The following is a 51,382-nucleotide window of genomic DNA, read 5'->3' as shown; positions in this document are numbered from 1 at the left end:
TCGCCCAGATCCGCCAGCAGACAGCCGCCGTAGCACAGAAGGATCGGCTCGTCGGGATGTGCGGCGATCTCTCCTTCCATCAGCCGGAGGCATTCCTGCGCGGACTGTATCGCCTCCTGATGGTGTCCAAGGGAGACATGGACCGCTCGCAACTGGTCCCAGGCGCGGTAGTCATCCGGCTTCAGGGCGATGGTGCGCTCGTACAGGCCGCGCGCCCTTTCGAACTGGCCCTGCGCGTGGCAATTGCGCGCATAGAAGAAGTTTGCCTCGTAGGAGGTCGGGTCTCGTTCCAGAGCGCGCTCGAATTCGGTTTCCGCCTCGGCGCGCAGGCCCTTGGTAAACATTGCGATGCCCCGCGATGCATGGGCGTCGGCGAGATCGGGATCGAGCCGCAGGGCCCGGTCGGCATTGTCTATGACGTTGTCGTATGTCGCAGTCGGATCGTTGGCGAGCAGGAGATAGGAATCGCAGTCGGCCAATCCGGCATAGGCCCGCGCATAGAGCGGATCGATGTCGATGGCCTTCGCGAACAGAGACCGGGCTGCCTGTATGTTCTTCGATTCGTGTCCGCGGTTGAAGAATGATCGTCCCATCAGATAAATTTGATAGGCCTGCGGATCGTCGGTTCCCCGCCTGGTGATGATCTCGAGCTCCCTTGCGAGAATCCGCACCTTGAGCGCGTCAACAATGTGTTTGGAGATCTCGTCCTGCAGCGCGAAGATATCCTCAAGGTCGCGGTCGTACCGCTCCGCCCATACGTGCCGACCATCCGTTCCATTGATGAGCTGGGCGGCAATGCGCACTCTGGTTTCGGCCTTGCGCACGCTGCCTTCCAGCACGTAGCGCACGCCGAGTTCGCGGCCCACCTGCTTCACGTCCACGGAGCGGCCTTTGTAGATGAAGCTCGAATTGCGGGCGACGACGCTGAGCGCGGACACTTTGGCAAGATCGGTGATGATGTCTTCGGTGATGCCGTCACTGAAATATTCCTGCTCCGGATCCCCGCTCATATTGGTGAACGGCAGCACCGCGATCGACGCCACTTCGCGCTCAGTGGCGGTCGCCGCTGCTTCGGGCTGCGTCGGCGATGAATCCTGCCGGTGCCTGAAGCGCGCCATATGGACTTGCACCGGCCGCTCGAGGTTCTTCACGGAATGCTGGCCGAAATCCTCGAAGTCGATCCCCAAAGCGCTGTCGATGTGCTCGCGCACGATGCCGGCGATCGCGACTGCGCCGGGATCGGCAAGAGATTGCAGGCGCGTCGCGACATTGACCCCATCACCATGGATGTCCTCGCCATCGACGATGATGTAGCCGAGATTGATCCCGATGCGATAGACGAGACGGCGGTCCTGGGCCTCCCGGGGTTCGGCCCCGGCCATCCTGCGCTGAACCTCGGTTGCGCATCTTACGGCATCGACGGCGCTGGTGAACTCCACCAGCATCCCATCGCCCATCAGCTTGACGATCCGGCCTTTGTGCGTGGCAATACAGGGGTCGACCAGATCACGCTGCAGCACCTTGAGGCGGCTTAGCGTGCTGATATCATCGATCTCCATCAAACGTGAGTAGCCGACGATGTCAGCCGAGAGGATAGCCGACAACCTGCGTTGCATTGGAAGCCCCCAAATCCTGTTGACCGCTCGCTGTGACCGCAATGCTTGATCGTAGCGCTTAGAATCCGGCGCAATCATGTCGGGAAAACAGACGCGGCAGGTGAGCCGTCGGGCGCCCGCTTTGGGCGTAATCGGGGCTTCCTGTCGGGCGAGCCCGCCCGCGAAGTTGCCAGCCCTGATCGGTCTGCTGCCGTGGCTGAGGACAGGGAGATGACAGGCAGGGCAGAGGGGGGTGCCACACGGCGCATGCTTCATCACCTTCACCCAATGAGTATCCCTCGAGCTGCCGCAAGGACAAGGAAATGACGGTTGCGGCGGAACTGCGCCACCCGCCGAGGCTCACGTCACGGAAGCCCCCTTGAATCCCCTGACTTTTCCCGAAAATCTTCTCAATCCCGTCAAATATCACCCGATTGGGGGTGGCGGTTATCAGGCTAACGGCTAGGGTGAGGTCGGCCCTGTGGAGCTGGGCCAAATTGACGCAACTTCGAGGCCGTCTCTCCCGACGAGCCTCTTTTTTTGCGCGCCACCCCGGCCGCCGTCTGAATGCCGATGCCGGCGGCGCACCTGTCATGGGCGGCCGAGACCGGCTGGACGCCGCCGCAGCCGGATGCATAGCGAAGCGCAGGAGGTTACCGGGCGTGAACCCCCAGCAGTTCGAACTCGTCGAGCAGCCCGACAACCTTCTCGCCATCGAATGTCTCAGCGCCGATGATGCTTTTCCCGTCATATTTCTCGGCCTGCAGGATGATGACGTATTTATCGTCCTGCCGGAAATAGCCGTATTGCGGGATTTCGATATTGATCGGCTTTCCATAGCTGAGGTCATCCTGCCCGGCAGCAAAGATCGCGGTTCCGTTGTCGACATCTTCGGGTGCTGCGCCCCGGCCGGTCAGAAAGCCCGAGCTCGGCAAGGTCGGCCACTTGGCGGCGCCGCTGAAAAGCAGGGCGGCGCAGAGCGCGATGGCGAGCGCCCTGATGGTCTTGAACTCAGTTGCCTTTGCCATGGTCCACTCCTGCCATGCGGGGAAGGGGCGAGGGGTGCTTCATCCTATGAATCCTCCCTGCAGCCGGAAGTTCCCAAAAACCGTCAACCGAAGGCAAGGGCAAGCCGGGAGAGCCGCACTGCACAATTTTATTCGCGATGGCGCATATAGGGCACAGGGGGTCCGGTAGCCGGATACCGGCGAGAGCCGAGGGCTCACTCTTCCTTCTGGTTTGGGGCCTTGATGTACTCGCAGATCGAAGTGAAATAGACGGTCTGCCCGCCATGTTCGATCTTCGACAGGCCAAATTCCCAGACGGCGAATTTATCGGATTCGTAATAGACGGCGGCGCCCAGGAAAGCGTCGAGCCGGCCGCAATCGCCCATGCCGGTGCCGGTATAGATAGGCAGGGTCTTGTCCTTGAGCTTGCCCTTCAGGACCTTGTCGACCTCGAAATCGCCGCGCGTCATCCGGGGCGGCGGCTCATCGCCCTGCGAAACCGGCAGCGGGACACCGTAGGTCACGAGCTTCATGCGGCCTTTCACAACGAGGTCGGCGCTGGAGAATTTCTCCTTTTCGGACATTTCCTTGCAGCTGCAGGCGGCGGCCTGCGAGGCTGTGAGCCCCAGGAAAAGCGATGCAAGAATTGCGGCTGCGACATGACATGACTTCATCGAAATCCCCATTTGAAAGACAGCACCATCCACCCCGGCCGCTTCTAGGCATGATTGCAGAAAGTGGCGGGTCGATGGCAGAACAAGCCGTCGCCTGATCCTTCTGAAGACGTTGTGGGGCAGGGCTATCCCTAGCGGCAACAGCCGCTTGTCCTGCTTCGCTGCGGCGAATTTCCGGGTGTTCGGGCGGACACTATTCTTCAATTCAGAATTGACTCTATGCCAGAGTCGGATAACCAATAGCGACACGCAAGAGGGATGTCGCGAATGGATTTGTTGCCACTCCGGACCTCTGCTGAAGCGGGCTTTTAAGGAAGCGCGAAATTGAAGCTCTCGGCCGCTAGGAGCAGGGCACAGGCAATGGCTTCCAGATTTTGGGATGCAGATGGCGCGCTCAGGAAAGAGCTTCGCCCAGGGGAGATCATCCTCTGGAAAGGGCGGCCCAATATGCGGGCAACTGCAGCCATCGAGCAGGGGCAATTCTGGGTGGGACTATTGACTGCCGGCGTCGGCACGGGATTTTTATTCCCCTCTCTCAACGATTACATGCTGTCGGATGCACCCAAGGGTCCTGTGGGTGTGTTTTTCGGCCTCTTGTTCTTCGGATTTGGTCTTCTGAGCGTTCTACATGGAATTCGGGCGGTACTGGTGACGCGTCGCACGGTTTATGCGGTCACTGACCACAGGCTGTTGATCGTCAAAGACCTCAGGCGCAAACAGGTGACGACGATCGCTCCCTCGGCCATCAATGCCGTGGAGCTCACGCAGGGACGTGATGGTGCCGGATCGATCACGTTCCGCCGGGAAACTGTCGATGACGACAAGGTTGTAAAGCTGGCATTTCTGGGTGTGCACAACGTCGGCGAGGCCGCTGCGGAGATCGAGAAGCTGCGGCTTGGGGCGGCTGCGGCGAGGCGAACCTCCGCATCATAGCGGTAAACCAGTGAAACTGCCTGTCTGCGGCCCCTTTAGCCGGCCTCATCCGCTTCGCGCGTCATCTCGACCATCGTCGGGCGGAATCCCATGGCGGCGAACAGGCTGCGGGCGATGTCGTTGCGGTAGGCGGTGGAGAGCACGAAGCGTTCGGCGCCGAGGGATTTCAAGCCGGCCATCGCCGCTTCCAGCAGCATTTTGCCGACGCCTTCGCGGCGGCGCGCCGGATCGACGAAGAGATCGTGGATGACGCCTGCCGGCCCGCGAAGGGACATATAGTCGAAGCCTTCCGAGACCGCATAGGCATAGCCGAGCAGCGCGCCGTCCTCTTCGGCGACGATCACGATCACCTCTGGTCGCGCGAGCTGGCTTTCGAGGAACTGCCCGTATCGCGCCGGCGTGCTTTTTGCCGCCTCGATGAAGCGCCTGGCGTCCAGTTCGTGATGCAGCGCGACGAGCAGGGCGCCGAAGCCGCCGAGAATTTCCATGTCGCCCGATGTGGCAGGGCGGATCTTTACTGCATGTTCAACCGGCTTCGTCGCCATATGTGGTTCCAGTGGGCTTTCGATTCGCCTCGATCGAAAGCGCCGTATCGATGCCGGCGCCTCGGGGGCTGAGATTCCTATTACATCCAGGCAGGCCCCAAGGCCATATCCTCAACGGGTGATGAAGTCTGCGGGCTGAGCACGCATTTTATCCGGATATGAGCGGCCGCTTTCCGCGACTTGCGAATCTGCCTCCCTTTGGAGGAGCTGTCGGGCAGGACAGGGGGGCGTGAGCCACCACACAACGGCGCGGCTTTCAGCCTTTCAGCGAGGCTACCGGCCGCCGGCCGCGCAAATGGTATTCTAACGCCAAATCAGCCGTTTACGGGCGGAACTTGTCGGCGATTTTAAGCCTTTCCGTTGATTTCTGTTGCCAAATTTAAAATTGACCGTATATTACGCAAATCGACCATTGCTTGTGACGTCGTTGAAGAGCCTTGCGCTCTCGTCAGATTTCCTTCCAAATAATCGACCCAATCCCGCAGGGTATCGCGGGGAACTTCAACGGTTGCTTTGAAAGGAGATCGTTATGAATACAGGTACAGTCAAGTGGTTCAACGCCACCAAGGGTTTCGGTTTTATCCAGCCGGATAACGGCGGCACCGACGTTTTCGTCCATATTTCTGCAGTTGAACGCGCAGGCTTGCGCTCGCTCGCAGACGGACAGAAGGTTACCTACGACATCGTGCAGGACCGTCGTTCGGGCAAGAGCTCTGCCGACAACCTCCGCGCTGCCTAAGAAATTGTCACGACTTTGCGCGACCACGGATGTACTGGCGCGCAAAGGCGATGACTGAGGCCAGGAACTGGCCGGGGAAGGTCGGGAGCAGTCCCGGCCTTTTATTTTGATTTCATGTGGAGAACGATATGGTAAACCGTCGTTATCGACCTGGTGATACCATCATGCTCAAGCATGGCGTTCTCGGCAGTGTCCAGCCTTCGGGCTCCGGCAACATTCTGTCCGTCATGCCGGCCGCGCAAGGCTTCGTCCATTATCGCGTCCGGTTCCAGAACGAGAATTTCGAGCGCAGCATCCGTCAGGATGATATAGACGTGCTCGCATCGCATTCACCGCCCTTGCCTTCCGAAGCGCGAGCGGCTACCGAGAGTTCGAAATCGAGCTGGATCAATTCGAATTCGATCCGCATCAGGAAATAACAGCAGCAACGCTGATTAAGGAGAAAACTTGCAGGTACTCGTCCGAGACAACAATGTCGATCAGGCACTGCGCGTTCTGAAGAAGAAGCTGCAGCGCGAAGGTGTGTTCCGCGAAATGAAGGAACGCAGCGCCTATGAAAAGCCGTCGGAAAAGCGCGCCCGCGAAAAGGGCGAAGCCATCCGCCGCGCCCGCAAGCTCGCCCGCAAGCAGGCGCAGCGCGAAGGCCTGCTCCCGGCACCGAAGAAGAAGGTGATGCCCGCCCGCGGCGGTCGCTGACGTTTTCCCGGTTTCCGAATCCATCGAGAAGGAGGAAACATGACCGAGACGAAAGACACGTTCTTCAAGCCCGAAAAGCTTTCGCCGCAGGCGAAGGCCGAGCAGACGACGTCTGTCGCCAGGGACATCCTCGAAAGCGAAGCTGTCGCCCGACAGAAGAAGACGGAAAAGCTGCGCGCGCTGAGGCTCGCCCAGCCCGCCCCCGAGGCGCCGGTAAAGAAGACCAGGGCGCCGAAAAAGGGATAGAGGCCTTTTGGCCTCGCCTTGCTGTGGCTTCGTGTGATTGATGATTTTGAAGCGGTGCTCTTTGGGCGCCGCTTTTTGTGTTTGGCCGTTGGCCTGTCGCGGTATAAGCCGCTCTGAGCTCCGCCACTTTTGCGTTGTGCCGTGTGGCCACCCCCTCTGTCCTGCCGGACATCTCCCCCACAAGGAGGGAGATTGGCTGGGCGTACCGACTTCCCCAAGCAATCAACGTTGCAACTTGGCGTGACGACAAAGTGACTTGAAGGTCACGCCACTTGTCGATCTCCCCCTTGTAGGGGAGATGTCCGGCAGGGCTTTCTCGGGACAAATTTGTCACACGAAGCCCATCCCGATTTGCCAAAACTGCAAATGACCGATCTGCCGAGGCCTCAACATACTCGCTGTCAGGGGCTGCAAAAAGACCCCGCCCCAAACCCCTCCCCACAAGGGGGAGGGGCTTAACGTGCCGCGCCCGCTTTCTAAATCTTCGACGTTTCGGGGAGGGCGAGGCAGTGCCTTAGGTTAGTCCCTCCCCCTTGTGGGGAGGGGTTGGGGAGGGGTTTTTCGCAGCAATCGGCTGCGTCTCCACACCTCACCCAAACCGACTCAGGCCCGCACCTCGAAGATCATGTTGAACGGCGTTTCACTCGAGCGGCGGAAGTGGTGATATCCCGCATCGAGCGCCACCTTGCGCAGTTTCATCTCGCCTGCCTGCGCGCCAAGCCCGAGGCCGACCTCCTGGGCCATGGAGGCGGGCGTGCAGATCATCGTCGAGGCGCCGTAATAGACGCGGCCGACGGGGTTGAGATTGTCCTTCAGCCCGTCATGGGCGAAGGGTTCGACGATCATCCAGGTGCCGTCCTTTTTCATCGTCTCGCGGATATGGCGGCCGGCCCCGACAGGGTCGCCCATGTCGTGCAGGCAGTCGAACATGGCGACCAGATCATAGTTGCCGGCCGGAAAATCCTTGGCCGATGCCTTGCTGAAGGTCACCCGGTCGGCGACACCCGCCTCCTTTGCGGCGCGCTTTGCCCGGTCGATCGACGGACCGTGATAGTCGAAGCCGTGGAAATGCGATTTCGGGAAGGCCTGGGCCATCAGGATCGTCGAGGCGCCGTGGCCGCAGCCGACATCGGCGACTTCCGCCCCGCGTTCCAGCTTTTCCTTCATGCCCTTCAGCGCGGGAATCCACTCTGTCACCAGATGGCTGTTATAGCCCGGCCGGAAGAAGCGCTCCGTGCCGCGGAAAAGGCAGGTGCTGTGTTCATGCCAGCCAAGACCGCGCCCCGTGCGGAAGGCTTCCTCCACCTTCGGCTCGTCCATCCACATGGACTGCACGATTTCGAAGGCGCCGCCGAAGAAGGCGGGGCTGTCCTCATTGGCGAAAACCAGCGCCTGCTCCGGCGTCATGGCGAATTTGTTCGAGGCTTCGTGATAGGTGATGTAATCGGCAGCTGCCATGGCGGCCAGCCATTCGCGCACATTGCGCTCGGTGAGGCTCGTCGTTTCCGCAAGCTCCATCGAGGATCGCGCCCGCCCGTCCATCATCGCCTTGAACAGGCCGAGATGATCGCCGAGCACGACGAGAACGCCTGATACGCCGGCCCCGAGATCGCCCACCAGGCGACCGACGAGTGCATCGACTTTCTGCATGTCAGGTTGCTGCATATCGGTTTTCTGCATGACACCCTCCTCAAGATGCGCCAGCCCCAGCCCGATAGATCGACCCGCCGATGAATCTATGCCGGAGCGGCAGACAGTCAATGCTGCATTCGGGTTAGGGGAGCGGGTGAGGGCAGACGGGTCAGGCCAGCGGTCGCAGGTGGAAGAGTTGCGGCAAGCCGCGCAGGGGCAGATCGACCGCGGCGGGAGAAATGGCGGCCAAGGTCGACCCCTCCGGGAACACCATCGCCGGCCGGGAAATAAAGTGCCACGCCGTCTTTTCCGCGCTATAATGATCGGCTGCCATTTAGACGGAAAGGTGAAGCCATGAAGAGGCTAGCAATCGTTGCCCTGTCGGTGGTCGCGGCGCTGACGAGCGCGCCGCCGGCCGTTGCATTTCCCACCATTGTCGCCCCCGAAGTCGAGGCGCTTCAGGCCCAGCCCGTGCGCTACCGTGGTTACGGCGGCTATTACGGCGGCTATCGCGGCGGATACTATCGCCACCATGGTGGTGACGGTTGGGGTTTGGCGCTCGGCGGCCTGGCCGCAGGCGCAATCATCGGCGGAATGCTGGCGCAGCCCAGATATTATGGTTCTGGTTATTACGATCAGGGCTACTACGACCGGGGCTACTACGGCTCGACCTATTACGCTCCGCGATATTATGCGCCACGCTATTATGCGCCACGCACTTACCGCCGGGCCTATTATGGCGGCAATGCACATACGCGCTGGTGCTTTGCGCGTTACCGGTCCTACAGGGCTTACGACGACACGTTCCAGCCCTATTACGGTCCGCGACAGGCTTGCGTCTCGCCCTATTATTGATGGCCCGCACGAGGGATCATTGCGCCAGGGGAAACGAGCCCGGTGTGCTGGCGACCCTGGTGCGTCCGCCAGGACAGGCGGCGCTGCAAAGCGGTTGACGCAGGCACCGCCGCGCTGCTTTGGTTGCGTCGGAAGCGCCGCCTGATCACTTAGCCTGCCTACGGAAGATCGATTTCGCCGTCCACCACGTGGTTGAGGCCGGTGCCTTCGGCCGTCAGCGTCATGCGGACCTTCAGTTTTTTGCCGCCGATCTGCCCGTCGCGCACCGTCTCCTCGATCTTGCGCTGCGAGGTCACGCCGACTTCCTTCAGGAACTTGCGGATCGACATGTTGAAAGCGTCTTCGCTCATGGTGAAATCCCCTGCATCCGGAAGGGGATTGTAAGGGAAGGCGAGCAGTCAGGAAAGCTGAATGGGGCGTACGGCGCCGATAATCAACCCGAGCCGGGAGATCGACCCGATACCCGTCACCGCAGGGGAAGCCCGCTGTCATAAAACTGATGCAGCATACTTGCTAGTGATTTGCAATTGCAAATCAGGAATAGATTCATGGACAGGCCCGGATCAGAGACGCGTCTATTGTTGCCCTTGGTCGTGCTCTCGGTCGCCCAGTTGATAGGGTGGGGCGCGGTCAGTTTCCCGGCGGTCGTCAGCCGGGACATGGCGGCGGATCTCAACATCGACATATCGACGGTGTTTGCGGGAACCACCGTTTTCTACGTGACGATGGGTGCCTGCGCGCCGTTCCTCTCGCGCCTTTTTACCAGCATCGGGGCGCGTCCGGTCATGATCGGCGGAACGATCATGTCGGCTTTCGGCCTGGCGCTCGTGTCATTGTCGCATTCGCCCGTCACTTATTTCCTTGGCTGGCTGGTACTCGGCGCGGCAGGAAGCGCCAGTCTCACCACGCCGGCACACATCCTTCTCAACGAGATCGCCGGCCGCAATGCGGCGCGGGCGATTGCGAGCCTGGCGCTGGTCTCCGGCCTGTTCGGCACGGTTTTCTGGCCTCTCACATCGTTCCTGTCGGGAGAAATCGGATGGCGCGGCGCGTGCGAAGTCTATGCCGTCGTCATGATCACGGTCTGCCTGCCGCTCTACATCTTCGGCCTGCCGGCAAGGAGCAAAGCCGCAGCCGTTACCAAGGCGACGACATCCAGGGGTTCGGGAAGATCCTATGACCGGACGTTCTATCTGATCGTCGCTGCCATCGCGCTCAATGCCTTCATCACCTTCGGTTTCAGCTCCATTCTGATCGAGCTCCTGAAGGCCGAGGGCCTGAGCCCGACGCAGGCACTTGGCTATGGCTCGGCGCTCGGCATCGTGCAGATCTGTGCCCGGGGGCTCAATATCGTCACGGAAAAACGGTGGGACGGCGTAACGATAGGGGTCGCCTCATCGGCAATCCTGTGCGGATCGCTGGTCATTCTCTTCGGCGCTCAGGGCTCGCCGGCGGCCATCGCCGTTTTCCTGCTCCTCTATGGCATCGGCAGCGGGGCGCTCGCCGTCGCAAGGTCGACCATTCCGCTTGTCTTCTATGACAAGGGCGAGTTTGCAAAGGCGCTTTCGCGGATCGCCCTGCCATTGAACTGGATCTCTGCAATCTCTCCTCCGGTGCTGATTTCCCTGATGACCAATCTCGGGAGCAGGGCGGTGCTGATCCTCTGCCTGCTTTGCTCCTGCACCGCCATCCTCGTCCTGCTTTTGCTCAGGGGCCGTCGTCCGGTCAGCGAAGCCGTCGTGAACCCATAAGGCCGGGTGGATGGCGGCCCGTCCCTTTCCCGGCGACGGTAGGGACAGGCCGCCGTCGCAGCGCTATTTCAGCGGCAGAAAAAGATCCACGACGACCTCATGGACCGGCACATCAGGGAGGAAGGAAAAATGCCGCTGGCAATAGATCGGGAAATCGCGCGCTTCCTCGCCGCTGGCCGGTAGCCAGTCGCGGTAGAGGTAGAGCGCTGCGGGTTCCAGATTGTGGGTATCGTTGACGACGCGGATGACCGCGCAGCGTCCGGCCGGGATCACGCCTGACTTCATCACCTCGTCATCGGCTTCGATCGGCCTGTCCGTCCCGACACACAGGTCCATGCTGTAATCGGCGGGGATCGCGGGTGTCCTCGGGGACCGGAAGATATTGAAGGTGGGGCTGGTCTCGGGTGACAGGCCGAAGGCCTTGCGCCAGGCGATGAAGCGCTCGATGGTGGCGCCAAGTGTTGCCCGGTCGCCCCGATGCTCCAGGATCGCCACCGGCGTGGCGGGCACATCGCGGATCGTCACGTCTTCTTCTTCATAGATTATCTGCATGAGCTTGCTCCTTGCGTTTTCGAGAGGCCTGAAGGCCGCAAGCCACGGAACCCAGTCGGGCGATTTCCGGAACGACGAAGGCGATTGCCCGAACCGTTGCCTGAAGGCGCGGGCGAAGGCATCCGGTGCACCGTAGCCGGCATCCATTGCTATGTCGGTGACGCTCTGGTCGCCCTTGGCGGCCAGCCGGTGTGAAGCGCGCTTCAACCGGGCAAGCTGGACATAGCGATGCACCGACAAGCCGAAGGTCGCCGAGAACTGCCGGTGAAAGTGAAACTTCGAGAAGGCCGCGATGCTGCTCAGCGCGTCGAGGTCCAGATCGTCGTCCAGATGCCGGTCTATGTGATCCAGCACCCGCTGCATCCGGGCATGGTAGTTTCGAAGCGCTGCCTTCATCGTTCCGTATTCTCCGTGGCAGCACCAACTAAAGGCAGGCAGACATGACGCGCTCGACCGATCTTGCGGTTTTAGCGTCCGGACGACGCGGATCGTCTTATGCGTGATCCGTGTCGTAGCGCAGGCGGTTGTCCTCGATATTTCCCCTGTTTTCAGCCGCCCAGTCGGCGAGGTGGCGCACCGTTTCCGAGAGCGAATGCCCGAGCGGCGTCAGCGTATATTCGACCTGCGGCGGCGTGCTGGGGTGAACGGTTCTTGCAATCATGCCGTCGCGTTCCAGCGTCTTGAGCGTCCGCGTCAGCATCTGCTGCGAAATCCCGCTCACCTGCCGTTTGAGCCCGTTGAACCGCAGCGCTCCCCGCCGGAGTACGACGACCACCTGGATGGTCCATTTGTCGCCGACCCGGTTCAGGATTTCGCTGACACCCTTGCAGTCGGCCGCTGTCGGCCTGGCAGTCACATCCATCTGACCTGCTCCCAAAGATATGCTTTTGACGGACGATTTTAGGTCCCATAAGTGGCTGTGGTCAACAATAGAGACCTTGTCTCCCCGGAGATGGGTCACCACCAGGAGACCACCATGAACCTCATCTATTATCCGGGCGCCTGCAGCCTTGCCGATCACATCGCGCTCATCGAAACCGGGCTTTCCTACCGGTTGATCAGCATCGATCATGGCAAGAGGACCGGGGATGGCCGCGATTTCCTGTCGATCAATCCGAAGGGTTATATTCCGACGCTCGAACTGGAAGACGGAACGGTCCTGACCGAGAACCAGGTCATCCTGAACTATATCGCCGAGAAGAGCGGCAAGCTTCTGCCTGGAGATGGCATTCTTCGATGGCGGGTGCTCGAGGCGCTTGCCTTCATGTCGTCGGAGATCCATTCGCGCTACCAGCCCTTCTTCAGGGATTTCCCGGAGCCAGAGAAGGAGCGCGCCCGCGGAAAGCTGGCGCAGGCCTTCGCCATCCTTGCCGACCAGATGGGCGATAAGACATTCCTTGTCAGCGACGAGATGACGATTGCCGACTGCTACCTGTTCTGGGTCCTGATGGTCGCACCCAGGAGCGGCGTCGAGCTGCCGGAGGCGCTCGCCAGATCTTTCGACCACATGCGGGCGCTGCCCTCCGTGATCAGGGCGCTTGCCGAAGAGGGACTCGGCTGATCGCGGAAATTACCGGGACCGGCGGGCGGGAGGAACTTTTGCCCGCCTGAATTGTTGGCCTGACGGCGCCCCCAAACCAGGAGAACAATCATGAAGCCTTTCCTCATCGCCGGCCTTGCCGTGCTGATCGCATCTCCCGTCCTCGCTCAGACGGCGGCGGAAAAAACCGGTGTCAATTCCGTGCTCGGCGTTGCGCCGAAAACGGAGGATTTCGTGGCGGAAGCGGCGACATCCGACATGTTCGAGATCGAATCCAGCAAGCTTGCGATCGCGCGCTCCGATGCATCGACCAAGGCCTTCGCAGAACAGATGGTCAAGGATCACCAGAAGACGACGCAGGAACTGAAGGCGCTGGTTTCCAGCGGCAAGGTCAGCGCGAAGATCCCGCAGGCGATGACATCGGGGCAGCAATCCATGCTCGACAAGCTCAAAGGCCTGCAGGGCGAGGATTTCACCAAGCAATATCATTCCGACCAGGAAGATGCCCATGAGGATGCGGTCGATCTCTTCAAGCGCTATGGCGACGAAGGCGACAATGCGGACCTGAAGGCCTGGGCCGCCAACACGCGCCCGGCGCTTGAGCATCACCTGCAGATGGCAAAGGATTTGGACAAGTAAAGAATGGCCGAGGAGGCGGGAATGGCAAGCCTGCATAAGCGGGCGGAAGTTCCCGCCTTGACGTTCTCCTGCAAGTCATTAGTCTTAACTAAAATAAATGACGGGAACATGCAGGCAATGACTGGGCAAAACGTTCACTCGTTCGATATGTTCGATGAAGTAGCCTGCGATGCGGGGATCTATACCTGGGATATCGTCAGGAACCTCGTCTTCGCAGACAGCGCGGTGGCCGTGCTTTTCGGCCTCGACCCCGACGCCACGGTGCATGGCCTGCCGCTGGAAGACTATCTGGCACGCGTGCATCCCGATGACCGTCCGGATCTGGCAAAGAAGATCTCTGATGTCATCGTTGCCGATATCGCGCAACAGAACACCTATCGCGTCCAGGGCAAGGACGGGCGGTACCGGATGGTTGCGGCATTCGGCCGGGCCTTTCGCGACCACAGCGGATCGCCCGTGCTCTATTCCGGCATCGTCGTGCCGATGGCCGAGCCGGAGGATGAGGGATTGCGGACGCATTAGAGGGCCGTGTGTCCATTCGGACGCACGAAGGACGCTCCAACTCTTCAAATCGACGTGCGGATGCTTCTCGCGATCATCATCTCAGCAAGAGTGATTTCTTCCGGGCTGCGGGCTTGCGCGGCGTCAGCGGCAGGCCGGCATCGCAATTGCGCATGACCAGGGTTTCAGTGACCGACTCGTCTTCATAGGTCTCCTGCATGCGGATATAGACCGCCGACAGGGTGGGATCGAGGGAAAGCGCCTGCCGGACCAGGAATTCAGCCCTTCCGGCGTCGCCGCAGGCCATGTTCGCAGCAATCTGGTAGAGCGACTTGCGCCTCGTCTGGAAGGGCAGTGTAAGGGCGACGCGTATCATGTCTTCGAAACGGCTCAACGCGTAGAGGGCCGCCACCCGCTCTTCGGTGATCCAGACCGGCAGGAAGGGATCGAGCGTCTCGGCGCGGTCAAGCATTTCCAGCGCGCGCTCAGGCTCTCCCGCATAGACATAGAACGCCGCGCTGCGGCCGAGAATATAGGCGTCGTTCGGCGCGAGTTCGTGGGCACGAATGTGATGGTAGCGCGCCGAAACGAAGTCGCCCGATTTCATCTTGATCGCGCCCATGATGCGATGGGCTTCCGGGTCGGACGGGTCGAGGGCGAGCGCATGTGCCACCTGCTGTTCGGCCTTGTGCATGTCAAAGCTTGGCAGGTTGCTCCATGAGCAGACATGCATTGCGAAAGGACGGCCGAAACCGGGGTCGGCGGCCATCGACCGCTCGAACCAGGCCATGGCTTCGTGCACGTGAATATCCGACACGCCAACCAGGCGGTGATGGTCCACACCGCGCAGGTAATACTCATAGGCCGTCATGTTCTCCGGGCGCTTCAGCCGCGCTGCTGCAAGTTCCGACTGCTCGATCCGTCCGGACACGGTTGCTGCAACGCGAGCGATGATCTCGTCCAGCACATCGAGCAATTCGCGAAACGGACGCTTGATACGATCCGACCAGATGACGAGACCCTCTCCGGTCTCGGTCAGCGCGATGTTGACCCTGAGGTCGTCGCCCGCCTGCCGGATCGAGCCGCTGATGACGTAGCCGACGCCGAGAAGGCGGCCGATCTCGACGGGATCTTTCGTCGTCAGCGCGGTTGCCGCCGAGCGCGAACTGACGAACAACCCCCTCAGGCGGCTGAGTTCGAGCGTCAGGTCGTCGGTAATGCCCTCCGCCAGGAAACATTGATCGGCAACAGCGCCAGGCGCCACGTCGAACCGCGCCACCGTGATCGAGTTGGTCCGGGGGGATTGGCTGGCATTGGGAGCGGATCGTGTCGGAGCGAACTGAAAGACGTGACGGTCCACCAGCTCGGTGACGCGGTAGATCCGGATCGGCTCCAGGATTCCCTTCAGCTGCCGTTCGCCGATATCTTCGAATCCGCAGGGCGAGATCCGCCGGACCTGGTCGTAAAGCAGCCCGGAAACCTCGATTGCGCCGGGGGGCGCAGACGCCTCGATGCGCGCGGCGATATTCACCCCGTCGCCGCGCAGGTCCGAGCCGACGACGACGACATCGGCGAGATGGAGGCCGAACCGCATGTCGCCGCCGCTCGCTCCAGGAAGGGCGGCAATCTCGGCGCGCGCCTCGATGGCGGACCTGAGCGCATTGACGGGACTGGCGAATTCGGCGAGCAGGGCATCACCCGCCGTGCCGAAGACCCGGCCGTCATGGCGCTGGACGACCATGCGAACGGTCTCGAGCACAGTGTCGATCCGGGCAATCGCGCCTTCCTCATCCGATTCCATCGCGGTGGTGGAGCCGACGAAATCCCCGACCATGATCGTGGCCAGCTTGCGTTGCATTCTCGATCCCTCCCGCAACAGAAGCACGCGACGATCCAATGTAGCACATTCACGGGCCCGGATGTCCGGGGATTGGCAACGCTGGCGATACGATGGCAAGCCCAGGGAGGCTTTCTACAGTAGGACTGGCCGACCCCGATTGATCCCGGTTTTCGGGTCGATGCTCTTGAGCGCCTTCGCGGTCAGTCCGCGCTCGATATTGACGGAGGGCGGATATCGGCTGCCGATCCGGGCTCGCCGCCGTCGCGGTTGAAATCGTCATTGGCCTTCTCGTTGGCCTCGGTCGTTTCCGCCGCCTCTTCCTCGCCGACATCGGTTTCTTCGCCGGCGCGCCGCCAATGATCGAGATGGCGGCCCTCCGGCCGGCCTTCTTCCACCCAGATCCGATAGGCGCGCTCACGTCTCTGCTGCAGGTCGTCCATGGCATTCCTCCGTGTTTACGAGGCAGCATAACGGCCGATCGTGACGGCAGTTCCGTCGTTGTCGATCTCGTGAACGATGACAGCAATCGGCGCTCCCTCGGTCATGACGGGTGTCGACCCTTTACCGTCATTCGCGAGGCTGGCCACGCGCGCCCGGTCCGTTGCAATTGGCGCCTATGCGACTAGCTTAACGCCTACGCCACGGCGCTGGCGCAGAGACGATAAAGGGAAGCAAGGCATGTGCCGGAATATCAAACCCCTGTTCAATTTCGATCCGCCAGCGACGGACGAAGAAATCCATGATGCGGCGCTTCAGTTCGTGCGCAAACTCAGCGGAACCAACAAACCATCGAAACGCAACGAGGCCGCGTTCGAGAGCGCCGTCATGTCGATTGCGCGATGCGCCCATGAATTGCTGGATTCGCTGGAGACTTCCCAACCGCCACGCGACCGCGAGGAAGTCGCCGCAAAGGCGCGGGCACGATCCGCGACCCGCTTCGCATAGGAGCGCCTTGTAACTCCTGAGGCATCCTTCCCTCGGAATGGGATTGCTGGCGCGAGTCGCCGCTGGCAGGCCGGCAGGTGTGGCTCGAGAAACCGGCTGCGCTGGATGGTCGAACGACGAAAACCTGGAAGAGATGAAGCCCACCCTGCCTCTTGAAGGAGAAAAGATGAAACGCATCGAGATGGAAGTGAGCGGCGGCTGCCAGTGCGGTGCCGTGCGCTACCACGCAAGCGCCATGCTCGACAATTCGCATCTCTGCCATTGCCGCATGTGCCAGAAAGCCTCGGGCAACATCTTTGCCGCGCTTGTCGCCGCGCCCGATGATGCACTCACCTGGACACGCGGCAAGCCTGATGTCTGGAAGAGCTCGGAGCTTGTCGAGCGCGGCTTCTGCGCCAATTGCGGCACGCCCTTGTTCTTCCACCACCTCGAAAACGGTCGCACCAACCTGATGATCGGTTCGCTTGACGATCCGAATGCCTTCTCGCCGCTTGCCAATACCTGCACCGAGAACATGGTGGCGTGGTTCGAAACGATCACGGACATGGAAAATACCGGAGCGACCGAAAGCAACGGCGCCGACTGGGCCGCGGCGATCAAGGAGAGCAGCAACCAGCACCCCGATCACGACACCGCCTCATGGCCGGTGAGGGCGCGCGATGGCTGAGTCCCATTCCGCCGGTCACGAGTGGATGGGCTACGGCTTGATGCCGATGTCGAGCAGATCAATGGAGACGGCGACCCGATCGAGGAGGGGTCGGTTGTCCGCATCGGTTGCGTAAACCCTGCGTTTCGTCGGGATCGTCAAACCAGCGAAATCCTGGTGGTCGCTTGCATAGTTGGCGCTCCTGGTGCCACCCATGATTTCGGCGCTATAGTCATGGCGTCGCAACAGACCGTCCGAATTGAAATAGAAGGTCTGCACGGTGGAATGGCTCGGGACGGTCGGCGGGAATGTTACCTTCAGCCGGCGCCAGATTTCATCCTCTTCCTGCCACGGCTCGACCTCTTCCGTCATGAAGCCGGGAAGCTTGAAGAGGAAGGGTGTGGTCAGATAGGTCCACATCGCATAGCCGGTGAAGTAGATCAGGTGCTGTCGGTCCCAGGGCGTGGGGATCGTGTGTCCTTCAAAAAACGAACGCGTTGCGACGCGCTGCTCAATGACTTCGCCGCTGTCGGCAACGATCGCCGTTCGTTCCGGCTCCCAAACGCAATGCTGTCCTTCCTCCAGGAAGGGAGTGAATTCGGTGTGCGGACGACGGGTGGAAACCGAGGTGTGGATATCGGCATAGACATCCGGCCAGCCCTTCACATGCCAGATCGCGCCGCCAACCTTGATGTGCGCATGCAGTTGCTCGATCTGCTGCCAGCGTTCCCAGCCTCCATGAGCTTCAATTGCGAGATCCAATAGGTCGGTCATTCCAAGGCCCTCCGGTTCGTGTGATCATGCAGGTTTAATTTTGAAACCTATCGACATCTTTCTCTATTCGGTTTAACTTTGCAACCGTAATTTGGATGGGAGCGGAAAAATGAAGGGCAAGCGAACTGACATGGGGGACGCCCAGTGCGGGATCGCGCGTTCTCTGCAAGCCGTCGGAGATTGGTGGTCGCTCCTCATCGTCCGGGAGGCTTTCAAGGGACGTCGACGATTTTCGGAGTTTCAGAAGAGCCTCGGGCTGGCAAAGAACATCTTGTCGGCTCGCCTGCGAAAGCTCGTGGAGGAGGGCATCTTCACGGTGGAGCCGGACCCTGACTCCGCACTGAGCCATCTCTACCTTCTGACGCCGAAAGGGCGCCAGCTGAGCGTGGTCCTTGTCGCGCTCTGGCAATGGGGGGAAGAGAACTGCTTTGCGGAGGGGGAGCTGAACTACGCGGTCGTGGACAGTTTGAACCGGCAGCCATTGCCGAAGCTCCAGCTTGCAGCCCGGGATGGTCGAATCCTGGACCCGGAAGAGTTTCGTATTGAAGCCAGGGGGTCGCTGATCCCCGGGATCGCTGATTGAACCTCGGTCTCCGGGGCTGATCGGATTGCGAGGCGCCCCGTCCAACTGAAGGGGATGACGAGTCGAGATTAGCGACGAACGTTTTCGTATCGCTTCATCCAACGTCCCGTCATCCCCGCTCACATCAGCCTGCGTTGGCCGGTACCGGCGTGTTGAGGAGCTGCTGTTCCCAGAGATATGCGATGCCGCTGCCGGCAGCGTGCTCCTTGATCACCTCGGTGATGGCGCCGGCCGTCTCCAGCCGGGCCCAGTCACGCTGCCATTCAGCTGCCAGCGCCAGCCACGTCATCATGTTCGCACCGGCTGCGATCATGCGCTGGATCGCGACCTCATGGGCCTCGACCGAAGTGCCGCCCGACGCATCGGTGATGACGGTCACGTCCCAGCCTTCGCCGAGAGCCTGGATCACCGGCATCGCGACGCAGATCTCGGTCCACAGGCCGGCAATGATCAGCTGCTTGCGGCCCGTTGCCTTGACCGCATCCACCACCTTCCTGTCCTCCCAGGTGTTGATGAACGTCCGGTCGATCACCTCCTGGCCGGGGAACACGTCAGTGATTTGCGGGAAGATGAGGCCGCCGCGCGCAGCCACCACGCTGGTCAGGATGGTCGGCACGCCGAAAGCCCTGGCGGCCTTTGCCAGTGCCGCAGAATTGTTGACCACCATGTGCGGATCGTGGCTGTTCAGGTTGGCGAGCTGGTAGGGCTGGTGGTCGATCAGAACGAGTACGGAATCATCAGGGCGAAGAAGCGAGGCAAGGCCATTACGAAAGGTCATGAATATATCCTCTGCTGCCGTTTTATGTGTGAGTTCGGTTTACCGGCAGACATACGCTGACAGCGGCGCCGCCTGCGAAGCGGACACTGTCATTCCTGTTTTTGTTACGGTAGCCTGCTTTGATGCCAAGCTGTGTCGCAAAACGGGGAACGCTGACGTGGAAATCGAAGATCTCAGGACATTCGTTGAAGTTGCCGGTGCCGGGGGAGTTTCGCCCGCCGCACGGCGGCTCGGCATTTCCAAATCGATGGTCAGCCGGCGGCTCATCCGGCTCGAAGCGGAACTCGGCGTCCAGCTTCTTGCACGGACGACCCGCGGCGCGGCTCTGACGGAAGCGGGGATCACCTTTCGGGACCATGCAGCCAGGGTCTGTGCCGAGATCGACGTGGCGAAAGAAACGATCCTGCCTTCCGGTGACCTGCGCGGCCGCCTGCGTGTTGCCGTGCCGCATGCTTTCGGCCCCAGCCACTTCGCGCATGTGCTTGCGCAGATGGCGCAACGCCATCCCGAACTGCACATCCATACGTCCTACAGCGATCGCTTCGTCGATCTCATCGCGGAGGGCTTCGATTGTGCAATCCGGGTCGGCTTCCTTCAGGATTCCAACATGGTCGCAAGACGCATCGGTCCCCTCTACGGGAAGCTGGTCGCCAGCCCTGATTATATCAGGAGGCATGGCGCCCCCGAGACGCCGGAGGAGCTCGCCGGCCATGAGGCCCTCATGCAGGGAACGGAGGCCTGGCAATTCCTCGACGGAGACGAGATCATCACGGTTCATCCGCGGGGACGCTTCAAGGCCGACAACGCGCTCGCCCTTGCCGCCGCCGCACTGGCGGGGGTCGGCATAGCCTGGATTCCCGATGGCGTAACCGATGAGTATATCGCTTCCGGCGCGCTGGTTCCGGTCATGACACGCTATCCGCCACCGCCGGCGGGCATCTACCTCATCCGCCCGGCGGGGCAGCATCCCGCAAGGAAGATACGCGTCCTTACGGACATGCTGATCGATTGTTTCGTGGAGGCTCCGCCACCCTTGGGCGTCGGCAGTGCGCAGAGGGGAGAGGATCTTTTTCATGCGGGATCTGTCAGAGATCGTAGTGGACGCCGGTAATACGTTCCAGGTCGTCAAACAGCGCGCGCTGCAGGCGGATCATCGGCATGAGGCGCGGTCGTTGTTTCCTTGGGATTGCCGTGCAGCTCGAATATCTTGCTCGGGGCGTAATAGCCGCCTGGGCGAGCATTCGGGAGCGTGGCTGCCATGAGGGTAGGCCAAGCGCCATGCTCTGCGTCTTGCAACAGGGATACCTGCAACCTTCGTGCTGAAGGTCGTCCGTCCCGGCGAGGTTTCGCAAAACTCTTGTTGATGCCCTGCGTTACTGTTGCAGACGTAGACCTCGAGGAACAGCCGCGCCGATCGCCGCCGCTGCCTTGACGCCGTCACTCTCGCGCGGGCCGCCGCGGATGGCGTCGATCACGGCGCGAAGCGGCGGCGCCATCTGCCGTTGCGCCGGATAGCAGAGGTGATAGCCGGGGAAGGGGGCGGACCAGGTCTCGAGCAGCGCGACAAGGCGGCCCTCCGCGATGTGGGGCGCGATCAGCTGCTGGCTGGCAAATGCAACACCGACTCCGTCGACGGCCGCCTGCACCCCGAAGTCCTTCATGTTGGAGATCAATGGGCCGTCGATTGCGACTTCGAACCACTTGCCGTTTTCCATGAACTCCCATTTGTATGGCGTCTTCTGCCCTGGCCATCGCCAGCCGATACAGCGATGGGCGAGAAGGTCGCGCGGATGAGCCGGCGTCCCGCACCGGGCGAGATAGTCGGGCGAGGCGACCACGGTCTGTCGTAGGTCCGGGCCGAGTTTCACCGCAATGAGGTCCTTGTCGATCACCTCCCCGAGGCGGATGGCAACGTCATAGCCTTCGGCCACGATGTTCACGACGGCGTCGTCGAGCGTGATGTCTAGCACGACCTGCGGATAGGCGTCGCTGAAGTCACGGAGGATCGGCGTCAGGTAGAGGTCCGCGGCCGCCCGGAAGCAGTGCAACCGCACGGTCCCGGCGGGACGGGCGCGGCGCTCGCGGGTCTCGCCCAGCGCCTCCGCCAGTTCTTCCACGGCGGGCTGTACCCGTTCGAACAGCTTGGCCCCCGCCTCGGTCAGGGAGACGCTGCGGGTGGTGCGGTTGAACAAGCTGACCCCGACCCGCTCCTCGAGCCCTCGGACCATCTGGCTGAGCGCAGAGGATGACACACCGAGGTTCTCGGCCGCCCGGCTGAAGTTCAGCGAACCGGCAACGGCCACGAAGGCGCGGAGCTGGTTGAAGTCTCCGGCAGACGGAAGGGAAGGTTTCATGATCGCCTCGATTGCTTAGCCCAGCTTATAAGCTGATTAGTGCGCGCGGACTAAACGTTGCCGCCCCCATCCTTATACTCAGCTGGACACTAGAGTTGAAGGGAACCACCATGACGTTGCAGAACACGCCCCCGACGGGAAACATAGATGAATTGGTCGCCTTAACGAAAACCTACTTCGATGCCGCCTACGCGATGGACGCCGACAAGTTCGCGACCATCTTCAACCCCGCGGCCTTGGTCACCAGGCGTGGCGATGGCAACAGCGTGGTGGTTACGCCTGTTGCCGCCTGGCTTGATGCGGTCCGGAGCCTGACCTCACCGCAGGATGCCGGCAGTGCGCGCGCCGACCAGATCCTCTCAATCGCCATTAACAGTGACATGGCGCTGCTCAAGCTCCGCCTGCGGATCCCGCCCCGCGAGGTGACCGACCTGCTGTCGTGCTTTTACCTCAACGGGCGCTGGCAGATCGTCCAGAAGGTGTTCGCAGCCGAGATCCTGGCCTGAAAGGGGCTGATCATTGCGATCTCCTCACATCACGGCAATCTCGGAGCCAGGAACGGAACGCTGTTCGTCATCACGATGGCGACCAGCAGGCAGACGACGAACAGCGGAAGATTGATCCCGGCTTCAAGGATGATCTCGTGCAGGGCGTAGCCGATGAGAATGGCAACATTTGTTACCAACAATGTGCGCAACAGGCTGATGTGCTACTGGTTTCGAAGCACACCGACGAGAGCCTTTCCGTCGGTGAAATAGGGATCGCCGCCTCCGTTGCGACCGTCTTTGGTCGCTCCGATGCCATCGATCTCATAGCTCGACAAAAGTTGTCCGGCCTTGAGAAGATCGCTGATGACAAGGTCTCGCTCTGCGTCGACATCAGGGCCGATATGATGCGTGATTTGACCGGTATCGTGGCTGAAGCCGACGCCCCGATCAAAACTTGCCGAGCCTAGCCAGTGCGGGCGGTCATTCGGGCCGGTTTGTTCGGTCAGCCAGAAACGAACATGGTTGCGTTCGTCGGCGCTTTTGCCCACGGGCTTTTCGAATGCCAGATCCTGTTTTCTGCCCTCAAAAAGCAGCGGGCTGACCGGCGCATCAAGATCAGGCCGATCAAGCACCACGCTCAGCCCGATATCGATCGACGTGCGCAAGGTAATCTTATCGGCGGGATCCCATCCGGCAGCCGCAAACGCCCGGATGACCTCTTCCTTCGAACCGACAAGACCGACATTGATCGGGTCGCCGGGAATACCCTGCTCGGTGGTCGTGACCATGTTGCCAACTTTGGCAACGCGGTCAGCATCGTGAAAAATCCAGATTTCGGGAATGACGAAATAGGCAAGCAGCAAATATGTGAACAGCAGCGCAGCCACAGCGTTCGTCGCCATGCGGATTTTCGTGCGATGACGCATTGGAAATCCCCCCAGATTGCCAGGGAGGATCATACGCCGAACATGCGGCGGCGACATTCATAATTTGCAGTTGGCTTCGGCAGCAATTGCCACCGACCGCTTCGCGCCGATATTGTTGAAAAACTACGCTCGGTGTTATCGTGGTTGCTCGCAAGGGGAGCGAGCGATGCTGATGCTTCGAATAATCTTTCTGATTGGTGTCATATCGTCGATCATCGTAATTGGAGGTGGATACCTCACTTTGTTCCCACCTCTTCCATTGCTGCCAGAGATCGCAAGGGGGCTACCCGACACATTTTCCGACGCTGAGAGGGAGTTTCAAAGAAGAGTTGCCGTCAAGTTTTCGGGGGCTTCCGCTCAAACAGAGCTTGTGGCGTCCCTGGAAAAGGAAGGCTTCACGGTCGATCCTGCAGGTCGACAAGCTGTGTTTGAAAAGGCGGGGTTTCCTTGCAATCAGAGTTGGCGGATTTTCTGGAAAGTTGACGGTGGGTCAGTGTCTGACCTGAAAGCCGACTATAGTGGAATTTGCCTTTAGACTAGTTCATGCCAGAACCCGGTTATGCGCCAACCATTGCCCATCAGGTGACCAACGTCCGCTGCGGGGCCTGTAACGGTCGTTGGTGAGAGATTCAAGTTTAGTCCCGTCCGGGTGCCGGGGTAGACGGTCAGCAGGGAGGGTTTACTTTGTTCGTCGCTCGCCAAGCCAAGGACTTTTCTACGCGAACGATATCAATCCTCGACGCTTTGCCTTTCTCAAGTATCAGCACGGCTGGTGTTTCACCCTCTGAACAAACTCTTCGAAGAGCCTTGAGAACGGGGCCATTTATTAGCAGATAATGACCTAGATCAACGCAGTTAGGTTTGCCTATGTCAATCAGATTGCCGTTGGAATCACACCTCTCTGTGTAGTGGAAATTTTGTGCTGCAACTGAAAGCCGATTAACGGCAGCGGTCGCGCTAAACATGTTCCAGAAGAAATATGTGATAAGAACGATACAACCGACGAGTACGCTGACTCTGTAAAGGCCAAGAGCAAGACTAGGGTTGTCTTCATCATCCTGCATTGTGTGCCCCTGTCAGAGCGGTATTATTCGAACGGCAATGCGCGCATGGTCAAGGTGCGAGGCAAACAACGCTAACTCCGTAACGGAGAGTTGGTAAGTTCTGCAATCAACCGCCATCGCGACTTCCGATGTAGCCGCCCCACTTGTCAAACGCGTGGTACGTTGGTTCCTCGGCTTTTGCTTGCCGAAAATACCTACAGCTAATCTCATACTCAGAAGAATACTCTGTCCAGGATTCGCACCGGATCACTCGGCCTTCGGTACTTTTATAGCCCTTATATTTCTGATTAAGGAATGCTTCGAAATACGGAATGCTCGGTTTGAAACTAATGCCAAGAACTATCCACACCACCGTCCAAAGTGCGAAAACGCCCCCAATGGCGCATACAACAAAGGACAGTCCTCGAAATAAGATTTTCAAGGCTAGCCCCGAATCCAGTTGGCGATGGCCAACTCGTAGCACGCCTGACGGCAGCTTTGTAGGTTTTGCATTCAGCTCAAACTTCCCGAATGAGGTCGATAGCTGACTTTCGTCAATCCCTAGAAAGATGACCGCTTCTGGCGGATACCGTTGAAAAACTCGGCATTGCGGGTGCTTGAGACGCGTGATGCTGCCACACCCCAATACGAGCAGTCTCGGCATCGTCGCAAGAAGGTCGAGATGCTCTTCGCTCACCTCAAACCCATTCTCCGCATGGCGCGTTTGAGGTTGCGAGGTCCATGTGGTGCGCGTGACGAATTCTTGCTTGCAGCAACCGCCCAGAACCTCAGAAGATTGGCGAAACTCAGGCCAGCAAGGCCGCCGTACAGCGTCATCGCCGCATAAAAAGGGACACCAACCATTGCCCGCGCACGAGCGCAGGGCAGCAACCGATGCCCCTTGCGCAAAAGGCCGGAAATCACCGGATAAGCGGCTACTCCATCGAGTTTTTCAACGATATCGGCCCAAAGCGGCCAAGGCTTTCGCCGGCTTTCGGCCCGAAGCGAACATAGAAGCCCGGATTTTTTAGGACGGCTTTGTGCTCCCAGGTCGGTCGTTTGTTTGCCACCACCTCAACCGAGCCTAGGAACAAGGTATTGCCAGATAATCAGGCGAGGGGCTCATGGAAAGCTACCGGAAATTGCTGGTCTTAGGGATGAACGAGGCAATTAAGCAGGGCAGGATATCCCTTGCTGCCCCGCCCGACGATGGTCCAAGCGACGAGGATGGTCACCTGTTTGCCGGTATTGCCGGACATCCGTCCGTAGTACTCTGGGAAAGCATCAGCTTCGGCGAGCTGCGTGTTTCGGTTTGGTGGAACTACGACCACTCGAAACACCCTCAAGCCGGATGCTCAGGAAACGCACGCGAGCGGTTCGGTCACAGCAGGCCGTTAGCGAACAAAGTCCATTACCCGAAATTTGTAGGCGCGACCGCGAGCGCCTGGCTTGAACGGAAAACCGGCAAGCATCTTCAGGGAAATGGCAAACACTATGTATTCGACACCTATCTTCGGGCTGACATGAAGGAAAAGCTTCATGCTGTTCCCGATCCAAAACCGGAAGGCTATGAAGCCGAGGGGCGATTTTTCTTGTAGATTTCGCCGCGCTCGGTCACGGATTTCGCCGCCCATCGACCCTGTCAGGACTATTGTCCGCCTCCCGATATGGCCAGGAACACCGCCTTCTGCGCCTCGAAAGCCCGCTTATATGCGGGGCGCGCTTGCCCGCGCGAGATGTAGGCGCAGAGATCGGGATATTCCTCCAGCAGGGCCGAGCTTTGCAATCTCAGCAGCACCGAGATCATCTGCAGGTCGCCGGCGCTGAATTTCCCGTCCAGCCAGTCGGCATCGCCAAGCCGGGCGGAAAGTTCGGCGAGCCGTTTGCGGATGCGTTTTTCGACATAGGCCAGGCGTTCGTTGTACCAGCTCTCCTTGCCCTCTTCATATCTGGCGGTCTCGCGGTCGACGATGACGGGCTCCATCGTGGAGAGCGCGGCAAAGATCCAGGCGATGGCGCGGGCGCGGGCATTGGCATCACCAGGCAGCAGGCCCGGATGGCGCTCGGCGATATGCAGGATGATCGCGCCGGATTCGAAGAGGGTGAGATCGCCGTCCTCATAGGTCGGAATCTGCCCGAAAGGCTGAAGCGCAAGATGGGCGGGCTCTTTCATCGCCTTGAACGAAAGGAAGCGGACGTCATAGGGCTGGCCGACTTCCTCGAGCGCCCAGCGAACGCGCATGTCACGCGCCAGACCCTTGCCGCGATCGGGCGAGCGTTCAAAGGCAGTAATCGTAATCGTCATGGTCGTTATCCTTGGTCTGTCCGTCTGGAAGACGGACGGGCAGGCGGGAAGCCGACAGATGATGCCCGAATTAATCCGCGCGGGCCAAGCGGAGCCGGGCTTGCGCCATCGGTCGCCCATAGAACGATTGTGTGCCGGAAAGGGCACTGCTGCAGCTCTCATGGAGAATGAAGTTCAGCAGGATGCGTCGGTCGGCCGCCCGGTGGATTCAATCTCGTCGGCTGCCCGCTTGATCTCTGTCAAGGACTGCCGGGCGAGCGTGCGATACACCTTCCCGCATAGCCGATTCTCCTGCTCGTGAAGCGCTTGCGAGAGTCGCGATAGCAGATGGAGATTGGCCGAACACGCTAAAAGGGTTATACCAGTTGCGTCGGCAACTCTGGGGAGGCGTTGTGGCTCAAATCACGGATTCTGTCGGAGAGTTCAGGAAGAAACGCAGGCGCGAGCTGTTGACGTTCGCCGTGCTCGCTTTCGGGATCTGGCCTGTGGTCGCTGTCGGGGTCGTCGGCGGTTATGGCTTCATGGTCTGGATGTACCAGATCGTTTACGGGCCGCCGGGACCGCATGACGTGAAGGCCGCGCCTCCGGGCTCGGCAGAGTGAGGATCTCCATGGTTCTCCCAGCTCGCACCCGACGTGGTTTTCTCACCGGAAGGTCATCTGAAGATCAAGGCAGGATCTTCCCTTCCGGGAGGATACTTCCTCCCGGAGCCACTGAGACATCCGTTCAAAACTGTTCGGGCTGCGGTGCCTGCGTCGATGCCTGTCCGACGAAGATCATTTCGATCCGTTCGGGCGTTCCGGTCGTGGACTTCAGGCACAGTGAATGCACCTTTTGCGGCAAGTGCGCGGAACGATGTCCTGAGAATGTCTTTCCGGCCGGTTCTGCAGGCGGCTTTGCCCATTATGCGGCAATTGGCGATGGGTGCCTGGCCAATAATTATGTCGACTGTCAGGCGTGCCGCGACAGCTGTCCGGCCGGTGCGATCCGGTTTCGGCCGCGGCTCGGCGGGCCGTTCGTTCCCGAACTCGATGCGGAGGCATGCACGGGATGCGGCGCCTGCATTGCGGTCTGTCCGGCCGATTCCATCACCATAAAGCCCCGCCGTCAGGAGGTCGCTCATGTCTGAGAGCCGTCATCACGTCTCCAGTGCCGTCGTCATCACCCGCCCGGAACTGACAGAAGATGTCGCAGAGCGTCTCGCGGTGATCGACGGGGTCGAGGTTCACGCTACGGGAGCGGGCAAGATCGTCGTGGTGATCGAGGGGCCGCATTCCGGCGTGCTCGGGGAAACGCTCATCGGCATCTCGGGGATGGACGGCGTGCTCGCCGCCCACATGGTTTTCGAACAGGCAATGGTTTTTGAACAGGCATTGGAAATGAAGGAGACAATCGATGACGACCGAACTCACGCGGCGTGATCTCCTTAAGGCGCAGGCTGCGGCGATCGCCGCTGCGACCGCAGGCCTTGCTGCACCCGCTGCGGCGCAGTCGGTGCCGGGCGGGGTGGAGGCGCTGGAGATAAAATGGTCCAAGGCTCCATGCCGCTTCTGTGGCACCGGCTGCGGCGTCATGGTCGGCGTGAAGGAGAACCAGGTCGTCGCGACCCATGGCGACATGGAGGCGGAGGTCAATCGCGGCCTCAACTGCGTCAAGGGCTACTTCCTCTCCAAGATCATGTACGGCAAGGACAGGCTGACGAGCCCGCTCCTGCGCAAGCGGGACGGTGTCTACGCCAAGGACGGCGAGTTCGAACCCGTCACCTGGGAAGAGGCCTTCGACGTGATGGCGGCGCAGGCCAAGCGCGTGCTCAAGGAAAAGGGGCCGACGGCGCTCGGCATGTTCGGCTCCGGCCAATGGACGATCTTCGAAGGATACGCCGCGACAAAGCTGATGCGGGCGGGCTTCGGCTCCAACAACCTCGATCCCAACGCGCGCCACTGCATGGCTTCGGCGGCGGTGGCCTTCATGCGCACCTTCGGCATGGACGAGCCGATGGGATGCTACGACGATTTCGAGAACGCCGACGCCTTCGTGCTCTGGGGTTCGAACATGGCCGAGATGCATCCGATCCTCTGGACGCGCGTCGCCGACAGGCGGCTCGGGCATGAGCATGTGAAGGTCGCGGTGCTCTCCACCTTCACGCATCGCAGCATGGACCTTGCCGACATACCGCTGATCTTCAAGCCGGGTTCGGACCTCGCGATCCTGAACTACATCGCCAACCACATCATCAAGACCGGCCGCGTCAACCAGGATTTCGTCGACAAGCATACGAAGTTCATGAAGGGGACGACCGACATCGGCTACGGCTTGCGTCCGGACAACCCGCTCGAATTGAAGGCCAAGGGTGTCGCCGACGCCGCCAAGATGGACCCGATCGACTTCGAGGCCTTCAAGGAGATGGTCTCCGAATATACGCTCGAAAAGGCGGTCGAGCTTTCGGGCGTCGACAGCGCCTTCCTGGAACAGCTCGCGGAACTCTATGCCGATCCCAAGACCAAGGTCATGTCGCTGTGGACCATGGGCTTCAACCAGCATGTGCGCGGCGTGTGGGCCAACCAGATGGTCTACAACCTGCATCTGCTGACGGGCAAGATTTCCGAGCCGGGAAACAGCCCGTTTTCGCTGACGGGACAGCCGTCCGCCTGCGGCACGGCCCGCGAGGTCGGCACTTTCGCCCACCGGCTGCCGGCCGACATGGTCGTGACCAATCCGGAGCATCGCAAGCACGCCGAGGAAATATGGAAGCTGCCGGACGGGCTGTTGCCGGGCAAGCCCGGTTATCACGCCGTCGAGCAGGACCGCATGCTGCATGACGGGAAGCTGAATTTCTACTGGGTGCAGGTCAACAACAACATCCAGGCCGCGCCGAACACCAGCAACGAGACCTATAAGGGATACCGCAATCCGGACAATTTCATCGTCGTCTCGGACGCCTATCCGACAGTGACCGCCATGAGCGCCGATCTGGTGCTGCCGGCGGCCATGTGGGTGGAGAAGGAGGGCGCCTACGGCAATGCCGAACGGCGCACGCATGTCTGGCACCAGCTGGTCAATGCGCCGGGCGAGGCCCGCTCGGACCTCTGGCAACTGGTGGAATTCTCCAAGCGCTTCACCACCGACGAGGTCTGGCCCGCCGAGATCCTCGACAAGAACCCGGAATACAAGGGGAAGACGCTCTACCAGGTGCTCTACCAGAACGGAAAGGTGGACGAATTTCCCCTGTCGGAGGTGTCGCCCGAATACGAGAACCGGGAGGCCAAGGCCTTTGGCTTTTACATTCAGAAGGGGCTGTTTGAGGAATATGCCGAGTTCGGCCGCGGGCATGGACACGATCTCGCGCCCTACGACATGTATCATCAGGTTCGCGGCATGCGCTGGCCCGTCGTCGACGGCAAGGAGACGCGGTGGCGCTACCGTGAAGGCTACGACCCCTACGTCAAGCCGGGCGAGGGGCTGAAGTTCTACGGGCAGAAGGACGGCCGCGCGGTCATCCTGGCGGTGCCCTACGAACCGCCGGCCGAGTCGCCCGATGAGGAGTTCAATTTCTGGCTCGTGACGGGCCGTGTTCTCGAACATTGGCATTCGGGCTCGATGACGATGCGTGTTCCCGAGCTCTACAGGGCGTTTCCCGGCGCGCGGTGTTTCATGAACGGAGACGACGCCAGGAAGCTGGGCTTCAATCAGGGGGCGGAGGTGCGCATCCAGTCGCGGCGCGGCGAGATCATCAGCCGCGTGGAAATTCGCGGGCGCAATCGAATGCCGCATGGCGTGATCTTCGTCCCGTGGTTCGACGCCAGCCAGCTGATCAACAAGGTCACGCTCGACGCCACCGACCCCATCTCCAAGCAAGCGGATTTCAAAAAATGCGCAGTCAAGCTTCTTCCCGTCGCCTGATCTCGAGGCGCGCCTGGGCGATCGCGGCCGTCGCCTTTCTCATGCTCACGGGCACCGTCACCCTGGCGCAGATGGTGCCCTCATTGTCGGGCAACGAGAACCCGATGGAGAGCAAGGAGGCGAAACCGGTTCCCAAATGGGTCGTCGATGACATCAGGAAGATGCGGAATTATCCGGACCAGCCTCCGATCATCCCGCATTCGATCGAGGGCTACCAGCTGACGGTGAACGCCAATCGCTGCCTTTCCTGCCATCGGCGCGAGCTGACGGAAGGCTCCGGCGCGCCGATGATCAGTGTTACGCACTTCATGACCCGCGAAGGGCAGATGCTGGCCGACGTTTCGCCCCGGCGATATTTCTGCACCGCCTGTCACGTGCCGCAGGCGGATGCGAAGCCCCTGGTGCCGAATACCTTCAAGGACATGAGCGAGCTGGGCTTCAAGCCTGCGGGAAGCGAGCAATGATCGGCTGGATAAAGGCGATAATCCTCTGGTGCTGGCGTTTGGTGAGCACGCCGGCCGTGACACTCAGCCTGGGTTTCCTGACGCTTGGCGGCTTCGTCGGCGGCGTCATGTTCTGGGGCGCGTTCAACACCGCGCTCGAGGTGACCAACACCGAGGCCTTCTGCACCGGCTGTCATGAAATGAAAACGAACGTCTACGAGGAACTGAGCCGCACGGTTCATTTCTCCAACCGCTCGGGCGTTCGCGCCACGTGCCCGGATTGCCATGTGCCGCACAAATGGACCGACAAGATCGCCCGCAAGATGCAGGCGTCGAAGGAAGTCTGGGGCAAGATATTCGGGACGATCAACACGCGCGAGAAGTTCCTCGACAAGCGGCTGGAGCTCGCCCAGCACGAATGGGCGCGGCTGAAGGCCAATGACAGCCTGGAATGCCGCAACTGTCACTCGATGGGCGCCATGGACCTGACGAAACAGACCGTGCGCGCCGCCGAGATCCACACGCGATACCTGCTGCCGGGCAAGGCGACCTGCATCGATTGCCACAAGGGCATCGCGCATGAACTTCCCGACATGAAAGGCGTCGATCCGGGCTGGAAGGTCCCGGCGGAGCTGATGGGCAGGAATTCCGATCCCGGTTGGCATGAGCGGGCCAAGCTCGCGGCCTATCTCGGTACGGCAGATGCGGTGACCGGCAACGATTGACGGCTGCTGCCGGTGCTCTAACCCCCTGAAAGCGGTCTGTTTTTCAGGGGGGGGGGAACGTTTTGCCGGCATTTGCGTTTCGCCGACATGATCCACGTGCAGCCTCTCCCTCCGCCGGCCGTCTTCCCGCAGCTTGGCAAAATCATTGAGACCGGTCGCGAGCAGATCCATATGCTCGAAAGTGGAAGCACAGGTGAAAATCCGGTCGTGTTGCTGCATGGCTGCGGCAGTATCTCGGCGGAAGTGATGATGCCGTTTGCGGGCAGCGGTCTTCACATGATCGCGCCCGACAGGCCGGGTTATGGTTTCAGCCCGGCACTGCCCGCCGGTGAGCGCGGCCCGCTTGGCCAGTCTTTCTGGCTGGAGCGTTTCCTCGAGGCGCTGGAGTTCGAGAAGGTCGTGCTGTCAGCCCATTCGATCGGTTGTGCGGCAGCGCTGCATCTGGCCGTCCGCCGGCCGGATCTCGTGAAGGGCCTGTTTCTCATCTCGCCCTGCTGCCGGCCCGTTCCCTTCAAGCCGTTCATCGTGCTGCGCAGCGCCGTGGCGCCCTTCGTCGGCCCCGTCATCCGCCAGCATGTGATCGCCCGCTGGTCGTCCTATTTCCTTGAGCGCGGCTTGCGCGCCTCGTCCTATCCCAATCCCGTCGCAGCAGAGCTTTTCACCCTGCCGCCCATGCACGTGGTCAATGCCGCCTCGATCGCCACCATGGCCGAGGAACTCTGGGCCTTCAACGGCGACATGCAGCCGCTTGGAAGACTGCCGGCCGATCTGCCGGTCTCCGTTCTCTTCGGGCGCGAAGACCGGATCATCGATCCCGTCTGGCATCTCGACTGGCTCCATGAGAGGCATCCGGCCGTCCGCGTCGAACTGCTCGATGGCGTCGGCCACATGCCGCACCATGTCGCGCCCGATCTGGCGGTGACCATGCTGGGCGATCTTGTCGGCAGTACGCCGGGTGATCTTGCAGGCGAGGATAACAGGCCTTTCATCGCGATGGTCTAGGCCAGAGGGCAGGGCGAGAAAAGGCCCGCCTGGCTAAGGCGCACTCAAAGTACGCACACTTGTCGCATGTCAGGACATCAAAGAGGCTCACCGCTGCAGGCTTCCGGCGCTGGCCGCGGAGGAGCGCTTTCGGCGGCGCGGCGGGCCTGTTGCCGGCTGGCGGTGTCCAGCAGGGTAGCAAAAGAGGCAAGGCTGATCCTGTCGGCGCGCAGCACCTGACGGATAAGCGCATCCCTCAGCATGTCAGATGCGGTCATCTCATTCATCGCCTGTCCTCCATCTCCGAACCTATGGTAGGCGTTATTTGTAAAGAGTGCATGTCAGGGTGGTGGCAAAAACAAGGCAAGGGCGGTGCGAGTTCAAAGCCGGTAATCGTAATCGTCATTGGTGTGTCCTCCATGATCTGTCTGTCTGGATGACGACCGGCCGGAGGGGAATCCGACAGTGGGATGATGGAAATAGTTCTGGCGCAACAGGTGGTGGATTTCCGGCGGAACATGAACAGAGCTCCTCTCCGAATGATCTTTATGATGGATGGGGGCGGGGACTCCCTTTTATCAACAACATTCCCCTCTAGAAGTCCCAAGCGACCTATAAGGTGATTGCCCGAGCGTCGCCGGTTGTGTATCTCCACGGTGCACTACGGGGGGCCACATGACTAGACTGCTCAAGACCATCGCCCTGATCTCGCTCGGGGCTGTTTCCGGCTGCGTTACGATGGATAGCGCCAAGCCTGCTATGGAGGCCCTAAAAGGGCAACCTCTCAGCGCCGCTATCGCCAAGCTCGGCTACCCTGACAGCCAGATGAGCATCGCCGGTAAGAAGGTCTACACTTGGAACAACCACGACAGTGGCTCCTACACTCTGCCCACCTACAACACTGCCACGACATATGTGAACGGACAGCCGATTTACTCGACCGTGCAGGGATCGAGGACCACCAGCTACGACTATGAGTGCAAGCTCAAGATCATCGCCAGCCAGAGCGATATCATCGAGAACTTCGAATGGGACGGCGACATCGGCGGCTGCGAGGCCTTCGCGATGCGGCTCCAGAAGAAGAGTTGACCGGCGCGGCATACCTGGTGAGCGAGGGGCAGCGAGAATATCAGGTCTCAGGTGGATATTCAGATGCTTGAGAAATTCACGCACGTCAAAAACCCCCTCACTGTCGTAGCGCTATTCGCTGGATTCGCAGAAGTAAGCGGCACCTTAATTCTTCCGCTTATTGAGAGAGAGACGCAAGCGACGTACGTATGGTTCTTGATGGGGTTCCCGACACTTCTCATCTTGCTGTTCTTTGCGATCCTGAACTGGAATCATACCGTCCTGTACGCGCCTTCTGACTTCAAAGACGAAGAAAACTTCACCAAATTCACAAAAGCATCGCCATCAGCGATATTGTTGAAGGAGGCCGAGGAGTTCCCGGAGCAAGTGATCGAGGAGTCACAAGTGCTTGGGGATGCCGCTCTGTCGGCTGCACATGACGAGCTAGCGCTACAAGCCACGGAACAATCAGGTGGTCTCGCCCACGAACCTCTTCCAAGTCAGGCAGAGACTTCATCGTCGGTAGAGGCGCCTATACCTTCTTACCTGAGACTGTCTCACGATGCGAACCGGCTTCGAATGAGGGTTTCGACCGATCTGGCGCTCAGTAAGCTTGAAAGGACGCAGAAGCGTTTCTTCTATCGCTCTCTGGCAGTTCCATCCATCCCTAACCTAGTTTTCGATGGCGTTGACGCTACGCCGGGACGTTTTACAGTTGTTGAAGTTAAGTATACCCACAATGGTTCGATTCCGCTCTCTCTGATCAAGATCATCTTTGATCGCGTCAATAAGCTGTACGAAAACTTAAATGAAGCAGAGAGGGAAAACTTTTCGTTCATTCTCATGTTGGTAGTGGGGGACCATGCGCCCTCCAGGACGAGGCAGCTTCTAGAGAACACATCGCAGTCTATATCAGACCTCTACCCATTCCCGACCGAAATCAACATAAGCACGTGGGGTAGCCTTCAACCGGATGAGAACATGCCCTGACGATTGATCAGAAGAATGAAACCGTAGCAGCCCTGTTGAAGGCTAGTCCGCTCTCCAGACGCTGCGCCTCGAGTGACCATCAGCCGTTGTGCGATAGAACTCCCGCTGATGGCTGAATGCTTCGCTCAGGACGAGATCATCTCAGCCTTGAGCGGGGAAAGGCGATGGAGAAGATCTGCGGAAAAGTCTGTCGCCTGCCAGATAGCTATGGAATGCGGGAGGATGCCGGGTCATATGAATGACCTGATATCGGCATTAGCGCCGACTCTTCACTGATCGCCGCATCTCAAAAGGCGCCCTTCAGCGCCTCCATCACCACCCTGATGGCCGGCACGTCCCTGATCTCGGCGTGGACGACCAGCCACACCTCCCGCCTCAGAGGGTTTTCATCCTCGATACGCTGCAGGTCATCCGCATCCGACACCGCGAAATCCGGCAGCAGGACGACACCGCCGCCGAGCCTTGCTGCGGCTGCCTGAAACTCCAGAACGGAGGAGCGGATGGCGATCGGCCGGCCGGCGGCGAGTTCGAAAAGGCGCAATTGCTGCGGCGAGGCGTTCATGCCCTCGTCATAGCCGATGAAGGTCCATTGCGCCTCCGGCACGGTTTCGAGATAGGCCTTGGACGCATAGAGATGGAAGGCCATTTCCCCGACTTTGGTAATGGCATAATCGCCGTCTTCCGGCCGCGACATGCGCACTGCGATATCCGCCTCCCGGCGGTTCAGCGAGGCGAGGCGCTTTTCGCCCACGAGCGTGATCTCGATGCCCGGATGCTCTCGCCTGATGGCGGCGATGGGTTTTGCAAGAAGCACGCTCGACAGGGCCGGCGGGGCGCTGATCCTGACATGGCCGCGCATCTCCGTGGCGCTTGCGCGGCCGAGTTGCTCGATAACAGCCATCTGCTGGGCGACGAGGGCGGCGTGTCTGGCAACCTGTTCGCCGTCATCAGTCAGGACGATGCGCCGCCCGCGGCGGTCGACGAGCTTGCGGCCGAGATCTTTCTCAAGGGCGGCAATGCGCCGGCTGATCGTGGCGTGCTCGACGCCGATCTGTCTTGCCGCGCCGAGGAAGGTTCCCGCCTGCGCCAGCGCCAGGAAGTGCCTCAGGTCGTCCCAGTCGATCTGTGTGAATTCTTTCCCAATCATTGTGCGACAATAGGGAATTTTCACACATAGCGCTATCGGCTAGTTTCTCCCCATAACGCGGCCCCAGACAAAGGAAGATGACCGATGCCCGACCAGATCGTCCTGCTGAACGCCCCCGGCGATGTCACCCAGTTCCGGCTGCAGGATCAGCCGTCAGAGTCTCCCGGTCCCGGTGAGGTCAGGATCCGCCATCAGGCTGTCGGCACCAATTTCCTCGATGTCTATCACCGCAAGGGCCTCTATGCGCTGCCCTCCTATCCCGCCGTCATCGGTGTCGAGGCCGCGGGTGTCGTCGAAGAGGTCGGCGCCGATGTCACGGAGTTTGCACCGGGCGACCGCGTCGCCTATGCCGGCCCGCCGGCCGGCGCCTATGCCTCCACCCGCATCATGGCAGCCGAACGGGTGATTGCGCTTCCCGATGCGGTCTCCGCCAAGGTGGCCGCAAGCTCGCTGCTCAAGGGCATGACGGCCTATATGCTGCTGAAGAAGGTCACCAATGTCGGGCAGGGCAGCACCGTGCTGATCCACGCCGCCGCCGGCGGGCTCGGCAGCATTCTCGTGCGATGGGCGAAATCGCTTAATGCCACCGTCATCGGGACGGTCAGTTCGCCGGAGAAGGCGGCACTCGCCACTTCCTATGGCGCGGACCATCTGATTGTCGGGCGAGGGGCCGATATTGTTGCCGAAGTAAAGCAGCTGACGGGCGGCAACGGCGTCGATGTTGCCTATGACGGCATCGGCGGCGATATGCTCCTGAAAAGCATCCGCTCCGTGCGCCCCTTCGGCACGGCCATCACCATCGGCCAGGCCGCCGGCCCCATTCCACCCGTTGCCGTCGAGGAGCTTCGGCCGGGCAAATCGCTCTCGCATCCGAGCATCATGGCCTGGTGCGCCGATGTCGGCCGATACCGCGACGCGGCGCAGGCGGCAATCGCCGCGATGGAGCGGGGCATCGTCTGCGAGATATCAGCGGAATACGGGCTGGCCGAGGTTGCGAAGGCGCATGAGGAAATGGAAACGGGGCGGTCGGCAGGCAGCATTTTGCTGCTGCCGTGATGGCTGGCGTGGGTTCGGTGGCGGGGCGGGGTCGTTCCTCGGTGGAGGCGACGCGGGCGACAGGCGGCTTGTGACGTTTCTCGATAGTGGCAGACCTTCCGGTCAATCGCCGTGTCTGCTTCGACCGTTGATGTGGCCGGGCCGCATCTGTCACCTTCAACTCGCTTCCGGGCGGTGTCGTATCGCAACGCGATACGACAAACCCACCGCCAACGTCCTTGGCTTCATCACGCCCGCAAAAGCATAGCGATCCGGCTTGAATGCTTAATTCGATCTCAGTTTTTTGCTGGCGATCAGCATCACGAGCTCTTCCGAGGCATCCGCAAGCGCCAGTGCCAGTTCGGCGGCTGACCATCCACGGGTCTGCAGATTGGTGAGCATTCCCATCATGGCGATTTCGACTTCCCGTCTGCAGTTCGAAGCCGGTTTCAATTCGATGTGGTTCTGGTTATCGGTAGTGATCATCTTAGCCTCCGTTTGCCCATGAGCGGGCAGCTCGCATCAGAACTCTCTTGAAATCGATGGAATGGGGTTGCGCTTCAGCATCAGGCTCCTACGCATAGACAAATGGCGCCTGAATTTGCGCGCAACCCCTCGCTTCGTCTCACATGGCCTTGCCAACGATCGCCTCAATCCTCCCCCAGTTGAGTGATCAAGGAAGCCTGCACAGCCGGTTATAACTATTCTTTTTGGCGGCTGCGGGTTGTGTGACGAAGAGTCTCCGAATAGGCCGAAGCCTATGCAGAAGACGCACGAATATTGCCCGGATAGTTCACGACTACCTCCTCGTATTCTCATGTTTTGTCTTGAATTTTTATCGTTTCACCTAAGACTTCCACGTTTTAACGCGGCGCTGGCCGGTGAAATATTCTGGTCTATTCCGTCTTCATTCGGGAAATGACCGTGCTTATTTAAATACAGCCATGGGACGCAATTGTCGTTATCCGCGCGTCCTGAAAATTATCGCACCGTACATTTCTGCTCCAAAGGGAGTATGATAAACAACTTATGGACGTGGCTGCTCGCCGATTCCCGGCTAGGGCGGTTTCCGGCGGCGATTTTGCCGCAAAAACGATTGTTCACTCTCAGTTTCAACGGCCCGGTCGGATCGGTTGTTACGCTGGAGGGATTGGATGGTTACGGGTTCTGGATCTGGAGATGACCCCGCTGCGGGGCAGGCATGGCCGGCCCACCTGGAGCGGCGGCGCTGGCCGCGCGAACCGGCCACGGAGAAGGACCAACGCCTGGATGCTGCGCCTGCGCTTGTGCCCTTGCGTTTCTCGACTTGGGATTTGCCGCCGAAAGACCAGTTCCAGGCCTGGCGTGCGCATATGGCGCCTCTCGTCAGTGTCCATCTGCCGGATGGAAAATCACCCGACGACGGGTTTCTTGCCGAACAGATCGGCTGGCATCTCCGCGGCATGCTCATCGTCCAGCAGCGCGCCCAGGCGCATAGCTATGTCCGCGATCAATCCATGCTCCGTTCGAGCCCGATAGACCATTGGAACGTCGGCCTGCCTCGCAGCGGCCGGATATGGAACGAGGTCAGCCGTCACGTCACGGAAACCGGTGCCGGCGAGGTGTTTTTCAGATCTCTCGGTTATCCCTATCGCGGGCGGATGACCGATTGCGACGCCATGCTTGTCTTCCTGCCCTATGAATTGCTGGCCGTGGATGCAAGCCTTCTCCAGGGTGTCAACAATACGCTTCTGTCCGGTAGCCTGGCTGAATTGCTCGTCAGCTATATCGCCGGTCTGGAAACGAAGCTGGGCAACCTGACGGCCGGGGAGGTACCGCGCATCATACAGACGATCGCCGACATGGTCGTTGCATGTGCTGCCTCATCCATAAAATCGGATACGGGGCAAGTCCAAGCCAGGGTGGGAATGATGGAGCGGGCGCATCGCTACATTCACCTCAACCTGCAATCAGACAATCTGACACCCGACGCTATTTGCCGCGCATTGGGCATCTCGCGCACGCGGCTCTACCAACTGTTCGAAGCGAACGGGGGAGTGCTTAATTATATCCGCAAACGGCGACTGCTGCAGGCCTATGCGGATCTTGGCAACCCGGCCGACAACAGGCCGATCTCCGAGATTGCGGAGGCTGCCGGTTTCGCCGTCGCCGCCAATTTTACGCGTGCTTTCAGCCACGAATTCGGGCTTAGCCCGCGCGAAGTCCGAAGAACCGTGGCAACCGACCGCCCTGCCATTCCGGCTGCGCGTTCCACGCGGCATCATGGAACGACGATCGGCGATTGGCTAACGCTTGCAGGCTGATCCGATGTCATGGCAGAGGGCTTGAGTCGGCCTGGTCCGAGATCCATCTCCGGATGGAACGTCCCGGCGGGAGGCCTCCCAGGAACGCCAGCCTCGTGAACTGGCACCGGATTTATCCGCGCCGGCCGGCATGTCGACGGTCACAAAGCTGCCGCTCAATCGTCAGCAAATTGCCCCGCCACCGCCGCACCGTGCCCTCTTAAAGGTCCATCGTCGCGACCTCGCCAGCCTCTAGCGGCTGAGCGATCGACCGAGGCGGTCCTGCTGCCGATCAAATCATGCACGTGAAAAGGAATGACTATGATCACTCGTTACACACCCGTCGCAACGATGACCGCTGCGGTCTTCAGCCTGCTTGCTTTCAGCCCGGCATCCGCCGTGGACATGGCCCAGGCGCAACAGCAGCCGCCGGCGCAGGGCCAGGCGCCGATGCAGGGCCAGGCGCCGATGCAGGGGCAGAGCGGCGACAATGGTGCAGCCGCCCCTGTCAGCGATCAGAAAATCGAGGCCTTTGCCGTTGCCTATCTGCAGGTCGACAAGGTCAGGCAGGAATATTCGGCCAAAATCGGCGCGACGAAGGACGAGGCTGCGAAGCAAAAGCTGCAGGACGAAGCCAAGAAGCAGATGGTCGACACCGTCGAAGCCTCCAAGGACATCTCTGTCGAGGAATACTCGACGATTCTGACAGCCGCACAAAGCGACCCGGCTCTTGCCAAGAAGGTTCTGGAAAAGATCGGCACCCCGCCGCCGGCGCAGCAGCAGCAATAGCGCTGCGGGCTACTGCATAATCCTTAAATCGGAGAGGATTACGTCGAGGAGTACACCTCGATTACTGGGGCAAGGTCAGCGTCATTCTGGCCTGGCTCCCCCGATCGGCGCTGAGTATCGCGCTTTGCGCCTTGTTATCATGATCTGCGGCCTTCATCCCGTCAGCAAAGGGAGGAGCGACGTCAAAGGCATGTGAGACGTCGATTTCATCAACGGGGTCTGCTATCGATCGGCGGTTGCTGAGTCCCCCGCATCCATGGTCCGTCTTCTCGTCACATATATGGAACAGCTTGCGCCTCCGACCGGGGCTGCGCTGTCGTCTCCGCTTGCGGGCGCCGCTATCGCCAGGGAACGTCCTGATGCGGACGATTATCTGCGCCTTTATCGAGCCATAGGGACGCCCCTGCGATGGGACGAGCGTCTGCGGATGACGAGGGAAGGACTTCTGGCGTTCCTGCGCGACGGTTCCACGGCGCTCTACATTTTGCGGCACGAGGGACGATCGGTCGGGCTGTGCGAGTTTGCGGGCGTCGGCGCGGGGGATGTGGAGCTAAAGCACTTTGGCCTGATCCCCGATGCCCAGGGCCGGCGTCTCGGACCCTATCTGCTGGATTGGTCGCTGCGGGCGATATGGAACCATCGACCTGAGCGCGTATGGCTACACACGGATACCTGGGATCATCCGAAGGCCAAAGCCACCTACGAGCGCATCGGCTTCAAGGCTTATTCCGAAGTCTGGGAAGAGCTTCCCGACTGAGCAACGGGGGCAGGGTGCGTGCCCCATGAAAGAGCACGCACAGTATCAATCGACGATCAGCGAAAACCGCCGGCGGCAGTCAGTCGCTCGCCGGTCAGCCAGCCGGCATCGTCAGAAGCGAGGAAGACCGCGACCTTGGCGATGTCGTCGGGCTGGCCGATGCGCGCAAGCGGGGTCTGGGCCACGGCGGTGTGCTCGAAATCGGAGCCGATGACGCCTGCGGTATGCGTGCCTTCGGTCTCGACAATGCCGGGGAGGATGGCGTTGACGCGGATCTTGCGCGGGCCTAGCTCCTTGGCAAGCACGCTGTTGATGGCGTCCACCGCTCCCTTGGTGCCGGTATAGACGGCGGAGGCGGGCGGAGCCATGCTGGTCACCACGGAGGAAATGTTGATCACGCTGCCGCCTTCGCCAATGTGTTTGACGGCGGCCTGGGTGGTCAGCAGCAGGCCGAGAACGTTCACGTTGAACTGGCGGTGATAGTGTTCCTCGGTAATCTCTTCGATCGCCCCGAACTCGTAGACGCCGGAATTGTTGACCAGCACGTCGAGACGGCCGAATTCCTTGACCGTGGCGTCGACCAATCCCTTTGCCTGTTCCGCCTTCGAAACATCGCCCTGTACCGCGATGGCCTTGCCGCCGGCTGCGACGATCGTCTTGACGACATCATCTGCTCCCGCCTTGCTCGACGCGTAATTGACCGCGACGTGTGCACCCTCCGCGGCGAGCGCCTTGGCAATGGCGGCACCGATGCCCTTGGAGGCGCCCGTCACAAGGGCGACTTTTCCAGCGAGTTTCGACATATCAATTCCTTTCGACCTGGATTGCCGCCGGGGTTGACGGCATTGTTCCATAGTTCAGAAATACGGAACTGTTGATCTTGATTTCAAGTAGCCCTATATAAAAATTCATGAGACCGCTCATTCATCCAGCCGTCGAGGATTTGAAGCCGGAGGCGATCCTGTATGCGCTCTCCGATCCGGAGCGCGTGGCGATCTTCGCTCAGATCGCGGGCGTCGGTTCAACCGGCACATGCACTGCGCTTTCCAATCTCGGCGGGCGCGTCATCCCTAAATCATCGCTGTCGCAGCATATGAAAGTGCTGCGTGAGGCCGGCCTTATCCGGGGCGAGCGTCATGGCGTGGAGATGCGCAACCATTCGCGCTGCCAGGAAGTCGATAAACGATTCCCGGGTCTAGTCGCGGCCATTCTCGGTGCTTATGGACGGCCCCCGGAAGAAACGAACGCAGGCTGACCACCTTGGGACGTTGCCGTTGGCCGTCGGCACGCAGCCGAAGTGTGGGAGTGCCCGCGCTCTTTGGATGCCGTCAGTTTGTCGGGACGGTATGCGCGGTGATCGTATAGCCAAATGGATCGACGAAGGCGAAATAGCGTCCGAACGGGCCGTCTTTCGGTGGAAAAGCTATCCGCACGTCGCGCTCGCACAGATGAGCGTGCAATTCGTCAGCGTCGTCGCAGCCAAACCAGATCGCGATTCCAACCCCTGGCTTCTGCGTGTCGTCAAAGTCCTCGATAGGTGTACGGACGGCGAATGGGATGGGATGCGTTTCGAAAACAACCGCGCCCGGAGGAGCCTTTGCCGATGGCGTAAGCCCGACAATGTCCCGATAGAAGGTCCGTGCGGCGTCCAGATCCTTCGTCTGTATCCCGATGAAATCCGGTCCAATGAGGCGAGGCATGAGCGATCTTTCCTTTTTATCCCTGACGCAGTATCGTCAGGGCCCTGATATAGTATAAGGGCCCTGATATGTCCAGCCTGATTGATCCGCCTGTTGATGACACCTACCGTTCGCTCGGGTATGCGCTGAAGCGGGCGCAGCAAGCGCTGCGCGGCCATCTCGACACCCAGCTTCGAAACATCGGATTGACGACGCCACAATATTCGGTGCTGGCGGGGCTTGAGTTCAGCGCGGGCTTGTCGAGTGCGGAGCTTGCGCGGCGGGCTTTCGTCACACCGCAGACGATGCAGTCCATCATAGCGACACTCGAACGGGATGGCCTCATCAGGCGGATGGCCCACCCGGTCCATGGCAGGGTCCTGACGACCGAACTTACGCCGGATGGGCGCTCAGCATTGCGTGCGGCCCACGAGATTGTCGCCAACGCCGAAGGCCTGGCCCGAAATGCCGTCGCACCAGGTGATCCGGAGATCATATATGCAGCCTTGCTACGGATAGCAGACGCCATGCGGTGAAGTCCTCCGGCCGGGATTGACCCCTAAAGCGTGTCGCGATCTTTCAGATTCGCTTGCCACGCTTTAAGTCTTTGTTTTTCGCATGTCGTTATCGCAAAACCGCCGCACACTTTTGCGCGACATGCTTTAGCTGGCCATCGACTGGTTCAGCCAGTCTTCGAACCTGACAGGACCGACATGGGCGGGGTGAGGCGGCAGCAATGTGTCGTCGTTCAGTTCGACGCCATAGTAGCGCGCGGTCTCGTCGGTGATCACCGGGCGCATGTCTTCGTTTGCTGCGACGAGCATGCGGGCGATTTCATCGAGGGCGAACTGCTCCGGCCCCGCTATTTCCACCGTATCGTTCATCGGGGCCGCCAAAGCCAACAGGGTAAGCACCTCCGCGACGTCGTCAGCAGCTATCGGCCGCACAGAGGCGGAAGGGAGCCGGATACCGTCATCGTCCGCCGCCATGTCGATCACGCCGCTGATGAACTCGAAGAATTGCGTCGAGTGGACAAGCGTATAGGGCCGCCGGGCCGCCTTGATCAGGTTCTCCTGCACCATCTTTGCGCGGAAATAGCCGCTCTCGACGAGGCGAGGGGTCCCTACGATCGACAGGGCGAGATAGTGGCCGACCCCTGCATCTGCAGAGGCGGCCAGGAGATTTCGGGTTGACGTCCTGAAGAACTCCAATGCGGAATTGTCTCCGAAGGATGCAGCGTTGGTGACGTCGATGACGGCGTCCGCTCCCGTGAGCGAAGTCCTAAGGCCTTCCCTCGTCACGCTGTTCACTCCGAACGTGGGGGATGCAAGGACGACTTCGGCCCCCGCCTGGCGGAGGCTTTCAACGAGGCGCGTTCCGATGCGCCCGCTCGCTCCCATGACCGTAACTTTCATCGATCCGCTCCGTGTTTTCGTTCCCGCCCTGCATCGCAACGATCAAAAAGCCCTGATAATGCCGGCACTGGTTGGGCCGGCACCACAAAGCTTCGTCATCGGCGCTCGCAGGCCTGATGTCATTTCACAGGCATCACCACCGGAGCGCCCTTTTTCTTGACCAGCAGGACGATGAACTTCGCCGGTTTCGTCTTGCTCGCGTTGCGGCTGATCAGGTGAATGTCGGAAGGGCTCTCGTAGAACGTATCCCCCGGAGAGAGGGTAACTTCCTTTTCTCCCTTGACCTGCATCACAATCGAGCCCTCCAGAACGTAGACGAACGCGTCCGCCTCGTGCTTGTGAACCGGCGAGGAGCCTCCCGGCCCGTATTCGACCGAAATCATGAGCCCTTCCTTGCCCGGATAGTCGGGAAGGTTTTTGCTCATGAGCGATGTTACTTTGGCAGTGTCTTCGGCGGCGGCAGCCACAGTGGCGGAGAGACAGATGCTGGCTGACACCAGCAATGCGGATAGGGCAAAATTCATTATCGTAACCCTCTTCGTTGCCGTTGCAAAAATGCGTTTCGAGCCCGCAAGCCATTGAAAGATCGCGTGGCCCGGTTGCCGGGAGCCTCACGCTACCTGGATTGCGCAGACTGGCGAAACCAGTCTGCAAAACCGATCTTGCCGAGCCTCGCACCCTCGCCGGGCACGAGCGAGCGATCATCGAGTTCAGCCCCGAAATAGCGCGCGTGAACATCCGCCTCGACGGCCCGCGGATCATTGATCGCCTTCAGGTAACGGCCGATGATCTCGTTCATGGGGAAGCGCTCCGGTCCTGCAATTTCGATCATCCCGTTGATCGGCCTTGCAAGCGCAACGTCCGCCACGATGTCGGCAACGTCATCAGACGCTATGGGCTGGAAGGCTGCAGGAGAGAGCCGGGCAACAGTCCCGACGGTCGCTTCGTCGGCGATGCCTTTCAAGAATTCCATGAACTGGGTCGAATGAATGATCGTGTACGGGATCGACGATCCCTTGATGAGCCTTTCCTGGGCAAGCTTGGCCCTGAAATAGCCGTTCTCCGGCAGCCGTTCCGATCCGACGATGGACAGGGCGATATGATGTTTTACGCCGGCATCGCGTTCTGCGGCGAGCAGATTGCGGCCCGATGTTTCGAAGAAGTCCAGGACCGCCTGATCTTCCCAGGACGGTGAGTTTGCAAGATCGACGACCACTTCGGCCCCGGCCAGCGCGCTCACCAGTCCTTCCCCGGAAATGGTATTGACGCCGGTTTTCGGGGATGCGGCCAGCACCTCGTGGCCCTTGTCGCGCAGGCGCGCTGCGGTCTTCGATCCGATGAGGCCGGTGCCTCCGATAAGGACGATTTTCATAACGCGTTCTCCTCCCGCGACCCTCTTGGGCCGGAGTTCCAGGTTACGATCGCGAAAGCCGACACAGCCGCGAGAAATTCCATGCTTGGATCAAGTGAAACACATCGACTGTCGTCGCCACGGTCGGCTTCCGCCGAGGGGCGATCTCGCATCGCGGGGGTATATTGTTCCCATATGAGATCAGGGGCAACCGGAATTGGCGAAATGCGGGATCGGTTTTGAGGGGAGGCGGCCACCGGCGCAGCCCGGTTGGTTCCCTTGCATGCCGCCCATCCATGTGTTAGATACTGAACCGAATGGTTCAGTATGCAAAAGCCCATCTCGATGCCTCGTTCGCCGCGCTCTCGGACGCCACCCGGCGCGGTATTCTGGAGCAGCTCGGGCGCGCTGACGCTTCGATCACGGACCTTGCCGAGACGTTCCAGATGACGTTGACGGGCATGAAGAAGCATGTCGGCGTCCTGGAACAGGCGGGGTTCGTCACCACTGAGAAGATCGGGCGCGTACGGACCTGCAGGCTCGGCCTGCGCCGGCTGGAGGAAGAGGCGGCATGGATCGAGGCGTATCGCCAGCTCTGGGACGCGCGCTTCGACGAGTTGGACAAGGTTGTCGAGGAACTGAAACGGAAGGAGAAGGTCGATGGAGAGTAAGCCTACCCCCATGAAGAACCCCACGACGGTGGAACGGACGTCCGAGCGTGAGCTCGTCGTTGTCAGAACCTTCAACGGTCCGGCACATATCGTGTTTCAAGCGTGGACCAAGCCCGAGCTGTTCATGCGGTGGTGGGCGCCGAAGTCGATGGGCGTGCCCATGCTTTCCTGCAGCATGGATGTTCGCGTCGGAGGCGGCTACCGTATTGCGTTTGGCCACGATGCCTCGAGCGCCATGGAATTCTTCGGCAAGTATCTCGAAGTGATACCGAACGCGCGCCTGGTCTGGACGAATGAGGAAAGCGATGACGCTGCCATCACCACGGTGACTTTCGCGGAAAAAGACGGCAAGACGCTGCTGGTGCTGCATGAACTCTATCCCTCGAAGGAAGCGTTCGACGCCAATTCCGGGGCGGAGGGCGGGATGCCCGAGCAGTTCGAGCAACTGGACGAGCTTCTCGTCACGCTCGTCGCGGGACGGTGATAACAGCGTCGATCTGCCGGTCCGGAAGACCCCTCCCCACAAGGGGGAGGGGCTTAACTTGCCGCACCGACTTTCCCAAAATTCGACGTTTCGGAGGTGTGAGGCGGTGCCGCGGGTTAGCCCCTCCCACTTGTGGGGAGGGGTTGGGGAGGGGTCTTTTTCTCAAAGGCCGCCCGGCCCCAGGGATCGGCAACGTGCCCGGCTTATTACCTCAGCCGTCCGGCGACCCGGAGCGCCAGAAGAATAGACGACACGTGAAGAGCCTGCCCGATCAGGCCGGCCTGCAACCCGTCCAGCACCTCCGGTATGGGAAGGGCATGAACGGTCAGCCCTTCTTCGCCGGCATCGAGGCGTTGCTGGTGCCTGCGCTCGGCGCCGGTTGCGAGATAGGTGTGAAGACGGTTCGTGTGAGAGGCCGGGTTCGGATAAAGGCTGCTGATCAATTGCCAGTCTTGGGCAATGTACCCCGTCTCTTCCTCCAGTTCGCGACGGGCTGCCTTTTCGCTGTCGACGTCCTGTGCGTCGAGGCCGCCTCCCGGTATTTCCAGGAAGAACCTGCCCGCCGCATGCCGATATTGGCGAACGAGCAAAAGGCGGTCATCCGGGGTGATCGCAACGATATTGACCCAATCGGGATAGGACATCACGTAATAGGGAGAAATCCTCACTCCGTCAGGCGTCAGGCAGTCGTCGGCGCGTAGATTCAGCCAGCGATCCTGCAGGATCGTCCTGGATTCGAGCACCTTCCACGCGTCGTCCATTCAAAAATTCCCCTGTTTCGAACTGCCGGATTTTCGAACACTACGCCGTGAACCCCTAAAACGCGAATGGCCGAGATGGGGTGGGTTGCCGTCCGCTTTTTGTGAGGAACGGTAGATGTCAGACGGCCGTCAAAGATAAAGATGTGGCGAAACGGCCTTGCCACGGGAACCGAGCAGGCGGCCGCAGTTCTTTGACGCGACGGACAAGCCGGTTGCGTCGCCAAGCCATTCATGCAACGCTGATAATCAGCAACGGAGGGGTGGCATGGCAGGTCTGTAACTCAAAGCGTTTGACGATCCGAACTCTTTGATGCCGGCAGGTCTACATGCATTCTTCATCCTTCGCCTCGTGCTTTCGAGGCAATATTGCAGCGCTTCATGCGATAGCCTTTTTCGGCGCACTATATTTCTACCATCCTATCGCCACTCTCTATTACCAGGGACGAGGATTGGACTTCGTCCAGATCAACTCGCTCTGGGCAGTAGTCGTCATCATTATGGCGGTTTCGGAGGTTCCATCCGGTATCCTGGCTGATCGGATCGGGCGCAAATGGGCCATCGTTCTGGCGTTGGCGCTGCAGCTATCTGGCGAGATCGTTTTCGTTTATGCGGACGTCTATCCGCTCTTCGTCGCCAGCGCGGTCCTCGGAGGCGTCGGGTTCGCCTTCTCCTCCGGCTGCCTCGAGTCGATCATGTACGATACGCTCAGGCAGCGTAACCAGGAAGGCTCAATGCAAAGGGTCATGGGGCAGAACGGTGCCTCAGCGCAGTTGGCGATGATTGCCGGGGCAGTGGTAGGCGGGCATATCGCCCGCGATCTGACCATGAACAGCTATATCTACCTGATTGTCATGACCATCGGCTCTGTCGCCATCGCTCTCCTTGTTTCGTTGCTTCTACGGGAGCCTGAAGACGACATTGCGCGCGAGGAAGAGGGCGCATTTGCAATCCTGTCCAGTGGTCTGTTCCTCCTGTACAGCAACCGCAAACTCCGGCGGATCGTTGCATTGTCGGTCCTCGCCAATCCGTTGACGGCCTATCTTATCACCTTCTATCAGCCTCACCTGCTGGCCGCCGGTGTTGGTGCGGACTGGCTGGGATTGAGTCTGGCGCTGGGATCCTTGCTGGGCGCGGCCAGCAGTCACTTCGCCCATGTCCTGGAGCGCATCCTGGGCATCCGTTGGGCGCTGTTCACTGCGACATTGCTGCCCGGTCTGCTATACATCGCACTGGCCTTCAGCAGCTCTTCGTGGCCTGCGGTATTGACCTTCGTAGCGACCTTCGGGGCCGCCACGTTGCAACGTCCCATTTTCTCGGATTACATCAATCGCCATATCGACAGCAGCAGAAGAACGACTGTGCTGTCCATCATCAGCATGTTGAGCGGTGCTTATGTTGCCGCCATGGGCATGGTCACGGGCGCGCTGGCCGAAATCAGCTTGCCGCTTACCTTCGCGACAATAGGTGTGATCACCATCGGCGCGTCATTCCTCCTCAGGATTGATGCACGGCATGTGTCTTTGAAAGAGTAAGCGAGGCGGCACGCCTTCGACTTCTCTGGAATGGCCGCTATCGGGATCTTACTAGCAGTAGAGATCGACGGCGAATGAACACTCGTCGTCTTTCGGTTCCGGATCGTTGGCTAGGGCTATGCCCACCGTTGACGAAAGGCCAGCGCGCGTATTCCGGCCACTTGGAGTCCCGCAAGCTACTTTTGGGGCGGCTCGAACAATTCGATGGGATTGCCCGCGGGGTCGTCGACGAGGATCTGCTTGCCGCCTATCCCCGGCACGATGTCGTTGCGAAATCTGGCGCCTGATGTGCGCAGGCGTTCGACCTCGGCTTCGATATTGTCGACCTCTATCTGGATGCGGTTCCAGCCGCCGGGTGCAGGCCGGCGTCCATCCGGCATGGGCTGGGACGCGCCGCCCGGTCCCGTCGTTGCGTTCACCAGCAGGCGAAGATCGCCTCTGGTCAGCATGGCGAAACTCGGAGCCGGATGCATGGCGAGCGTAAAGCCGAGCGACTGCGTATAGAATGCAATCGCTGCATCGACGTCGTCGACGATGTAACGAACGCTGACAGTAGCCATATCAATTCCTCCTTCAGGTCGTTGCTCCCTCATGAATTGATTTCGCCGAAGCCCTCGCGAAACGGCACTCCGGCCATCTTCAGACCTGCCACGACATAGGGTGTGGCCTTGTCTATCCGGCGATATGTTCGGCCACTCGCTCGGTTCGCGAGGCGAGATGAACTTTCCTCTTCATGGAGTGCAGAACCGGATATAGCGTCCCGGCCGGGACCTTGTAGGCGTGGTGAATGTTCGATGCCGATGGGCGGACGATGCCTGGTCACTCCCCGGTGATATCGCCTGGAATCCTGTGGTTCAGGCTCTCCAGATACGAGCCGATTTCAGCCCGGTTCGTGAGGATGATCTTCGGCCCGTCAAAGGCTCCGAACAATCGCGCATGCGCCGCATGGCAGGTGGAGTTATTGCGCAGACGGTATTCTCCGATCCATTTGATCAGCTCTTCGAAAGCCTCTTGGCTCTCACCGCCCTGAATGCCTCTGGTCCTGACATTGGCGATACATTCGTCTTCCGGCAGATCGATCCAGACAAGGGATGTCGCCCGGTTCAGGACGACGTTTGCCAGCCAGCCGTAAACGCCCTCCATCAACCAGATGTCGGCTTTGGCTGCGTCGATCACTTCGTTGGCGACAAGCTGGTTGTCCCGCGCAATGCCGTAATAGCCCGGAGCCCAGCGCAGATCATCGAGATGAATGACCGGACGCTCAAGCAAGGTTCCGAGCTTGCGAGCAAGCCATGTCTTTCCGGTTCCGCCATTTCCGAAGATCAGGATCCGGTGGAGGTCTGCGGATAGTCTTTTGTTCAACGGTTGCTCCTGCGCTCTTGAGAGCCTGCTACATGCATTGACTTTGGCCGCGGCCCGCCACCATGTCTACCTCCGCCGATATTTTCGGATTCCTTGCCTCCGTCATGACCGCGGTCGACTTGATCGGAACGACCTGATGTTTGCACTTCTCGGCCTTCACGGGTCGTCCGGCCACCCGGCCTTCATCCGGAGTTTTATTGAAAAACTCGCGCCTGATGTTTCGTCTATCTGTCCAGAGGGGACTTTCCCCGATGGCGACGGTTTCACATTTTTCAAACGCCGCCCGGATTTCAGCATACCCGAGGAAGAGCTTCTGGACCTCGCGAGAGACAGCGTGTCCCCCGCCGGCTTCGTTTGCGCATCCGGCAGTGAGACGATGCTCGCTGTCGGATATTCCAGCGGGGCGATTTTTGCCACGGCTCTGCTTGCCGTTGCGCCGCACCTGTTCGTCGGTGCGATCCTGCTGCGCCCGCAGGTGATCTCGGAGGGTTTCGCCTTTCCGGATCTATCGGCAAAGCCGGTGCTCATCCTGTCGGGCCTCAACGACAGCAGGCGCCAGCCGCGCCATGCCCTGCAGCTTGCGGAGCAGCTTTCCGCGGCCAATGCCGATGTCACCCATCATGCGCTGGAGGCCGGACACGGCCTCGCACCCGATGATGCCGACCTCACTTTGGCAGCGTCCTGGATGGCGGCAAGTTTCACGAGCCTGCTGTCGCCCATTGCAGCCATCGGCCGCAAGTGAGATGATTTCGCCCAGGATTCGCATGCATCATTTCGGAGGAGATGTGGCATGGCTGATTTCAACCTTGGTTTCGTGATCTTTCCCGGCATCACGCAGCTCGATTTCACCGGGCCGTTCGAAGTGCTGAGCAGGCTCTCGACGCCGCCTTCGCTCTCGGCGCCTTCGAGGTTTCCCGGCGCCAGGACGCATGTCATCGCCAGAAGCCTGCAGCCGGTGCCGAGCGATCGGGGCCTGAGCTTCCTGCCGACCGAAACATTCGAGACCTGCCCGGCGCTGGACCTGATCTGCGTGCCCGGCGGGGCAGGGGTCGTCGAGGCGCTGGGCGATGCCGAGACGGTGGATTTCATCGGCCATCAGGGCAGGCAGGCGCAATATGCGACCTCGGTCTGCACCGGCGCATTTCTGCTGGGTGCCAGCGGTCTGCTCAGGGGTCGGCGAGCGGCGACGCATTGGGCCTATACCGACCTGCTTCCCCTGGTGGGCGCCACCCATGAAAAGGCGCGCATCGTGCGCGACGGCAATATCATCACCTCGGGCGGGGTGACGGCGGGCATCGACTTCGCCTTTTCCATCGTTGCGGAACTTGCCGGCGCCGATGTGGCGCGGGCGATCCAGCTCGGCATCGAATATGATCCGTCGCCGCCCTTCAATGCCGGCCATCCGGACAAGGCAGGCGAGGCG

At 60.3% G+C, this 51,382-nt stretch carries 65 protein-coding genes and 2 pseudogenes (2 of these 67 cut by a window edge); 37 read left to right on the top strand and 30 right to left on the bottom strand.

The features are described from left to right. From AC1DNW_RS06175 to AC1DNW_RS06165, 3 genes are all read right to left on the bottom strand, one after another. Positions 1-1,616, bottom strand: the 5' portion of a protein-coding gene (locus tag AC1DNW_RS06175) for an adenylate/guanylate cyclase domain-containing protein (RefSeq protein ID WP_162748497.1). 277 nt of this gene lie to the left of the window's left edge; only the first 1,616 of its 1,893 coding nucleotides appear in the window; the start codon lies at positions 1,614-1,616; the stop codon falls past the left edge of the window. 632 nt (positions 1,617-2,248) lie between these two features. Next, positions 2,249-2,623 (bottom strand): hypothetical protein, encoded by a 375-nt coding sequence (locus AC1DNW_RS06170; RefSeq protein WP_113309128.1) that lies wholly within the window; start codon positions 2,621-2,623, stop codon positions 2,249-2,251. A 194-nt stretch (positions 2,624-2,817) separates the two neighbouring features. Beyond that, the gene (locus tag AC1DNW_RS06165) at positions 2,818-3,276 is read right to left on the bottom strand and encodes a hypothetical protein (RefSeq protein WP_113309150.1); all 459 of its coding nucleotides are present in this window, start codon (positions 3,274-3,276) and stop codon (positions 2,818-2,820) included. Between the two features lie 360 nt (positions 3,277-3,636). Between AC1DNW_RS06165 and AC1DNW_RS06160 the strand changes: the two genes are divergently transcribed. Continuing rightward, the gene (locus AC1DNW_RS06160) at positions 3,637-4,209 is read left to right on the top strand and encodes a PH domain-containing protein (protein ID WP_113309127.1); all 573 of its coding nucleotides are present in this window, start codon (positions 3,637-3,639) and stop codon (positions 4,207-4,209) included. A gap of 35 nt (positions 4,210-4,244) precedes the next feature. On the opposite strand, the gene AC1DNW_RS06155 is transcribed toward AC1DNW_RS06160, so the two are convergent. Continuing rightward, complete coding sequence (locus tag AC1DNW_RS06155; protein WP_477852204.1) at positions 4,245-4,754, bottom strand: N-acetyltransferase family protein; 510 nt, start codon at positions 4,752-4,754, stop codon at positions 4,245-4,247. Positions 4,755-5,283: 529 nt separating this feature from the next. Here AC1DNW_RS06155 and AC1DNW_RS06150 point away from each other — a divergent pair. The 4 genes from AC1DNW_RS06150 to AC1DNW_RS06135 all read left to right on the top strand — a co-directional run bounded on the left by AC1DNW_RS06150 (position 5,284) and on the right by AC1DNW_RS06135 (position 6,435). Further along, the gene (locus AC1DNW_RS06150) at positions 5,284-5,493 is read left to right on the top strand and encodes a cold-shock protein (RefSeq protein WP_007819041.1); all 210 of its coding nucleotides are present in this window, start codon (positions 5,284-5,286) and stop codon (positions 5,491-5,493) included. 128 nt (positions 5,494-5,621) lie between these two features. Beyond that, positions 5,622-5,912, top strand: a complete 291-nt coding sequence (locus AC1DNW_RS06145; protein WP_113302127.1) for a cold-shock protein — start codon at positions 5,622-5,624, stop codon at positions 5,910-5,912. Positions 5,913-5,940: 28 nt separating this feature from the next. Next, positions 5,941-6,189, top strand: coding sequence for a 30S ribosomal protein S21 (rpsU, locus tag AC1DNW_RS06140; RefSeq protein WP_007819039.1), 249 nt, complete (start codon positions 5,941-5,943; stop codon positions 6,187-6,189). Between the two features lie 39 nt (positions 6,190-6,228). Continuing rightward, positions 6,229-6,435, top strand: coding sequence for a hypothetical protein (locus tag AC1DNW_RS06135; protein ID WP_113302128.1), 207 nt, complete (start codon positions 6,229-6,231; stop codon positions 6,433-6,435). Positions 6,436-7,038: 603 nt separating this feature from the next. Here AC1DNW_RS06135 and AC1DNW_RS06130 read toward each other — a convergent pair. Next, positions 7,039-8,100, bottom strand: a complete 1,062-nt coding sequence (locus tag AC1DNW_RS06130) for a class I SAM-dependent methyltransferase (protein WP_113311404.1) — start codon at positions 8,098-8,100, stop codon at positions 7,039-7,041. Positions 8,101-8,421: 321 nt separating this feature from the next. Between AC1DNW_RS06130 and AC1DNW_RS06125 the strand changes: the two genes are divergently transcribed. Beyond that, entirely contained in the window at positions 8,422-8,922 is a 501-nt protein-coding gene (locus tag AC1DNW_RS06125) for a BA14K family protein (protein WP_477833105.1), read from the top strand. Positions 8,923-9,080: 158 nt separating this feature from the next. On the opposite strand, the gene AC1DNW_RS06120 is transcribed toward AC1DNW_RS06125, so the two are convergent. Next, positions 9,081-9,272 carry a DUF6494 family protein gene (locus AC1DNW_RS06120; RefSeq protein WP_113301962.1) on the bottom strand — a complete coding sequence of 64 codons (192 nt, stop codon included), beginning with the start codon at positions 9,270-9,272 and terminating at the stop codon, positions 9,081-9,083. Positions 9,273-9,470: 198 nt separating this feature from the next. Here AC1DNW_RS06120 and AC1DNW_RS06115 point away from each other — a divergent pair, with 198 nt between their 5' ends. After that, positions 9,471-10,673 (top strand): MFS transporter, encoded by a 1,203-nt coding sequence (locus AC1DNW_RS06115; protein ID WP_477852202.1) that lies wholly within the window; start codon positions 9,471-9,473, stop codon positions 10,671-10,673. A 63-nt stretch (positions 10,674-10,736) separates the two neighbouring features. On the opposite strand, the gene AC1DNW_RS06110 is transcribed toward AC1DNW_RS06115, so the two are convergent. Beyond that, entirely contained in the window at positions 10,737-11,621 is an 885-nt protein-coding gene (locus AC1DNW_RS06110; protein WP_477852200.1) for an AraC family transcriptional regulator, read from the bottom strand. A 97-nt stretch (positions 11,622-11,718) separates the two neighbouring features. Further along, positions 11,719-12,087 carry a winged helix-turn-helix transcriptional regulator gene (locus AC1DNW_RS06105; RefSeq protein ID WP_113301959.1) on the bottom strand — a complete coding sequence of 123 codons (369 nt, stop codon included), beginning with the start codon at positions 12,085-12,087 and terminating at the stop codon, positions 11,719-11,721. A 114-nt stretch (positions 12,088-12,201) separates the two neighbouring features. Here AC1DNW_RS06105 and AC1DNW_RS06100 point away from each other — a divergent pair, with 114 nt between their 5' ends. The 3 genes from AC1DNW_RS06100 to AC1DNW_RS06090 all read left to right on the top strand — a co-directional run bounded on the left by AC1DNW_RS06100 (position 12,202) and on the right by AC1DNW_RS06090 (position 13,926). Continuing rightward, positions 12,202-12,786: a glutathione binding-like protein gene (locus AC1DNW_RS06100; protein ID WP_113311389.1), complete on the top strand. Its 585-nt coding sequence runs from the start codon at positions 12,202-12,204 to the stop codon at positions 12,784-12,786. Between the two features lie 90 nt (positions 12,787-12,876). After that, positions 12,877-13,404, top strand: coding sequence for a DUF4142 domain-containing protein (locus tag AC1DNW_RS06095; protein WP_477852199.1), 528 nt, complete (start codon positions 12,877-12,879; stop codon positions 13,402-13,404). Positions 13,405-13,521: 117 nt separating this feature from the next. After that, complete coding sequence (locus AC1DNW_RS06090; RefSeq protein ID WP_113301956.1) at positions 13,522-13,926, top strand: PAS domain-containing protein; 405 nt, start codon at positions 13,522-13,524, stop codon at positions 13,924-13,926. A 76-nt stretch (positions 13,927-14,002) separates the two neighbouring features. Here AC1DNW_RS06090 and AC1DNW_RS06085 read toward each other — a convergent pair whose 3' ends face one another. From AC1DNW_RS06085 to AC1DNW_RS06075, 3 genes are all read right to left on the bottom strand, one after another. Continuing rightward, the gene (locus AC1DNW_RS06085) at positions 14,003-15,763 is read right to left on the bottom strand and encodes an adenylate/guanylate cyclase domain-containing protein (RefSeq protein ID WP_113301955.1); all 1,761 of its coding nucleotides are present in this window, start codon (positions 15,761-15,763) and stop codon (positions 14,003-14,005) included. A 182-nt stretch (positions 15,764-15,945) separates the two neighbouring features. Next, positions 15,946-16,185: a DUF2934 domain-containing protein gene (locus tag AC1DNW_RS06080; protein ID WP_477833110.1), complete on the bottom strand. Its 240-nt coding sequence runs from the start codon at positions 16,183-16,185 to the stop codon at positions 15,946-15,948. A gap of 15 nt (positions 16,186-16,200) precedes the next feature. Further along, positions 16,201-16,332 (bottom strand): hypothetical protein, encoded by a 132-nt coding sequence (locus tag AC1DNW_RS06075; RefSeq protein ID WP_477852197.1) that lies wholly within the window; start codon positions 16,330-16,332, stop codon positions 16,201-16,203. A 91-nt stretch (positions 16,333-16,423) separates the two neighbouring features. Between AC1DNW_RS06075 and AC1DNW_RS06070 the strand changes: the two genes are divergently transcribed. Further along, on the top strand, positions 16,424-16,690 hold the full coding sequence (locus AC1DNW_RS06070; RefSeq protein ID WP_113301953.1) for a DUF2277 domain-containing protein: 267 nt from the start codon (positions 16,424-16,426) through the stop codon (positions 16,688-16,690). Between the two features lie 166 nt (positions 16,691-16,856). Then, positions 16,857-17,357, top strand: a complete 501-nt coding sequence (locus AC1DNW_RS06065; protein WP_477852195.1) for a GFA family protein — start codon at positions 16,857-16,859, stop codon at positions 17,355-17,357. Positions 17,358-17,387: 30 nt separating this feature from the next. Here AC1DNW_RS06065 and AC1DNW_RS06060 read toward each other — a convergent pair whose 3' ends face one another. Further along, complete coding sequence (locus AC1DNW_RS06060) at positions 17,388-18,110, bottom strand: hypothetical protein (RefSeq protein ID WP_477852194.1); 723 nt, start codon at positions 18,108-18,110, stop codon at positions 17,388-17,390. A 109-nt stretch (positions 18,111-18,219) separates the two neighbouring features. Between AC1DNW_RS06060 and AC1DNW_RS06055 the strand changes: the two genes are divergently transcribed. After that, a complete protein-coding gene (locus tag AC1DNW_RS06055) occupies positions 18,220-18,693 on the top strand; it encodes a winged helix-turn-helix transcriptional regulator (protein WP_477852193.1) in 474 nt (157 codons plus the stop codon). Positions 18,694-18,817: 124 nt separating this feature from the next. Here the strand turns inward: AC1DNW_RS06055 and AC1DNW_RS06050 are convergent, their stop codons facing one another. Then, a complete protein-coding gene (locus AC1DNW_RS06050) occupies positions 18,818-19,471 on the bottom strand; it encodes a hydrolase (protein WP_113311381.1) in 654 nt (217 codons plus the stop codon). 157 nt (positions 19,472-19,628) lie between these two features. On the opposite strand from AC1DNW_RS06050, the gene AC1DNW_RS06045 reads away from it, so the two are divergent. Continuing rightward, a complete protein-coding gene (locus tag AC1DNW_RS06045; RefSeq protein WP_477833116.1) occupies positions 19,629-20,582 on the top strand; it encodes a LysR family transcriptional regulator in 954 nt (317 codons plus the stop codon). Positions 20,583-20,844: 262 nt separating this feature from the next. Here AC1DNW_RS06045 and AC1DNW_RS06040 read toward each other — a convergent pair whose 3' ends face one another. Then, entirely contained in the window at positions 20,845-21,825 is a 981-nt protein-coding gene (locus AC1DNW_RS06040; RefSeq protein WP_113510645.1) for a LysR family transcriptional regulator, read from the bottom strand. A gap of 110 nt (positions 21,826-21,935) precedes the next feature. On the opposite strand from AC1DNW_RS06040, the gene AC1DNW_RS06035 reads away from it, so the two are divergent. After that, positions 21,936-22,331 (top strand): nuclear transport factor 2 family protein, encoded by a 396-nt coding sequence (locus tag AC1DNW_RS06035; RefSeq protein WP_113510646.1) that lies wholly within the window; start codon positions 21,936-21,938, stop codon positions 22,329-22,331. A gap of 32 nt (positions 22,332-22,363) precedes the next feature. On the opposite strand, the pseudogene AC1DNW_RS06030 reads toward AC1DNW_RS06035, so the two are convergent. The 4 genes and pseudogenes from AC1DNW_RS06030 to AC1DNW_RS06015 all read right to left on the bottom strand — a co-directional run. Beyond that, positions 22,364-22,534 (bottom strand): annotated as a pseudogene (locus AC1DNW_RS06030) (sodium/glutamate symporter); the annotation flags it as partial. Next, positions 22,535-23,215, bottom strand: a complete 681-nt coding sequence (locus AC1DNW_RS06025) for an LssY C-terminal domain-containing protein (protein WP_477852192.1) — start codon at positions 23,213-23,215, stop codon at positions 22,535-22,537. It abuts the pseudogene before it with no gap. Positions 23,216-23,904: 689 nt separating this feature from the next. Beyond that, entirely contained in the window at positions 23,905-24,303 is a 399-nt protein-coding gene (locus tag AC1DNW_RS06020; RefSeq protein WP_113311377.1) for a hypothetical protein, read from the bottom strand. 106 nt (positions 24,304-24,409) lie between these two features. Then, on the bottom strand, positions 24,410-24,979 hold the full coding sequence (locus tag AC1DNW_RS06015) for a hypothetical protein (protein ID WP_162748613.1): 570 nt from the start codon (positions 24,977-24,979) through the stop codon (positions 24,410-24,412). Between AC1DNW_RS06015 and AC1DNW_RS06010 the strand changes: the two are divergent. Together AC1DNW_RS06010 and AC1DNW_RS06005 are read left to right on the top strand one after the other, a co-directional pair. Continuing rightward, positions 24,914-25,129: pseudogene (locus AC1DNW_RS06010) on the top strand (transposase); the annotation flags it as partial. The gene AC1DNW_RS06015 and the pseudogene AC1DNW_RS06010 overlap by 66 nt on opposite strands. Before the next feature lie 277 nt (positions 25,130-25,406). Next, positions 25,407-25,880 carry a hypothetical protein gene (locus AC1DNW_RS06005; RefSeq protein WP_113311376.1) on the top strand — a complete coding sequence of 158 codons (474 nt, stop codon included), beginning with the start codon at positions 25,407-25,409 and terminating at the stop codon, positions 25,878-25,880. Between the two features lie 50 nt (positions 25,881-25,930). Here the strand turns inward: AC1DNW_RS06005 and AC1DNW_RS06000 are convergent, their stop codons facing one another. Beyond that, positions 25,931-26,587: a glutathione S-transferase family protein gene (locus AC1DNW_RS06000; protein WP_113311375.1), complete on the bottom strand. Its 657-nt coding sequence runs from the start codon at positions 26,585-26,587 to the stop codon at positions 25,931-25,933. A 392-nt stretch (positions 26,588-26,979) separates the two neighbouring features. Here AC1DNW_RS06000 and napE point away from each other — a divergent pair, with 392 nt between their 5' ends. The 7 genes from napE (at position 26,980) to AC1DNW_RS05965 (ending at position 32,657) form a co-directional block, all read left to right on the top strand. Continuing rightward, positions 26,980-27,189, top strand: a complete 210-nt coding sequence (gene napE, locus AC1DNW_RS05995; RefSeq protein WP_113301943.1) for a periplasmic nitrate reductase, NapE protein — start codon at positions 26,980-26,982, stop codon at positions 27,187-27,189. 8 nt (positions 27,190-27,197) lie between these two features. Beyond that, positions 27,198-27,716 (top strand): ferredoxin-type protein NapF, encoded by a 519-nt coding sequence (napF, locus tag AC1DNW_RS05990; RefSeq protein WP_113311373.1) that lies wholly within the window; start codon positions 27,198-27,200, stop codon positions 27,714-27,716. Next, positions 27,709-28,008: a chaperone NapD gene (locus AC1DNW_RS05985; protein ID WP_113311372.1), complete on the top strand. Its 300-nt coding sequence runs from the start codon at positions 27,709-27,711 to the stop codon at positions 28,006-28,008. The genes napF and AC1DNW_RS05985 overlap by 8 nt, the downstream gene beginning before the upstream one ends. Further along, on the top strand, positions 27,983-30,487 hold the full coding sequence (napA, locus tag AC1DNW_RS05980; protein WP_113301940.1) for a periplasmic nitrate reductase subunit alpha: 2,505 nt from the start codon (positions 27,983-27,985) through the stop codon (positions 30,485-30,487). The genes AC1DNW_RS05985 and napA overlap by 26 nt, the downstream gene beginning before the upstream one ends. Before the next feature lie 41 nt (positions 30,488-30,528). Further along, positions 30,529-30,951 carry a nitrate reductase cytochrome c-type subunit gene (locus tag AC1DNW_RS05975; RefSeq protein ID WP_113301965.1) on the top strand — a complete coding sequence of 141 codons (423 nt, stop codon included), beginning with the start codon at positions 30,529-30,531 and terminating at the stop codon, positions 30,949-30,951. Beyond that, complete coding sequence (locus AC1DNW_RS05970; protein WP_113311371.1) at positions 30,948-31,655, top strand: cytochrome c3 family protein; 708 nt, start codon at positions 30,948-30,950, stop codon at positions 31,653-31,655. The genes AC1DNW_RS05975 and AC1DNW_RS05970 overlap by 4 nt, the downstream gene beginning before the upstream one ends. Before the next feature lie 87 nt (positions 31,656-31,742). Further along, the gene (locus AC1DNW_RS05965) at positions 31,743-32,657 is read left to right on the top strand and encodes an alpha/beta fold hydrolase (protein WP_113311402.1); all 915 of its coding nucleotides are present in this window, start codon (positions 31,743-31,745) and stop codon (positions 32,655-32,657) included. Positions 32,658-32,734: 77 nt separating this feature from the next. Here the strand turns inward: AC1DNW_RS05965 and AC1DNW_RS05960 are convergent, their stop codons facing one another. After that, complete coding sequence (locus AC1DNW_RS05960) at positions 32,735-32,923, bottom strand: hypothetical protein (protein WP_113311370.1); 189 nt, start codon at positions 32,921-32,923, stop codon at positions 32,735-32,737. 388 nt (positions 32,924-33,311) lie between these two features. Here AC1DNW_RS05960 and AC1DNW_RS05955 point away from each other — a divergent pair, with 388 nt between their 5' ends. Both AC1DNW_RS05955 and AC1DNW_RS05950 read left to right on the top strand, forming a co-directional pair. Beyond that, the gene (locus AC1DNW_RS05955) at positions 33,312-33,725 is read left to right on the top strand and encodes a hypothetical protein (RefSeq protein ID WP_113311369.1); all 414 of its coding nucleotides are present in this window, start codon (positions 33,312-33,314) and stop codon (positions 33,723-33,725) included. Positions 33,726-33,788: 63 nt separating this feature from the next. Next, on the top strand, positions 33,789-34,694 hold the full coding sequence (locus tag AC1DNW_RS05950) for a hypothetical protein (protein WP_113311368.1): 906 nt from the start codon (positions 33,789-33,791) through the stop codon (positions 34,692-34,694). Between the two features lie 286 nt (positions 34,695-34,980). Here the strand turns inward: AC1DNW_RS05950 and AC1DNW_RS05945 are convergent, their stop codons facing one another. Further along, complete coding sequence (locus AC1DNW_RS05945; RefSeq protein ID WP_477852190.1) at positions 34,981-35,841, bottom strand: LysR family transcriptional regulator; 861 nt, start codon at positions 35,839-35,841, stop codon at positions 34,981-34,983. Between the two features lie 84 nt (positions 35,842-35,925). Here AC1DNW_RS05945 and AC1DNW_RS05940 point away from each other — a divergent pair, with 84 nt between their 5' ends. After that, entirely contained in the window at positions 35,926-36,897 is a 972-nt protein-coding gene (locus tag AC1DNW_RS05940; RefSeq protein ID WP_113311366.1) for a quinone oxidoreductase family protein, read from the top strand. 264 nt (positions 36,898-37,161) lie between these two features. On the opposite strand, the gene AC1DNW_RS05935 is transcribed toward AC1DNW_RS05940, so the two are convergent. Continuing rightward, entirely contained in the window at positions 37,162-37,362 is a 201-nt protein-coding gene (locus AC1DNW_RS05935; RefSeq protein ID WP_113299706.1) for a hypothetical protein, read from the bottom strand. Positions 37,363-38,030: 668 nt separating this feature from the next. Here AC1DNW_RS05935 and AC1DNW_RS05930 point away from each other — a divergent pair. The 3 genes from AC1DNW_RS05930 (at position 38,031) to AC1DNW_RS05920 (ending at position 40,704) form a co-directional block, all read left to right on the top strand. Beyond that, the gene (locus AC1DNW_RS05930) at positions 38,031-39,179 is read left to right on the top strand and encodes a helix-turn-helix domain-containing protein (protein ID WP_477852187.1); all 1,149 of its coding nucleotides are present in this window, start codon (positions 38,031-38,033) and stop codon (positions 39,177-39,179) included. A gap of 300 nt (positions 39,180-39,479) precedes the next feature. Beyond that, positions 39,480-39,947 carry a DUF4168 domain-containing protein gene (locus AC1DNW_RS05925; RefSeq protein WP_113311364.1) on the top strand — a complete coding sequence of 156 codons (468 nt, stop codon included), beginning with the start codon at positions 39,480-39,482 and terminating at the stop codon, positions 39,945-39,947. A 256-nt stretch (positions 39,948-40,203) separates the two neighbouring features. Continuing rightward, positions 40,204-40,704, top strand: a complete 501-nt coding sequence (locus AC1DNW_RS05920; protein ID WP_113311363.1) for a GNAT family N-acetyltransferase — start codon at positions 40,204-40,206, stop codon at positions 40,702-40,704. A gap of 56 nt (positions 40,705-40,760) precedes the next feature. On the opposite strand, the gene AC1DNW_RS05915 is transcribed toward AC1DNW_RS05920, so the two are convergent. After that, a complete protein-coding gene (locus tag AC1DNW_RS05915; protein ID WP_113311362.1) occupies positions 40,761-41,507 on the bottom strand; it encodes a glucose 1-dehydrogenase in 747 nt (248 codons plus the stop codon). 107 nt (positions 41,508-41,614) lie between these two features. Here AC1DNW_RS05915 and AC1DNW_RS05910 point away from each other — a divergent pair, with 107 nt between their 5' ends. Further along, positions 41,615-41,959, top strand: coding sequence for a winged helix-turn-helix domain-containing protein (locus AC1DNW_RS05910; RefSeq protein ID WP_113299701.1), 345 nt, complete (start codon positions 41,615-41,617; stop codon positions 41,957-41,959). Positions 41,960-42,032: 73 nt separating this feature from the next. Here the strand turns inward: AC1DNW_RS05910 and AC1DNW_RS05905 are convergent, their stop codons facing one another. Beyond that, positions 42,033-42,404, bottom strand: coding sequence for a VOC family protein (locus AC1DNW_RS05905; RefSeq protein ID WP_113311361.1), 372 nt, complete (start codon positions 42,402-42,404; stop codon positions 42,033-42,035). A 68-nt stretch (positions 42,405-42,472) separates the two neighbouring features. Here AC1DNW_RS05905 and AC1DNW_RS05900 point away from each other — a divergent pair, with 68 nt between their 5' ends. Beyond that, positions 42,473-42,919: a MarR family winged helix-turn-helix transcriptional regulator gene (locus AC1DNW_RS05900; protein WP_477833134.1), complete on the top strand. Its 447-nt coding sequence runs from the start codon at positions 42,473-42,475 to the stop codon at positions 42,917-42,919. A gap of 126 nt (positions 42,920-43,045) precedes the next feature. Here AC1DNW_RS05900 and AC1DNW_RS05895 read toward each other — a convergent pair whose 3' ends face one another. The 3 genes from AC1DNW_RS05895 to AC1DNW_RS05885 all read right to left on the bottom strand — a co-directional run bounded on the left by AC1DNW_RS05895 (position 43,046) and on the right by AC1DNW_RS05885 (position 45,170). After that, positions 43,046-43,798: an SDR family oxidoreductase gene (locus tag AC1DNW_RS05895; protein ID WP_113311359.1), complete on the bottom strand. Its 753-nt coding sequence runs from the start codon at positions 43,796-43,798 to the stop codon at positions 43,046-43,048. A 119-nt stretch (positions 43,799-43,917) separates the two neighbouring features. Further along, positions 43,918-44,322, bottom strand: a complete 405-nt coding sequence (locus AC1DNW_RS05890) for a cupin domain-containing protein (RefSeq protein WP_477852185.1) — start codon at positions 44,320-44,322, stop codon at positions 43,918-43,920. A gap of 92 nt (positions 44,323-44,414) precedes the next feature. Continuing rightward, positions 44,415-45,170, bottom strand: a complete 756-nt coding sequence (locus tag AC1DNW_RS05885) for an SDR family oxidoreductase (RefSeq protein WP_113311358.1) — start codon at positions 45,168-45,170, stop codon at positions 44,415-44,417. Positions 45,171-45,466: 296 nt separating this feature from the next. On the opposite strand from AC1DNW_RS05885, the gene AC1DNW_RS05880 reads away from it, so the two are divergent. Further along, the gene (locus AC1DNW_RS05880; protein ID WP_113311357.1) at positions 45,467-45,820 is read left to right on the top strand and encodes a helix-turn-helix domain-containing protein; all 354 of its coding nucleotides are present in this window, start codon (positions 45,467-45,469) and stop codon (positions 45,818-45,820) included. Beyond that, complete coding sequence (locus tag AC1DNW_RS05875) at positions 45,810-46,304, top strand: SRPBCC family protein (protein ID WP_113311356.1); 495 nt, start codon at positions 45,810-45,812, stop codon at positions 46,302-46,304. The genes AC1DNW_RS05880 and AC1DNW_RS05875 overlap by 11 nt, the downstream gene beginning before the upstream one ends. Positions 46,305-46,510: 206 nt before the next feature. Here AC1DNW_RS05875 and AC1DNW_RS05870 read toward each other — a convergent pair whose 3' ends face one another. Then, entirely contained in the window at positions 46,511-47,065 is a 555-nt protein-coding gene (locus AC1DNW_RS05870; protein ID WP_113311355.1) for an NUDIX hydrolase, read from the bottom strand. A gap of 326 nt (positions 47,066-47,391) precedes the next feature. Between AC1DNW_RS05870 and AC1DNW_RS05865 the strand changes: the two genes are divergently transcribed. Beyond that, positions 47,392-48,597, top strand: a complete 1,206-nt coding sequence (locus AC1DNW_RS05865; protein ID WP_113311354.1) for an MFS transporter — start codon at positions 47,392-47,394, stop codon at positions 48,595-48,597. 176 nt (positions 48,598-48,773) lie between these two features. Here AC1DNW_RS05865 and AC1DNW_RS05860 read toward each other — a convergent pair whose 3' ends face one another. Both AC1DNW_RS05860 and AC1DNW_RS05855 read right to left on the bottom strand, forming a co-directional pair. Beyond that, positions 48,774-49,157 carry a VOC family protein gene (locus AC1DNW_RS05860; protein ID WP_113311353.1) on the bottom strand — a complete coding sequence of 128 codons (384 nt, stop codon included), beginning with the start codon at positions 49,155-49,157 and terminating at the stop codon, positions 48,774-48,776. Between the two features lie 259 nt (positions 49,158-49,416). Beyond that, positions 49,417-49,959, bottom strand: coding sequence for a P-loop NTPase family protein (locus tag AC1DNW_RS05855; protein WP_477852183.1), 543 nt, complete (start codon positions 49,957-49,959; stop codon positions 49,417-49,419). A gap of 136 nt (positions 49,960-50,095) precedes the next feature. Between AC1DNW_RS05855 and AC1DNW_RS05850 the strand changes: the two genes are divergently transcribed. Both AC1DNW_RS05850 and AC1DNW_RS05845 read left to right on the top strand, forming a co-directional pair. Beyond that, the gene (locus AC1DNW_RS05850) at positions 50,096-50,701 is read left to right on the top strand and encodes an alpha/beta hydrolase family protein (RefSeq protein WP_113311352.1); all 606 of its coding nucleotides are present in this window, start codon (positions 50,096-50,098) and stop codon (positions 50,699-50,701) included. 48 nt (positions 50,702-50,749) lie between these two features. Beyond that, positions 50,750-51,382 carry the 5' portion of a DJ-1/PfpI family protein gene (locus tag AC1DNW_RS05845; protein ID WP_113311351.1) on the top strand. The gene runs 75 nt beyond the window's last position, so the window shows 633 of its 708 coding nt (coding positions 1-633); the start codon lies at positions 50,750-50,752; its stop codon lies off the right edge, out of view.

It is taken from the genome of Rhizobium sp. 05L429 (genome assembly GCF_056397645.1).
Note: the sequence above shows the minus strand (reverse complement) of the source record. Positions and strands in the feature narration are given on the sequence as shown.

What these genes read in the sequence shown, in the direction of transcription:
- AC1DNW_RS06165 (WP_113309150.1), bottom strand. Translation starts at nt 3,276, where the DNA reads ATGAAGTCATGTCATGTCGCAGCCGCAATTCTTGCATCGCTTTTCCTG.
- AC1DNW_RS05870 (WP_113311355.1), bottom strand. Translation starts at nt 47,065, where the DNA reads ATGGACGACGCGTGGAAGGTGCTCGAATCCAGGACGATCCTGCAGGAT.
- AC1DNW_RS05890 (WP_477852185.1), bottom strand. Translation starts at nt 44,322, where the DNA reads ATGAATTTTGCCCTATCCGCATTGCTGGTGTCAGCCAGCATCTGTCTC.
- AC1DNW_RS05940 (WP_113311366.1), top strand. Translation starts at nt 35,926, where the DNA reads ATGCCCGACCAGATCGTCCTGCTGAACGCCCCCGGCGATGTCACCCAG.
- AC1DNW_RS06060 (WP_477852194.1), bottom strand. Translation starts at nt 18,110, where the DNA reads ATGACCGACCTATTGGATCTCGCAATTGAAGCTCATGGAGGCTGGGAA.
- AC1DNW_RS06130 (WP_113311404.1), bottom strand. Translation starts at nt 8,100, where the DNA reads ATGCAGCAACCTGACATGCAGAAAGTCGATGCACTCGTCGGTCGCCTG.
- AC1DNW_RS06085 (WP_113301955.1), bottom strand. Translation starts at nt 15,763, where the DNA reads ATGCAACGCAAGCTGGCCACGATCATGGTCGGGGATTTCGTCGGCTCC.
- AC1DNW_RS05925 (WP_113311364.1), top strand. Translation starts at nt 39,480, where the DNA reads ATGATCACTCGTTACACACCCGTCGCAACGATGACCGCTGCGGTCTTC.
- AC1DNW_RS05955 (WP_113311369.1), top strand. Translation starts at nt 33,312, where the DNA reads ATGACTAGACTGCTCAAGACCATCGCCCTGATCTCGCTCGGGGCTGTT.
- AC1DNW_RS06080 (WP_477833110.1), bottom strand. Translation starts at nt 16,185, where the DNA reads ATGGACGACCTGCAGCAGAGACGTGAGCGCGCCTATCGGATCTGGGTG.
- AC1DNW_RS06055 (WP_477852193.1), top strand. Translation starts at nt 18,220, where the DNA reads ATGAAGGGCAAGCGAACTGACATGGGGGACGCCCAGTGCGGGATCGCG.
- AC1DNW_RS06105 (WP_113301959.1), bottom strand. Translation starts at nt 12,087, where the DNA reads ATGGATGTGACTGCCAGGCCGACAGCGGCCGACTGCAAGGGTGTCAGC.
- AC1DNW_RS06160 (WP_113309127.1), top strand. Translation starts at nt 3,637, where the DNA reads ATGGCTTCCAGATTTTGGGATGCAGATGGCGCGCTCAGGAAAGAGCTT.
- AC1DNW_RS05860 (WP_113311353.1), bottom strand. Translation starts at nt 49,157, where the DNA reads ATGGCTACTGTCAGCGTTCGTTACATCGTCGACGACGTCGATGCAGCG.
- AC1DNW_RS05865 (WP_113311354.1), top strand. Translation starts at nt 47,392, where the DNA reads ATGCATTCTTCATCCTTCGCCTCGTGCTTTCGAGGCAATATTGCAGCG.
- AC1DNW_RS05850 (WP_113311352.1), top strand. Translation starts at nt 50,096, where the DNA reads ATGTTTGCACTTCTCGGCCTTCACGGGTCGTCCGGCCACCCGGCCTTC.
- AC1DNW_RS06050 (WP_113311381.1), bottom strand. Translation starts at nt 19,471, where the DNA reads ATGACCTTTCGTAATGGCCTTGCCTCGCTTCTTCGCCCTGATGATTCC.
- AC1DNW_RS06135 (WP_113302128.1), top strand. Translation starts at nt 6,229, where the DNA reads ATGACCGAGACGAAAGACACGTTCTTCAAGCCCGAAAAGCTTTCGCCG.
- AC1DNW_RS05910 (WP_113299701.1), top strand. Translation starts at nt 41,615, where the DNA reads ATGAGACCGCTCATTCATCCAGCCGTCGAGGATTTGAAGCCGGAGGCG.
- AC1DNW_RS06170 (WP_113309128.1), bottom strand. Translation starts at nt 2,623, where the DNA reads ATGGCAAAGGCAACTGAGTTCAAGACCATCAGGGCGCTCGCCATCGCG.
- AC1DNW_RS06145 (WP_113302127.1), top strand. Translation starts at nt 5,622, where the DNA reads ATGGTAAACCGTCGTTATCGACCTGGTGATACCATCATGCTCAAGCAT.
- AC1DNW_RS06120 (WP_113301962.1), bottom strand. Translation starts at nt 9,272, where the DNA reads ATGAGCGAAGACGCTTTCAACATGTCGATCCGCAAGTTCCTGAAGGAA.
- AC1DNW_RS05950 (WP_113311368.1), top strand. Translation starts at nt 33,789, where the DNA reads ATGCTTGAGAAATTCACGCACGTCAAAAACCCCCTCACTGTCGTAGCG.
- AC1DNW_RS05900 (WP_477833134.1), top strand. Translation starts at nt 42,473, where the DNA reads ATGTCCAGCCTGATTGATCCGCCTGTTGATGACACCTACCGTTCGCTC.
- AC1DNW_RS06100 (WP_113311389.1), top strand. Translation starts at nt 12,202, where the DNA reads ATGAACCTCATCTATTATCCGGGCGCCTGCAGCCTTGCCGATCACATC.
- AC1DNW_RS06110 (WP_477852200.1), bottom strand. Translation starts at nt 11,621, where the DNA reads ATGAAGGCAGCGCTTCGAAACTACCATGCCCGGATGCAGCGGGTGCTG.
- AC1DNW_RS05920 (WP_113311363.1), top strand. Translation starts at nt 40,204, where the DNA reads ATGGTCCGTCTTCTCGTCACATATATGGAACAGCTTGCGCCTCCGACC.
- AC1DNW_RS06095 (WP_477852199.1), top strand. Translation starts at nt 12,877, where the DNA reads ATGAAGCCTTTCCTCATCGCCGGCCTTGCCGTGCTGATCGCATCTCCC.
- AC1DNW_RS05985 (WP_113311372.1), top strand. Translation starts at nt 27,709, where the DNA reads ATGTCTGAGAGCCGTCATCACGTCTCCAGTGCCGTCGTCATCACCCGC.
- AC1DNW_RS05960 (WP_113311370.1), bottom strand. Translation starts at nt 32,923, where the DNA reads ATGAATGAGATGACCGCATCTGACATGCTGAGGGATGCGCTTATCCGT.
- AC1DNW_RS06155 (WP_477852204.1), bottom strand. Translation starts at nt 4,754, where the DNA reads ATGGCGACGAAGCCGGTTGAACATGCAGTAAAGATCCGCCCTGCCACA.
- AC1DNW_RS06065 (WP_477852195.1), top strand. Translation starts at nt 16,857, where the DNA reads ATGAAACGCATCGAGATGGAAGTGAGCGGCGGCTGCCAGTGCGGTGCC.
- AC1DNW_RS06020 (WP_113311377.1), bottom strand. Translation starts at nt 24,303, where the DNA reads ATGCAGGATGATGAAGACAACCCTAGTCTTGCTCTTGGCCTTTACAGA.
- AC1DNW_RS05895 (WP_113311359.1), bottom strand. Translation starts at nt 43,798, where the DNA reads ATGAAAGTTACGGTCATGGGAGCGAGCGGGCGCATCGGAACGCGCCTC.
- AC1DNW_RS06035 (WP_113510646.1), top strand. Translation starts at nt 21,936, where the DNA reads ATGACGTTGCAGAACACGCCCCCGACGGGAAACATAGATGAATTGGTC.
- AC1DNW_RS05885 (WP_113311358.1), bottom strand. Translation starts at nt 45,170, where the DNA reads ATGAAAATCGTCCTTATCGGAGGCACCGGCCTCATCGGATCGAAGACC.
- AC1DNW_RS05935 (WP_113299706.1), bottom strand. Translation starts at nt 37,362, where the DNA reads ATGATCACTACCGATAACCAGAACCACATCGAATTGAAACCGGCTTCG.
- AC1DNW_RS05975 (WP_113301965.1), top strand. Translation starts at nt 30,529, where the DNA reads ATGCTCACGGGCACCGTCACCCTGGCGCAGATGGTGCCCTCATTGTCG.
- AC1DNW_RS05945 (WP_477852190.1), bottom strand. Translation starts at nt 35,841, where the DNA reads ATGATTGGGAAAGAATTCACACAGATCGACTGGGACGACCTGAGGCAC.
- AC1DNW_RS06005 (WP_113311376.1), top strand. Translation starts at nt 25,407, where the DNA reads ATGGAAAGCTACCGGAAATTGCTGGTCTTAGGGATGAACGAGGCAATT.
- AC1DNW_RS05930 (WP_477852187.1), top strand. Translation starts at nt 38,031, where the DNA reads ATGGTTACGGGTTCTGGATCTGGAGATGACCCCGCTGCGGGGCAGGCA.
- AC1DNW_RS05915 (WP_113311362.1), bottom strand. Translation starts at nt 41,507, where the DNA reads ATGTCGAAACTCGCTGGAAAAGTCGCCCTTGTGACGGGCGCCTCCAAG.
- napA (WP_113301940.1), top strand. Translation starts at nt 27,983, where the DNA reads ATGACGACCGAACTCACGCGGCGTGATCTCCTTAAGGCGCAGGCTGCG.
- AC1DNW_RS06025 (WP_477852192.1), bottom strand. Translation starts at nt 23,215, where the DNA reads ATGGCGACGAACGCTGTGGCTGCGCTGCTGTTCACATATTTGCTGCTT.
- AC1DNW_RS05905 (WP_113311361.1), bottom strand. Translation starts at nt 42,404, where the DNA reads ATGCCTCGCCTCATTGGACCGGATTTCATCGGGATACAGACGAAGGAT.
- AC1DNW_RS06125 (WP_477833105.1), top strand. Translation starts at nt 8,422, where the DNA reads ATGAAGAGGCTAGCAATCGTTGCCCTGTCGGTGGTCGCGGCGCTGACG.
- AC1DNW_RS06150 (WP_007819041.1), top strand. Translation starts at nt 5,284, where the DNA reads ATGAATACAGGTACAGTCAAGTGGTTCAACGCCACCAAGGGTTTCGGT.
- AC1DNW_RS06000 (WP_113311375.1), bottom strand. Translation starts at nt 26,587, where the DNA reads ATGACGATTACGATTACTGCCTTTGAACGCTCGCCCGATCGCGGCAAG.
- napF (WP_113311373.1), top strand. Translation starts at nt 27,198, where the DNA reads ATGGTTCTCCCAGCTCGCACCCGACGTGGTTTTCTCACCGGAAGGTCA.
- AC1DNW_RS05875 (WP_113311356.1), top strand. Translation starts at nt 45,810, where the DNA reads ATGGAGAGTAAGCCTACCCCCATGAAGAACCCCACGACGGTGGAACGG.
- AC1DNW_RS05880 (WP_113311357.1), top strand. Translation starts at nt 45,467, where the DNA reads ATGGTTCAGTATGCAAAAGCCCATCTCGATGCCTCGTTCGCCGCGCTC.
- AC1DNW_RS06040 (WP_113510645.1), bottom strand. Translation starts at nt 21,825, where the DNA reads ATGAAACCTTCCCTTCCGTCTGCCGGAGACTTCAACCAGCTCCGCGCC.
- AC1DNW_RS06070 (WP_113301953.1), top strand. Translation starts at nt 16,424, where the DNA reads ATGTGCCGGAATATCAAACCCCTGTTCAATTTCGATCCGCCAGCGACG.
- AC1DNW_RS05965 (WP_113311402.1), top strand. Translation starts at nt 31,743, where the DNA reads ATGATCCACGTGCAGCCTCTCCCTCCGCCGGCCGTCTTCCCGCAGCTT.
- AC1DNW_RS06090 (WP_113301956.1), top strand. Translation starts at nt 13,522, where the DNA reads ATGACTGGGCAAAACGTTCACTCGTTCGATATGTTCGATGAAGTAGCC.
- AC1DNW_RS05970 (WP_113311371.1), top strand. Translation starts at nt 30,948, where the DNA reads ATGATCGGCTGGATAAAGGCGATAATCCTCTGGTGCTGGCGTTTGGTG.
- AC1DNW_RS06115 (WP_477852202.1), top strand. Translation starts at nt 9,471, where the DNA reads ATGGACAGGCCCGGATCAGAGACGCGTCTATTGTTGCCCTTGGTCGTG.